This window comes from Nocardia camponoti, from assembly GCF_014646135.1.
Taxonomy (GTDB): domain Bacteria; phylum Actinomycetota; class Actinomycetes; order Mycobacteriales; family Mycobacteriaceae; genus Nocardia; species Nocardia camponoti.
Map to the genome: position 1 here is coordinate 398,368 of NZ_BMMW01000003.1, position 57,671 is coordinate 456,038.

49 protein-coding genes and 1 pseudogene (1 of these 50 running past the window's edge) are annotated in these 57,671 nt (G+C 65.3%); 24 read left to right on the top strand and 26 right to left on the bottom strand.

What is annotated here, in order from left to right; translation table 11 throughout:
- The first annotated feature begins 254 nt into the window (after nucleotides 1-254).
- The 3 genes from IEX78_RS16665 to IEX78_RS16675 all read left to right on the top strand — a co-directional run bounded on the left by IEX78_RS16665 (nucleotide 255) and on the right by IEX78_RS16675 (nucleotide 4,408).
- Nucleotides 255-2,309, top strand: coding sequence for an AMP-binding protein (locus IEX78_RS16665; protein ID WP_188829912.1), 2,055 nt, complete (start codon nucleotides 255-257; stop codon nucleotides 2,307-2,309).
- 27 nt (nucleotides 2,310-2,336) lie between these two features.
- Nucleotides 2,337-3,050: a response regulator transcription factor gene (locus tag IEX78_RS16670; protein WP_188829913.1), complete on the top strand. Its 714-nt coding sequence runs from the start codon at nucleotides 2,337-2,339 to the stop codon at nucleotides 3,048-3,050.
- Between the two features lie 83 nt (nucleotides 3,051-3,133).
- Complete coding sequence (locus IEX78_RS16675) at nucleotides 3,134-4,408, top strand: sensor histidine kinase (RefSeq protein WP_308426548.1); 1,275 nt, start codon at nucleotides 3,134-3,136, stop codon at nucleotides 4,406-4,408.
- A gap of 52 nt (nucleotides 4,409-4,460) precedes the next feature.
- Here IEX78_RS16675 and IEX78_RS16680 read toward each other — a convergent pair whose 3' ends face one another.
- Nucleotides 4,461-5,114 (bottom strand): DUF8020 domain-containing protein, encoded by a 654-nt coding sequence (locus IEX78_RS16680; RefSeq protein WP_188829915.1) that lies wholly within the window; start codon nucleotides 5,112-5,114, stop codon nucleotides 4,461-4,463.
- Between the two features lie 211 nt (nucleotides 5,115-5,325).
- Here IEX78_RS16680 and IEX78_RS16685 point away from each other — a divergent pair, with 211 nt between their 5' ends.
- Complete coding sequence (locus tag IEX78_RS16685; RefSeq protein ID WP_188829916.1) at nucleotides 5,326-6,498, top strand: YhgE/Pip domain-containing protein; 1,173 nt, start codon at nucleotides 5,326-5,328, stop codon at nucleotides 6,496-6,498.
- 150 nt (nucleotides 6,499-6,648) lie between these two features.
- Here IEX78_RS16685 and IEX78_RS16690 read toward each other — a convergent pair whose 3' ends face one another.
- The 5 genes from IEX78_RS16690 to pdxH all read right to left on the bottom strand — a co-directional run bounded on the left by IEX78_RS16690 (nucleotide 6,649) and on the right by pdxH (nucleotide 11,592).
- The gene (locus IEX78_RS16690) at nucleotides 6,649-7,257 is read right to left on the bottom strand and encodes a DUF8020 domain-containing protein (protein WP_188829917.1); all 609 of its coding nucleotides are present in this window, start codon (nucleotides 7,255-7,257) and stop codon (nucleotides 6,649-6,651) included.
- A 312-nt stretch (nucleotides 7,258-7,569) separates the two neighbouring features.
- Complete coding sequence (locus IEX78_RS16695; protein WP_188829918.1) at nucleotides 7,570-7,929, bottom strand: FKBP-type peptidyl-prolyl cis-trans isomerase; 360 nt, start codon at nucleotides 7,927-7,929, stop codon at nucleotides 7,570-7,572.
- Nucleotides 7,930-7,971: 42 nt separating this feature from the next.
- Complete coding sequence (locus tag IEX78_RS16700; RefSeq protein WP_188829919.1) at nucleotides 7,972-9,285, bottom strand: citrate synthase; 1,314 nt, start codon at nucleotides 9,283-9,285, stop codon at nucleotides 7,972-7,974.
- A 295-nt stretch (nucleotides 9,286-9,580) separates the two neighbouring features.
- Nucleotides 9,581-10,867 (bottom strand): MFS transporter, encoded by a 1,287-nt coding sequence (locus IEX78_RS16705; protein ID WP_188829920.1) that lies wholly within the window; start codon nucleotides 10,865-10,867, stop codon nucleotides 9,581-9,583.
- A 68-nt stretch (nucleotides 10,868-10,935) separates the two neighbouring features.
- Nucleotides 10,936-11,592, bottom strand: a complete 657-nt coding sequence (pdxH, locus tag IEX78_RS16710) for a pyridoxamine 5'-phosphate oxidase (RefSeq protein WP_229684087.1) — start codon at nucleotides 11,590-11,592, stop codon at nucleotides 10,936-10,938.
- A 122-nt stretch (nucleotides 11,593-11,714) separates the two neighbouring features.
- Between pdxH and IEX78_RS16715 the strand changes: the two genes are divergently transcribed.
- Together IEX78_RS16715 and IEX78_RS16720 are read left to right on the top strand one after the other, a co-directional pair.
- On the top strand, nucleotides 11,715-12,839 hold the full coding sequence (locus tag IEX78_RS16715) for a citrate synthase 2 (protein ID WP_188829921.1): 1,125 nt from the start codon (nucleotides 11,715-11,717) through the stop codon (nucleotides 12,837-12,839).
- Nucleotides 12,840-13,082: 243 nt separating this feature from the next.
- Nucleotides 13,083-13,946 carry a polysaccharide deacetylase family protein gene (locus IEX78_RS16720; protein WP_188829922.1) on the top strand — a complete coding sequence of 288 codons (864 nt, stop codon included), beginning with the start codon at nucleotides 13,083-13,085 and terminating at the stop codon, nucleotides 13,944-13,946.
- A gap of 60 nt (nucleotides 13,947-14,006) precedes the next feature.
- Here IEX78_RS16720 and IEX78_RS16725 read toward each other — a convergent pair whose 3' ends face one another.
- The gene (locus IEX78_RS16725) at nucleotides 14,007-14,642 is read right to left on the bottom strand and encodes a hypothetical protein (RefSeq protein ID WP_188829923.1); all 636 of its coding nucleotides are present in this window, start codon (nucleotides 14,640-14,642) and stop codon (nucleotides 14,007-14,009) included.
- 119 nt (nucleotides 14,643-14,761) lie between these two features.
- Between IEX78_RS16725 and serC the strand changes: the two genes are divergently transcribed.
- The 3 genes from serC (at nucleotide 14,762) to IEX78_RS16740 (ending at nucleotide 18,037) form a co-directional block, all read left to right on the top strand.
- A complete protein-coding gene (serC, locus tag IEX78_RS16730) occupies nucleotides 14,762-15,883 on the top strand; it encodes a phosphoserine transaminase (protein WP_188829924.1) in 1,122 nt (373 codons plus the stop codon).
- 384 nt (nucleotides 15,884-16,267) lie between these two features.
- On the top strand, nucleotides 16,268-17,275 hold the full coding sequence (gene sepH / locus IEX78_RS16735) for a septation protein SepH (protein ID WP_188829925.1): 1,008 nt from the start codon (nucleotides 16,268-16,270) through the stop codon (nucleotides 17,273-17,275).
- Nucleotides 17,276-17,332: 57 nt separating this feature from the next.
- Nucleotides 17,333-18,037, top strand: coding sequence for a DUF6928 family protein (locus tag IEX78_RS16740; protein ID WP_188829926.1), 705 nt, complete (start codon nucleotides 17,333-17,335; stop codon nucleotides 18,035-18,037).
- Here IEX78_RS16740 and IEX78_RS16745 read toward each other — a convergent pair.
- From IEX78_RS16745 to IEX78_RS16755, 3 genes are read right to left on the bottom strand one after another with little or no spacing between them, the layout of a single operon-like run.
- A complete protein-coding gene (locus tag IEX78_RS16745; RefSeq protein ID WP_188829927.1) occupies nucleotides 18,031-18,273 on the bottom strand; it encodes a DUF2537 domain-containing protein in 243 nt (80 codons plus the stop codon). The two genes, IEX78_RS16740 and IEX78_RS16745, sit on opposite strands and share 7 nt — an antisense overlap.
- Nucleotides 18,274-18,326: 53 nt before the next feature.
- Complete coding sequence (locus IEX78_RS16750; protein WP_188829928.1) at nucleotides 18,327-19,130, bottom strand: TrmH family RNA methyltransferase; 804 nt, start codon at nucleotides 19,128-19,130, stop codon at nucleotides 18,327-18,329.
- A 31-nt stretch (nucleotides 19,131-19,161) separates the two neighbouring features.
- Entirely contained in the window at nucleotides 19,162-19,599 is a 438-nt protein-coding gene (locus IEX78_RS16755) for a MarR family winged helix-turn-helix transcriptional regulator (RefSeq protein WP_188829929.1), read from the bottom strand.
- Between the two features lie 62 nt (nucleotides 19,600-19,661).
- Between IEX78_RS16755 and IEX78_RS16760 the strand changes: the two genes are divergently transcribed.
- Nucleotides 19,662-19,910 carry a DUF2530 domain-containing protein gene (locus IEX78_RS16760; protein WP_188829930.1) on the top strand — a complete coding sequence of 83 codons (249 nt, stop codon included), beginning with the start codon at nucleotides 19,662-19,664 and terminating at the stop codon, nucleotides 19,908-19,910.
- 69 nt (nucleotides 19,911-19,979) lie between these two features.
- Nucleotides 19,980-20,612: a TetR/AcrR family transcriptional regulator gene (locus IEX78_RS16765; RefSeq protein WP_188829931.1), complete on the top strand. Its 633-nt coding sequence runs from the start codon at nucleotides 19,980-19,982 to the stop codon at nucleotides 20,610-20,612.
- On the opposite strand, the gene IEX78_RS16770 is transcribed toward IEX78_RS16765, so the two are convergent.
- Nucleotides 20,609-23,761, bottom strand: a complete 3,153-nt coding sequence (locus tag IEX78_RS16770) for a sacsin N-terminal ATP-binding-like domain-containing protein (RefSeq protein ID WP_188829932.1) — start codon at nucleotides 23,759-23,761, stop codon at nucleotides 20,609-20,611. The genes IEX78_RS16765 and IEX78_RS16770 overlap by 4 nt on opposite strands.
- 704 nt (nucleotides 23,762-24,465) lie before the next feature.
- Nucleotides 24,466-25,212 (bottom strand): annotated as a pseudogene (locus IEX78_RS24320) (DUF3027 domain-containing protein); the annotation flags it as partial.
- Between the two features lie 8 nt (nucleotides 25,213-25,220).
- On the opposite strand from IEX78_RS24320, the gene IEX78_RS16780 reads away from it, so the two are divergent.
- The 3 genes from IEX78_RS16780 (at nucleotide 25,221) to IEX78_RS16790 (ending at nucleotide 28,510) form a co-directional block, all read left to right on the top strand.
- Complete coding sequence (locus IEX78_RS16780; RefSeq protein WP_188829934.1) at nucleotides 25,221-25,997, top strand: glutaminyl-peptide cyclotransferase; 777 nt, start codon at nucleotides 25,221-25,223, stop codon at nucleotides 25,995-25,997.
- Nucleotides 25,998-26,408: 411 nt separating this feature from the next.
- A complete protein-coding gene (locus IEX78_RS16785; protein WP_373291614.1) occupies nucleotides 26,409-27,980 on the top strand; it encodes an MFS transporter in 1,572 nt (523 codons plus the stop codon).
- A 20-nt stretch (nucleotides 27,981-28,000) separates the two neighbouring features.
- A complete protein-coding gene (locus IEX78_RS16790) occupies nucleotides 28,001-28,510 on the top strand; it encodes a DUF2771 domain-containing protein (RefSeq protein WP_229684050.1) in 510 nt (169 codons plus the stop codon).
- A gap of 29 nt (nucleotides 28,511-28,539) precedes the next feature.
- Here the strand turns inward: IEX78_RS16790 and IEX78_RS16795 are convergent, their stop codons facing one another.
- Nucleotides 28,540-28,962: a cold-shock protein gene (locus tag IEX78_RS16795; protein WP_188830251.1), complete on the bottom strand. Its 423-nt coding sequence runs from the start codon at nucleotides 28,960-28,962 to the stop codon at nucleotides 28,540-28,542.
- Between the two features lie 131 nt (nucleotides 28,963-29,093).
- Here IEX78_RS16795 and IEX78_RS16800 point away from each other — a divergent pair, with 131 nt between their 5' ends.
- The gene (locus IEX78_RS16800) at nucleotides 29,094-29,333 is read left to right on the top strand and encodes a hypothetical protein (RefSeq protein ID WP_229684051.1); all 240 of its coding nucleotides are present in this window, start codon (nucleotides 29,094-29,096) and stop codon (nucleotides 29,331-29,333) included.
- Between the two features lie 381 nt (nucleotides 29,334-29,714).
- Nucleotides 29,715-30,335: a transglycosylase family protein gene (locus IEX78_RS16805; protein ID WP_188829937.1), complete on the top strand. Its 621-nt coding sequence runs from the start codon at nucleotides 29,715-29,717 to the stop codon at nucleotides 30,333-30,335.
- A gap of 72 nt (nucleotides 30,336-30,407) precedes the next feature.
- On the opposite strand, the gene IEX78_RS16810 is transcribed toward IEX78_RS16805, so the two are convergent.
- Nucleotides 30,408-30,599 (bottom strand): hypothetical protein, encoded by a 192-nt coding sequence (locus IEX78_RS16810; RefSeq protein WP_188829938.1) that lies wholly within the window; start codon nucleotides 30,597-30,599, stop codon nucleotides 30,408-30,410.
- A 39-nt stretch (nucleotides 30,600-30,638) separates the two neighbouring features.
- Here IEX78_RS16810 and IEX78_RS16815 point away from each other — a divergent pair, with 39 nt between their 5' ends.
- The gene (locus IEX78_RS16815) at nucleotides 30,639-32,930 is read left to right on the top strand and encodes a helicase-associated domain-containing protein (RefSeq protein WP_188829939.1); all 2,292 of its coding nucleotides are present in this window, start codon (nucleotides 30,639-30,641) and stop codon (nucleotides 32,928-32,930) included.
- Nucleotides 32,931-33,012: 82 nt separating this feature from the next.
- On the opposite strand, the gene IEX78_RS16820 is transcribed toward IEX78_RS16815, so the two are convergent.
- Nucleotides 33,013-33,507, bottom strand: coding sequence for an LppU/SCO3897 family protein (locus tag IEX78_RS16820; RefSeq protein ID WP_188829940.1), 495 nt, complete (start codon nucleotides 33,505-33,507; stop codon nucleotides 33,013-33,015).
- Nucleotides 33,508-33,581: 74 nt separating this feature from the next.
- On the opposite strand from IEX78_RS16820, the gene IEX78_RS16825 reads away from it, so the two are divergent.
- Nucleotides 33,582-34,784 carry a hypothetical protein gene (locus IEX78_RS16825; protein WP_188829941.1) on the top strand — a complete coding sequence of 401 codons (1,203 nt, stop codon included), beginning with the start codon at nucleotides 33,582-33,584 and terminating at the stop codon, nucleotides 34,782-34,784.
- A 166-nt stretch (nucleotides 34,785-34,950) separates the two neighbouring features.
- On the opposite strand, the gene IEX78_RS16830 is transcribed toward IEX78_RS16825, so the two are convergent.
- Nucleotides 34,951-35,571 (bottom strand): DUF3239 domain-containing protein, encoded by a 621-nt coding sequence (locus IEX78_RS16830; protein ID WP_229684052.1) that lies wholly within the window; start codon nucleotides 35,569-35,571, stop codon nucleotides 34,951-34,953.
- 91 nt (nucleotides 35,572-35,662) lie between these two features.
- Nucleotides 35,663-37,339: a DNA repair helicase XPB gene (locus IEX78_RS16835; RefSeq protein ID WP_188829943.1), complete on the bottom strand. Its 1,677-nt coding sequence runs from the start codon at nucleotides 37,337-37,339 to the stop codon at nucleotides 35,663-35,665.
- Between the two features lie 113 nt (nucleotides 37,340-37,452).
- On the opposite strand from IEX78_RS16835, the gene IEX78_RS16840 reads away from it, so the two are divergent.
- The gene (locus IEX78_RS16840; RefSeq protein WP_188829944.1) at nucleotides 37,453-38,091 is read left to right on the top strand and encodes a LysE family translocator; all 639 of its coding nucleotides are present in this window, start codon (nucleotides 37,453-37,455) and stop codon (nucleotides 38,089-38,091) included.
- 127 nt (nucleotides 38,092-38,218) lie between these two features.
- A complete protein-coding gene (locus IEX78_RS16845; RefSeq protein WP_188830252.1) occupies nucleotides 38,219-38,818 on the top strand; it encodes a trimeric intracellular cation channel family protein in 600 nt (199 codons plus the stop codon).
- Here the strand turns inward: IEX78_RS16845 and IEX78_RS16850 are convergent.
- Nucleotides 38,815-39,981 carry a pyridoxal phosphate-dependent aminotransferase gene (locus tag IEX78_RS16850; protein ID WP_188829945.1) on the bottom strand — a complete coding sequence of 389 codons (1,167 nt, stop codon included), beginning with the start codon at nucleotides 39,979-39,981 and terminating at the stop codon, nucleotides 38,815-38,817. The two genes, IEX78_RS16845 and IEX78_RS16850, sit on opposite strands and share 4 nt — an antisense overlap.
- A 173-nt stretch (nucleotides 39,982-40,154) precedes the next feature.
- Between IEX78_RS16850 and IEX78_RS16855 the strand changes: the two genes are divergently transcribed.
- Nucleotides 40,155-40,391, top strand: coding sequence for a hypothetical protein (locus tag IEX78_RS16855; protein WP_188829946.1), 237 nt, complete (start codon nucleotides 40,155-40,157; stop codon nucleotides 40,389-40,391).
- A 66-nt stretch (nucleotides 40,392-40,457) separates the two neighbouring features.
- Here IEX78_RS16855 and IEX78_RS16860 read toward each other — a convergent pair whose 3' ends face one another.
- The 6 genes from IEX78_RS16860 to IEX78_RS24330 all read right to left on the bottom strand — a co-directional run bounded on the left by IEX78_RS16860 (nucleotide 40,458) and on the right by IEX78_RS24330 (nucleotide 50,490).
- Nucleotides 40,458-41,474, bottom strand: a complete 1,017-nt coding sequence (locus IEX78_RS16860; protein WP_188829947.1) for a zinc-dependent alcohol dehydrogenase family protein — start codon at nucleotides 41,472-41,474, stop codon at nucleotides 40,458-40,460.
- A gap of 78 nt (nucleotides 41,475-41,552) precedes the next feature.
- Nucleotides 41,553-42,083, bottom strand: a complete 531-nt coding sequence (locus IEX78_RS24325; RefSeq protein WP_308426562.1) for an ATP-dependent helicase C-terminal domain-containing protein — start codon at nucleotides 42,081-42,083, stop codon at nucleotides 41,553-41,555.
- Complete coding sequence (locus IEX78_RS16865) at nucleotides 41,987-44,113, bottom strand: DEAD/DEAH box helicase (RefSeq protein ID WP_229684054.1); 2,127 nt, start codon at nucleotides 44,111-44,113, stop codon at nucleotides 41,987-41,989. The genes IEX78_RS24325 and IEX78_RS16865 overlap by 97 nt, the downstream gene beginning before the upstream one ends.
- 12 nt (nucleotides 44,114-44,125) lie before the next feature.
- Nucleotides 44,126-45,211 carry a 3-deoxy-7-phosphoheptulonate synthase gene (locus IEX78_RS16870; protein WP_188829948.1) on the bottom strand — a complete coding sequence of 362 codons (1,086 nt, stop codon included), beginning with the start codon at nucleotides 45,209-45,211 and terminating at the stop codon, nucleotides 44,126-44,128.
- A gap of 237 nt (nucleotides 45,212-45,448) precedes the next feature.
- Nucleotides 45,449-46,339, bottom strand: coding sequence for an oxidoreductase (locus IEX78_RS16875; RefSeq protein ID WP_188829949.1), 891 nt, complete (start codon nucleotides 46,337-46,339; stop codon nucleotides 45,449-45,451).
- 86 nt (nucleotides 46,340-46,425) lie between these two features.
- On the bottom strand, nucleotides 46,426-50,490 hold the full coding sequence (locus IEX78_RS24330) for a non-ribosomal peptide synthetase (RefSeq protein ID WP_229684055.1): 4,065 nt from the start codon (nucleotides 50,488-50,490) through the stop codon (nucleotides 46,426-46,428).
- Between the two features lie 123 nt (nucleotides 50,491-50,613).
- Between IEX78_RS24330 and IEX78_RS16895 the strand changes: the two genes are divergently transcribed.
- The gene (locus IEX78_RS16895) at nucleotides 50,614-52,254 is read left to right on the top strand and encodes a (2,3-dihydroxybenzoyl)adenylate synthase (protein WP_308426549.1); all 1,641 of its coding nucleotides are present in this window, start codon (nucleotides 50,614-50,616) and stop codon (nucleotides 52,252-52,254) included.
- 60 nt (nucleotides 52,255-52,314) lie between these two features.
- Here the strand turns inward: IEX78_RS16895 and IEX78_RS16900 are convergent, their stop codons facing one another.
- Nucleotides 52,315-53,637 (bottom strand): salicylate synthase, encoded by a 1,323-nt coding sequence (locus IEX78_RS16900; protein ID WP_188829950.1) that lies wholly within the window; start codon nucleotides 53,635-53,637, stop codon nucleotides 52,315-52,317.
- A gap of 49 nt (nucleotides 53,638-53,686) precedes the next feature.
- Nucleotides 53,687-54,463, bottom strand: a complete 777-nt coding sequence (locus tag IEX78_RS16905) for a DUF2127 domain-containing protein (protein ID WP_188829951.1) — start codon at nucleotides 54,461-54,463, stop codon at nucleotides 53,687-53,689.
- Nucleotides 54,464-54,558: 95 nt separating this feature from the next.
- On the opposite strand from IEX78_RS16905, the gene IEX78_RS16910 reads away from it, so the two are divergent.
- On the top strand, nucleotides 54,559-56,985 hold the full coding sequence (locus IEX78_RS16910; protein WP_188829952.1) for a glycerol-3-phosphate 1-O-acyltransferase: 2,427 nt from the start codon (nucleotides 54,559-54,561) through the stop codon (nucleotides 56,983-56,985).
- Nucleotides 56,982-57,671 carry the beginning of a lysophospholipid acyltransferase family protein gene (locus IEX78_RS16915; RefSeq protein WP_188829953.1) on the top strand. The gene runs 750 nt beyond the window's last position, so only the first 690 of its 1,440 coding nucleotides appear in the window; its start codon is at nucleotides 56,982-56,984; its stop codon lies beyond the right edge, outside the window. Before IEX78_RS16910 ends, IEX78_RS16915 begins: the two co-directional genes overlap by 4 nt.

The following is a 57,671-nucleotide window of genomic DNA, read 5'->3' on the forward strand; positions in this document are numbered from 1 at the left end:
CGACTCGCTCGGCGGTACTTGGCCGAGACTTGCGGCTGGCCGAGAAATTGCGTCTACGACTGCCTTAATAAGTGACATCAGATTCTAACGGATCAATAACTTCTTGGCTGACTCCCGGTAGAGGTCCGCGCGATGACCAGCCTGTTGTGGGCAAAACCAAAGGTCGCGGCACCGCATCGGGTGACGCGTGAAGTCTGCCACAATCATCAGGATCTATCGAGCGGGCATCGAAGCGAGGCTAGGGAGTCACGGGCGTGGACCACGAACACGAGTACCGACCGGTCTATCAGACCAGTCTGGTTGACCCGGATGAGTTCTGGTCTACCGCAGCTCAGAGCATTGATTGGGACGTTGAACCAACCCAGATTGTCGATACAACAGACAAGCGTTCGGCCCGCTGGTTCCCGGACGGTCGACTGAATACGAGCGTTAATGTCCTTGACCGTCACGTCGCGGCGGGGACTGTCGCCGAGGGTGGACGCGCCGATCAAGCAGCCTTGATATCGATCTCGGCTATGACCGGTGAAACCACCGTTTACACGTACGAAGAATTGCTTGCCGAGGTCGCGCGTTTCGCGGGCGCTATGCGTGATTTGGGCGTGACCACCGGCGATCGCGTCGTGATCTATCTGCCGATGATCGCCGAAGCAGTGATCGCCATGCTCGCGTGTGCTCGGATCGGCGCTGTTCACTCGGTGGTTTTCGGCGGATTCGCCCCGCCAGAATTGGCCGCGCGCATCGACGACGCGGAACCGGTCCTGATTATTACCGCGTCTGGTGGGCTCGAACCGACGCGTCGGGTTGAGTACCCGCCGATCGTGATGGCCGCGCTCGACCTCGCGGCGACCAACTCGGTCCGCACGGTCATCGTGAAGCAGCGCCCACAATTTCCCACGATCGAATTCCCAGCGCCGCAGCCCGCGACCGACGTTTTGCCGTCGTCGGAGCAGACCATCGCCGCGCGGTGGGTCGATTTCGATGCCGCGATCGCCAACGCCGAGCCGGCCGAGCCGGTGTCGCTCGCGGCGACCGATCCGCTCTACATCCTCTACACATCGGGCACGACGGGGAAGCCAAAGGGCGTCGTCCGCGACAACGGTGGTCACGCGGTCGCGCTCGACTGGTCGATGCGCAATGTTTACGACGTTGGCCCAGGTCAGGTGATGTGGGCGGCGTCGGATGTTGGCTGGGTCGTCGGCCACTCCTACATCGTTTATGGGCCGCTGCTCGTTGGCGCGACAACAATCCTTTACGAGGGCAAACCCGTCGGCACCCCAGACGCTGGCGCGTTTTGGCGCATCGTCGAAGAGCACGGCGTGCGCGTGTTGTTCACCGCGCCGACCGCGCTGCGTGCGATTCGCCGCGCCGATCCCGAAGCCAGCTTCGCTAAGCGCGCCGACCTTTCGGGCATGCGCGCGCTGTTTTGCGCTGGCGAGCGCCTCGATCCCGCGACGTTCCAGTGGGCATCGGAAGTGCTGCTGGGCGACTACCCCGACATCCCCGTCATCGACCACTGGTGGCAGACCGAAACCGGTTGGCCGATCTGCGGTAATCCGCTTGGCCTGCAACAACTTCCGGTGAAATCGGGTTCGTCGTCGGTGCCGATTCCCGGTTATCGCCTGCGCGTGCTCGACGCGAACGGCAATCCGGTGCCCGCCGGTGTCGAGGGAAACATCGTCATCGGGCTGCCGCTCCCGCCCGGCGCGCTGACGGGCTTGTGGCGCGACCGCGACCGGTTCGTCGCGTCCTACCTTGCCGCGTTCCCCGGCCATTACCTCAGCGGCGACTCGGGCTATTTCGACGAGGACGGCTATCTTTTCGTGCTCGGTCGCAGCGATGACGTCATCAATATCGCAGGTCACCGCATTTCGACCGGCAGTATCGAAGCCGCGATCGCCGGGCACGACGCCATCGCCGAATGCGCTGTCGTTGGCGTCGCCGACGACATCAAGGGCACGTTGCCGCTTGCGTATGTGGTGCTCAAGCAGGGCGTCGAGGTCGAACCCGACCAACTGCGTGCTGAGCTCATCGAACGGGTGCGCGGCCAGATCGGCGCGATCGCGCCGCTGTCGGACGCGATCATCGTCACCGGACTGCCGAAAACCCGTTCCGGCAAGATTCTGCGCAAGACAATTCGGCAGCTCACCGCGGGTGAACACCCCGAAACGCCCGCGACAATCGAAGACCCATCGGTGCTCACCGCACTCGCCGACCGCATTCTCGCGCTCAGCAACCCGGGCCGTTTCGAAACGGAATCCGGCGCTGGTTCCGACGACGTCGCGACGACGCTTGGCACGCCGACGCCCTAGTCAGCGCGCGGCTCTAGGCTGGTCACCGTGAGCGAACGCACTGGTGACTCTCCCCTTGTCCTCGTTGTCGATGACGACGAGGACGTGCTGACCTCGGTTGAACGCGGACTTCGCCTATCGGGCTTCGATGTCGCTGTCGCGCGCGATGGTGGTGCCGCGCTGCGCAGCGTGGCATCAACGAGCCCGGACGCGGTTGTGCTCGACATGAACATGCCCGTGCTCGACGGTGCTGGCGTCGTGACGGCGTTGCGCGCGATGGGCAATGACGTGCCGATTTGCGTGCTCAGCGCCCGCGCTTCCGTCGACGACCGCATCGCGGGGCTGGAGTCTGGCGCCGACGACTACCTGGTTAAACCGTTTGAATTGGCCGAGCTGGTTGCCCGGATTCGGGCGCTGCTGCGCCGCCGAACCGACTCGGCCGACCCTGCCGCGTCCGGCGATTTGATCACCGTTGGACCACTGCGACTCGACGTCGCCGGGTATCGCGCACTGCTGCACGGCAACGAAATCGAACTAACCAAACGCGAATTCGAATTGCTCTCTACGTTGGCGCGCAATGCCGGGGTAGTGCTCACCCGCGAACGGCTGTTGGAATTGGTATGGGGTTACGATTTCATAGCTGATACGAATGTGGTTGATGTGTTTGTCGGTTATCTGCGACGCAAACTCGAAATTGACCAAACCCCACGCATTTTGCACACGATTCGCGGAGTGGGTTTCGTACTCCGGGAATCGAAATGATGTTTCGTCGCTCGAAAAGTGGTCCGCGCCAATCTTTTTCGCTACGCACTCGCGTCGCGGGCGCGGCGGCGGCGGGTGCGATTGTGATCGTTACCATCGCGGCGTTCGTGAGTTTCCAAGCGATTGAACGCAATAACGTCACTCAAACCGATCAGCAGTTGGAAATCGCTTCGCGCATCGTGCTGATCGAGCCGGTGTTGGCGACGGGGTTCGTGAATCTCACCGGCCTGCAAAATACGATGGCGCTCACCGTGCGCGACAAAGGCCAAGTCACGGCGTCGAGTTCAACACAGTTGCCTGATTTGTCGCCTGGGTCGCGCACGATCGAGGTGAATGACGTGCCCTATCGGGTGCTCACGACCACCGAGAATCAGCCCGACGGGCGAACGGTTTCGCTTGGCATTCCAGCCGCTCAGGCGGCGAAAGCTACTGCCGAGCAGCAACGTTGGGTGTTGCTGGGTGCCGCGATCGCCGTCGCTGCCGCTGCCGCGCTTGGCTGGCTGCTTGCCGGGCGCGCTGTCCGGCCGATCGTGCGGCTCACCAAGCAGGTTTCCGAGCGCAGTTTGGTGCCCGACCCGGACAACCCCGCGACGCCGGTCGACGGGTCGGGTGTCGACGAGGCCGTCAAGCTCGCTGACGCGGTGAACACGATGCTCGCGCGGGTCGACCAGGCGCAAGCCGAAACCGCTGCCGCGTTGGAAACCGCGCGCGACTTCGCCGCCGTCTCAGCACACGAACTGCGTACGCCCCTCACGGCTTTGCGCACCGACCTTGAGGTCCTGCGCACGCTGCACCTCACCGACGAGCAGCGCAGCGAAATCCTCGCCGACCTCGCGCGCAACGAAACCCGTGTCGAGACAACGCTTTACGCGTTGGAGCGCCTGGCGCGTGGCGACCTAACCGCCGAAACCGATTATGTGCCAACCGATGTGGCTGACCTGTGCGACCAGTCCGCCCACGATGCGATGCGCCACAACCCGAGCCTGTCGGTCTCTATCGACACCGATCCCGAGCTCGTCACACGGGGCCTGCCCGCCGGACTGCGCCTCGCTGTCGACAACGCGCTCACCAATTCGGTGCGACATGGTGGCGCGACGCAGGCGATTGTGTCCGCGCACCGAGTCGGCGACCGGTTCATCATCGCCATCGATGACAACGGACGCGGTCTCCCCGCCGACGAACGCGAGGCGGTGTTCCAGCGGTTCTTCCGGGGCAGTCGCGCGAGCAAGGGCGGTTCGGGCCTTGGCCTCGCGCTTGTTGCACAGCAGGCCCAATTACACGGCGGCACAGCATCTTTCGAAGACAGCACGTTGGGCGGTGCGCGGCTGGTGATCAACCTGCCGCTGCGGCCAGTGTGAACGCGAACGGCCCGCGGTCGTGCTGACCGCGGGCCCGTTCACAAGCAGTTCGTTACGGCAGCACCTGGGGCACCAGGTCCGGGCGAACCAGCCCGACGAACGCGCCGATCATCGCCCACCACAGGCCAGCCGAGAGGCCGAGCACCGGCAGGCAGGCGAGGTAGCCGACGATGAACGCCGCGAGCGACGGCAGGCAGATGATCGCGGCCAGGATGACGCCGAAGGTCGCCCCAGCGGCGGCGCCGTTGGGAACGGGGTCATGGTTGGCCGCGTCCGGGTTGGTCGCGATGTTCTTGAGCTCGGCCTCGGTGTCAGCGGAGAACACCGGGGCGAGCTGGATGCTCTTGGCGTCATCAGCAACGACAGCCGCGAACGAGATGGTGTTGCCGCCAACCGTCGGGACGGCGAGCGGAACCTCAGCGACAGTCGCGCCAGCGGCGGAGATGACGCGCGCCTTGGTCGCGTTCGGCTCGATGACGAAGGTGCCGTTGTCGACCGACGCGCTGATCAGGCGCAAATCGGGGGAGACCGAGGTCTTGAAGCCGACCCCGTTGTCGACCCCGGTCGACGAGAGTCCGGCGGCAATCTTCGACTGATCAACGACATCGGCGGCGGCGGTGCCCGTGGTGACGAGGCTCGTCGCGACGGCAAGCGGCAGTGCGGCGATAGCAATGCGACGGCTGGTCGCGATGGTGCGGTTAAACATGGTGATGACAAACCCCCAGATGGGAAACAAGATCAAGTACCGGGAATTTGTACCAAACAGGACAGAATACGTCAAAGCTACTGCGGCGCAACGAGATACCCCGTATTGTCAATAAATCGTCAACTATGCGTCACCACACGCAATACCCTTCCTCACTGAACTCTCAGACCTCTCCCAGTGCCCAGCCCATTTAGGGCGTTACGGTCGGGGCGTGATCGTTACTCGTGCCCGCGTGGCCATGCTTGTCGCCACGACGCTCGTTGTCGGTGCCGCTGGGTTCGGGCTTAGTGCTTGTTCTTCCTCCTCTGCTGATTCACCGACCGGGTTCGCGCTGGTCAACGCCGATTCCGGGCCAACCGGCGAACGGGTTGCCAAGGCCGTGCAGGACGCGGGCGGCTACGAGTGGACCGTCGCCAAGCCCGGCGAGGTCGACCCGGCGAACTTCGCCGCCGTGATCACGCTGCCCGCCGACCTCACCTCCTCGATGGCCACGCTGGCGACAGCCGACCCGAAACGCGCGAAGGTGACGGTCGCGTCGCACGCCGGTGCCGACGAGGCGGTCGTGAACGGTGCCGTCGACGTGGTGACGCACCGCATCGGCGCATCCGGTGTCGACGCCGCGCTAGCCGCCGTTTCCCAGGCACGCAACCAGATGACGTCGGTGCAGTTCACCGCCCAGTTGCTGAACGCGGGCGTGTCAGCGGCTGCCGACGGTGCCAACCAGTTCAGCGGAGGCGCGCAGCAGATGCTCGGCTTCCTGAATTACGCGAAGCAGGGCGCTGGCGAACTCACCTCGGCGATCGACCTGCTCAACCAGACGGTCGACGGTGCGACCAAGCAGGCAACCCAGCTCGCTGACGCGCTCAGTGCGACGGGCGTGACTGTCGCGGGTGTGCAGAAGAGCGCTGCCGCGCTCGGTACGGGTCTCGACCAGATCCTCCCCCTTCTTCGTGGACTCCCCTTCGCCAACGACCCGCAGCTCGCCGACATCATCACCAAACTTGACTCGCTCAAAACCGTCTCCGCGCAGGCTGGCACCCAGCTCGACGGCCTGAGCGAACTGACCGGTGCCGCGGTCGACCCCAACACCGACCTCGGCACGTTGCTGCGGACGGTGGTAACCCGCTTGACGAGCGCCCGCGCCCAGCTCGCACAGGGTGCGGAACTGGCCAAGGGGTTGCCTGCCCTCGCGGATCAGGGTGGGACGCAACTCCTTTCGGCCGTTGAGCAACTGACCGGCGGCGTTGGCGCACTGCAGAACATCGTTGGCAATCTGAGCAACCAGACGAACCAGGCCCTAGCCGCACTGCCCCAACGCGGCGCGGCTCAGCAATCGGCTCTAGCACTGGCTTTGACCGACCCGGTTGAGGTTGTGCGCGAATAAGTTTCACTGATTGGGCGGCATCCCAACGTGATGCGGCCACCAGCTCCCACCCTGGCTGAGTCGGTCGGCGAGTACTGCTCAATTCAGCGCCCCCGCAACCATTTTGGTCGGTACGCCCGCGCTACCAACAGCGCGGGCGAATCCCCTACCTCAGGGCAGCACCTGCGGAATCACATCCGGCGCAACCGCACCAACCACCGCGCCAATCAACGCACCGAACAGCGCGTTCGTGAGCACGCCAATCGCCGCGCACGGCAAGTACCCGATGATGAACGCCGCCAGCGCGGGCAAGCACAGCACCGCGCCGACGATCGCGCCAACGCCAGCGCCTGCCGCCGCGCCGTTATGGATCGGGTCGGAGTCCTGTGAGCCGGGAACCGTTGCGATAGTTCGCAATTCATCGGCTGCCGGCTTAGCGACCTGCGGCGTGATCGTGATGCCACGCCCGCCTTCGGCGATGGCCGTCGCGAAGGTGATCGTGTTGCCCCCCGCTGTCGCGAACGAGGCAGGGATCGTGGTGATCGCTGCCCCCGTTGGCGATTCGAGAACAATCCCGCCCTCGGGCGAAGCGACGAACCGGCCGCTGTCGACCGACGCCGACACCGTCTTCAGATCGGGTGCCACTTCGGTGCGGTACCCAACACCTTCGGCCGTCCCCGCGCTCCCCAACCCAGCCGCGTACCGCACCGCCTGGTCATCGTTAGCGCTCGCATTCCCCGCGCCAACGAGCCCAACCGCAACCACGATGGGCAATGCCACCGCGACCGAGCGCTCCCTCCCGAAACCCCCTGGGCAATGCGTCGACTCCCCCGGGTGAATCGAATCAAACTCACTGTCATGGACGAAGCATTCATATCCGATGACCGGCCCTTATAGCAAACAGATACAACCGGTTTGGTGAGGCGCGCCGAACGACACGAATAACTTCCCCACTTCGACTCACAAAAACCAAGTGACCGGATTGGTTTGCGCGAACGGAACGGGGCCGCAGCCACCCAGCTATCACCAGGCAGCCAAACGTCAACGGGCCCGCACTCTTCGAAGAGTGCGGGCCCGTTGAAAGAACCAAACTTACTTGGCGTCCAGCAGATCGATCACGAAGACCAGCGTCTTGCCCGAAAGCGGATGGCCGGCGCCAGCGGCGCCGTAAGCCAGCTCCGGCGGGATGGTGAGCTGACGGCGACCGCCAACCTTCATCCCCGGAATGCCTTCCTGCCAGCCCTGGATCAGGCCACGCAGCGGGAAGGTGATGGACTCGCCACGGTCCCACGACGCGTCGAACTGCTCGCCGCTGTCGAATTCAACGCCAACGTAATGCACCTCAACGGTGCCGCCGGGTACTGCTTCCTTGCCGTCGCCCTCAATGAGGTCGGTGATCACGAGCTCGGTGGGCGCGGGGCCCTCCTGGAATTCGATCTCCGGCTTGGTCATATGCACTATCCCCTTCGATAGGTCTTGGCAGTTAGCGAGCGATTAACGAGCGTCGATCTCACGGTAGTCGCGCTCACCGTAACCGGTGTAGATCTGGCGCGGGCGGCCGATCTTGAGCGGCTCGGAGTGCATCTCACGCCAGTGCGCGATCCAGCCCGGCAGACGGCCCATCGCGAACAGCACGGTGAACATGCGGGTCGGGAAGCCCATCGCGCGGTAGATGACGCCGGTGTAGAAGTCGACGTTCGGGTACAGGCGACGCGAGATGAAGTAGTCGTCCGACAGGGCGGCCTCTTCAAGCTGCTTGGCGATGTCGAGCAGCTGGTCGTCGCCACCGATCTTGGACAAGATCGTGTCGGCACACTTCTTGACCAGGGTCGCGCGCGGGTCAAAGTTGCGGTAGACGCGGTGCCCGAAGCCCATGAGCTTCACGCCGTCTTCCTTGTTCTTGACCTTGCGGATGAACTCCTTGACGTCGCCGCCGTTGGCCTTGATCTCGTCGAGCATCTCAAGCACGGCCTGGTTGGCGCCGCCGTGCAGCGGGCCCCACAGCGCGTTGATGCCACCGGACACCGAGGTGAACAGGTTGGCGTCGGAAGAACCGACGAGACGCACGGTCGAGGTTGAGCAGTTCTGCTCGTGGTCGGCGTGCAGGATCAGCAGCATGTCGAGCGCGGCGGCGACCTCAGGGTCGACCTCGTACGGCTCGGCGGGGAAACCGAAGGTCATGCGCAGGAAGTTCTCAACCAGCGACAGCGAGTTGTCGGGGTAGAGGAACGGCTGACCGACCGACTTCTTGTACGAGTACGCGGCGATGGTCGGCAGCTTCGCGAGCAGCCGGATCGTCGACAGTTCGACCTGCTCAGGGTCGCGCGGGTCGAGCGAGTCCTGGTAGTAGGCCGAAAGCGCGTTGACCGCCGACGAAAGCACCGGCATCGGGTGCGCGTTGCGCGGGAAGCCGTCGAAGAAGCGCTTGAGGTCTTCGTGCAGCAGCGTGTGACGGCGGATGCGATCGGTGAAGTCGTCGAGCTGGGCCTGGGTCGGCAGCTCACCGTAGATGAGCAGGTAGCTGACCTCGATGAAGGTGGACCGGCCAGCGAGCTGGTCGATCGGGTAACCGCGGTAGCGCAGGATGCCCGCGTCACCGTCGATGTAGGTGATGGCCGACTTCGTCGACGCCGTGTTCATGAAACCGGGGTCATAGGTGACGTGGCCGGTGCTGGCGAGCAGCTTGCCGAGGTCGAAACCGTCGTTGCCCTCGGCGGCCTTGGTGACCGTAATCGGGAACTCGCCGCCGGGGTACTGAAGTACCGCCTTGGCGTCTTCGGCGACGTTGTTGATGTTCTCAGCGGGCACGGAAGGATCCCTCTCAGGCTAGTTGAGATTCTCGCCGAGCCCTGAAACCCGGCGCGTAACCGTAGGCCCCGATGCGGTCGGCATACGGTGCGCTTGCGCTAACGCTAGCGCTAGTCGCGGCGATATGAGCAATCAGGGTTGCCCTCTGCCGTCCTCACACCCGCCGGTGGCCTCGGTGAGGTTGCGGTAACTGGTCGCGCCGCAGGTCACGCCATCGATCATCCCATCGCATCGCCCTCCTGCCACACTTTGTCGCCGAGCATTGGTTGATTCGCGTAATTCGGTGTCGCACAAGCTATTTCACTACCGGTTCCGACTGGGCACGCGTCGTCATGCGATACCGCACGAACGCTGGGAACGCGAGCGCCGCGATCACAACGCCGATGACAACGAGGACACCGCCACCTGCCGCCGCAACAGCGGTACCCAGGCTCGCGGCGGCAAAACCGTGGGCAACATCACCGACGCGCGGACCGCCAGCGACGACGACGATAAAGACCCCTTGCAAACGCCCTCGCATCTCGTCGGTGGACACCGTCAGCAGCATCGAGGTTCGGAACGCCGACGACACCATGTCGACCGCCCCGCCGAACGCGAGGAACCCGACCGCGATCCACAACCACACGCCAAGTCCGAACACGTGCCCGGCAAAGCCAACGGCCAAACCGAACCCGACCATCGCGAGCCCCCACAGCACGATGCACACGATCACCGCGAGGCCCTGGCGCCGGATGCGCGGCACCCAACCCGAGAAAACACCACCGAGCACCGCGCCCGCCGAGATCGCCGCGAAAAGCAGGCCAAGCGCGAAACCGCCGCCCGCGGGGTCACCGAAGGTGTCGTGGGCGATCTGCGGGAAAAGCGCGCGCGGCATGCCGAAGACCATCGCGATGATGTCGACGACGAACGACGCGAGCAGGACGCGTTGGCCGGTGAGGTAGCGGAAGCCGTCGATCACCGAGCGCAGGCCAGCGCCGCGTTTTTCGCCGGTCGGCGGGAGTGCCGGGAGTCGCCAGACGGCCCACAGCGTCGCGAGCAGGGCGATCGAATCGATGAGATAGAGCATCGGCAACCCGATGACCGGGATGAGCATGCCAGCGAGCACTGGTCCGGCGATCATGCCGACGTTCTGCACGGTCATCGCGAGCGAACTGGCCGCCGCGATCTGTTCGGGCGGAATGAGTCGGGCGATCGCGGCGCTGCGCGTTGGCTGATTGACGGCGAAAAATGCCTGTTGAACAGCGAAGAGTCCGAGCACGAGCCACACGTTGTTCACGCCGAGCGCGGCCTGAATCCAAAACGCGACGGCGGTGATGCCCGTGCCTGCGGTGGTGACGACGAGCAGCCAGCGTCGATCGAGCGCGTCGGCAAGCGCGCCGCCCCAGAGTCCGAAGATGACGAGCGGCACGAGCCCGAACACGCCAGCCAGCCCGACGTAAGCCGAACTTTGGGTGATTTCGTAAATCTGCTGCGGCACCGCGACGACCGAGAGCTGGGCACCAATAACGGTGACGATGTTGGTTATCCACAGCCTGCGATAGTCGGGATATCGCAGCGGGGTCGTGTCGGCGAGCAGTTTCACTTACCGGACGCTAGCCCGGCCATACCTTCGCGCGAAGGGTTGCGCTCGGTGAGAATCACCACGAGACATTAGGGCTGCAAACGGTCGATCGATGTCGTATCGCCATCGATGCGGACCACGATCCGATTGTGTAGCCGACCGCTGCGGCCCTGCCAGAACTCGACCTCGTCGGGACGAAGCAGGTAGCCGCCCCAAAACGGCGGGACCGGGATGTCTTCGGTGTCCGCGAACCGCCGCGTGACGTCGACGAGCGATTGGTCAAGGTCAGCGCGACTCGCGACCGTACGCGACTGCGCCGACGCCCAAGCGCCAAGGCGCGATCCGCGGGGGCGCGAGTCCCAGTACCGCTGCGTGACCTCGGGCGCGACACGTTCGGTTACCCCGCGCACGTGGACCTGTCGCCCAAGCGCGGGCCACACGAATGTCGCGGCCGCGTACGGGTCGGCGGCCAACTGCGTGCCCTTCGCCGAATCGAAATTCGTATAGAAGGTGACACCTTCCGGCGAGAGCCCTTTACACAGGACCGTCCGCGCGACGGGACGCGGAACGGGCCCGGTCAACGACACCGTCGCGAGCACCATCGCGTTCGGTTCGGCGACGCCAAGCGCGGTCGCCTGTTCGAGCCAGCGACGCAGCAGCGGTTCCCAGCCGTCATCGAGCCAGGTCTCGTCTAAATCGGTTTCCTCGACCGCGCCACGCGCGGCGATGCCGTAATCAACACGCATATCGGCCAGGTCGGGAGCGGTCGCCATGGTGGGTTCGGAGGCAGGCATGGGGCCGACGTTACTCCTGCGTATCGCGGGGTTATGGTGAGCGAGATCGGCATGCCCCCGCAAGGAGAGTCACTATGACTACCAGCTCGGTTCCTCAGGATTTCGTCAGCGGTTTGGAGGGTGTTGTCGCCTTCACGACCGACATCGCCGAGCCAGATAAAGACGGTGGCAGTCTGCGATATCGCGGCGTCGACATCGAGGATCTTGTCGCTAATCGCGTCACGTTCGGCGACGTGTGGGCGCTGCTCGTCGACGGCGAGTTCGGGCGCGGATTGCCGCCCGCCGAACCGTTCCCGCTGCCCGTCCACACCGGCGACGTGCGCGTCGACGTGCAGGCTGGCCTTGCGATGCTCGCCCCGATTTGGGGATACCAGCCGCTGCTCGACATCGACGACGAAACCGCGCGCGACAACCTGGCCCGCGCTTCGGTGATGGCACTTTCTTACGTCGCGCAGTCGGCGCGTGGCATTTACCAGCCGGCGGTTCCCCAGCAGCTCATCGATGAATGCTCCACTGTCACAGAGCGATTCATGACGCGGTGGAAGGGCGAACCGGACCCGCGCCACACCGCGGCGATCGACGCCTACTGGGTTTCGGCGGCCGAGCACGGCATGAACGCGTCGACGTTTACCGCGCGCGTGATCGCGTCGACCGGCGCCGACGTCGCCGCTTCGCTGTCGGGCGCGATTGGCGCGATGTCGGGCCCACTGCACGGTGGGGCGCCCGCGCGCGTATTGCCGATGATCGAGGAAGTCGAGCGAACCGACGACCCGCGTGGCCTGGTCAAGGGCATCCTTGACCGCAAAGAAAAGCTGATGGGCTTCGGCCATCGTGTATACCGAGCCGAAGATCCGCGCGCCCGCGTGCTTCGCGCGACGGCCAAGCGCCTAGACGCCCCGCGCTACGAGGTTGCCGCCGCACTGGAACAGGCCGCACTCGCTGAGCTGCGCGAACGTCGCCCCGACCGGGCGATCGAGACCAACGTCGAGTTCTGGGCGGCGGTGATTCTCGACTTCGCCGAGGTCCCCGCGCACATGATGCCCGCGATGTTCACCTGTGGCCGCACCGCAGGTTGGTGCGCGCACATCTTGGAGCAGAAGCAGCTCGGCAAGCTGGTGCGCCCAGCCGCGATTTACACGGGCCCGGGCCCGCGCACGCCGGAAGAAGTAGCGGGCTGGTCGACAATCGCGCCCGCATAGGGCTTCGCACCACCAAGATCATCAGGCTCTCAGGGAGAAATTTCGACCCCAATTTCGTACCTGAGAGCCTGGTGATCTTGAACCCTCCCTGGGCAATGTCGGTGAGCACGCTCTGGTGGCGAATGCCACTCGGCCGATGCCGCCACCAGAGCGTGCTCACCGATTAGCAAGCGTCGTAGCGCGAAGTCCACGGGTATAGCGGTAAAGTTTGCGTGTTTAATCCGGCCTCTTGGGGGTATAGGGATGCGCGCAACATGGGTGTCGCGACGTGGGTTCTTTGCGGTTGGGGCCGCTGTTGCCGTTGGGGCGTGTGGTGCGCCCGCCGAGAACGCCGAGCCACTTTCCAGCTCCGTCGCTCCCCCCGTAGGCGCACCGGTTTCCACCGTCGCAACGCCGAAGCTTGTTGCCACGCCGCAGCCCTCGCCCGCTGACATCGCCGCGCGCTACGCGGGACAAAAACCCCAAGTGTGGGGCACCGATTTACCTGGGATCACCAGCAGTTTCGCCGCCAACGGCAAACAGCTCGTGCTTACCCTCGACGCCTGCGGCGGTGTCGGAAACAACGACATCGACCTCACGCTGATCGACTTCCTCAACGACAACGGCATTCCCGCGGTCCTGTTTTTGAATAAGCGTTGGGTCGACGCAAACCCGGGCCGCGTGGTTCAACTCGCGAGCAATCCCCTGTTTGAACTGGCCAATCATGGTGTCGCGCACCGGCCGCTTTCGGTGAACGGCAAGGCCGCCTACGGGATCGCGGGGACAACGTCGGCGCAGGAAGCGGCTGACGAAGTGTGGGTCAACCACGAGCGCATCGCCGAACTCACCGGCCGCGCGCCGCGCTTTTTCCGTCCCGGGACCGCGCACTACGACGACGTCGCCGTTCGACTGTGCACCGAATTAGGGGAAACGCCACTGGGATTCACCGTGAACGCCGACTTCGGTGCGACCGCGTCGCCGGCGCAGGTGCAGCAGGCGATGAAATCCGCGGCTCCGGGTGGGGTGATCCTCGCCCACATGCACCGGCCCAAATCGGGGACGGCAGCGGGAATGAGCGTCGCGCTACCCGCACTACGCGCGGCTGGCTACACGTTCGTAAAGCCTTAATACAGGCAAAGCTCCGGGACGCACTGGTTCATGCGAGCCCGCTGAACCGCGCGATGCAGGTCAGATAGCCGCGAAGTCGATCGCGACCGACTCACCACGGTCAATCGCGAAAAAAGCCGCCGTCACCCGCGTTCCAAGCGCGATTCGGCCAACCGCCGCCAACGGCACCGGCTGGATCAACCGCACCCGCCATGACTTCGGCACATCAAAAGCGCGCATTTCCAAGTCCAGCCGCATTACCGGATCGCCGCGACCAGCGAAGTCGCATGCGGTTGGCGTGATCGCGAGCACCGTTGCCTCGGCCCGACGACCATCGCGCAAAATCTTGGCCGCCGCCCGACTCCCCGACCGCGCGACCGGCTCGGCGACAAACAGCGCGACGCGCTCCCGATGACCAGGGTCGACCCGACAATCCACTTCGTCGCCCGGCTGCATCCACGCCAGATCCTGGCTACGCATCCGCTGCCATACCCGGGTGTCGCATGACTGTCCATCGGGCAACCGCACCCGTACCGCGAATTGGTAGCCGCCCTTTCCTCGACGCGAGCTCGTCGCAAGCACGGTCGCGGTAGCGGGCAATCCCCTGATCAGCAGTTCTCGACGCGCGCTCTCCGTCAGCAACCTTGGCCTTTTCCCGAATGCCAAGGCGAGCCGGTCGAGCAGGGTGGGACGTGAGTCGACCACAGCGAGGCTCATAGCGAGAGAGTAATGCGAACACGGTCCGCTCATTGGCAAACTCTGGCAAATTCCACGCACTCACCCAGGCGCTCCACCCGACCCAAAGGGCCTCGATCGCCACTACTAAACTCGCCCCTATGACCAGTGCGTTCCCGACCATTCCCGCCGACCTCAAGCCCGCCGACGGACGGTTCGGCTGCGGCCCGTCCAAGGTCCGCCCGGAGCAGCTGCAGTCCCTGGTGACTGTTGGCGCTTCGGTGTTTGGCACCTCGCATCGCCAGAAGCCGGTCAAGGACGTCGTGGCGCGCGTGCGCAACGGCCTGCGCGAGCTGTTCTCGCTGCCCGAAGGCTACGAGGTTGTGCTCGGCAACGGTGGTACCACCGCGTTCTGGGACGCCGCCGCGTTCGGCCTGATCCGCGAGCGTTCGCTGCACCTCACCAACGGTGAGTTCTCGTCGAAGTTCGCCTCGGTCGCCAAGGGCAACCCGTTCATTGGCGATCCGATCGTCATCTCGTCGGAGCCGGGCAGCGCGCCGGTGCCGGTGTCGGACCCGTCGGCCGACCTCATCGGCTGGGCCCACAACGAAACCTCAACGGGCGTCTCGATTCCGGTGTCGCGCCCTGCCGGTTCGGAGAACGCGCTTATCGCCATCGACGCTACCTCGGGCGCGGGCGGTCTTCCGGTCAACATCGCCGACTCGGATGTCTACTACTTCGCGCCGCAGAAGTGCTTCGCCGCTGACGGTGGCCTGTGGATCGCGATCATGAGCCCGGCCGCGCTTGCTCGCGTTGAAGAGATCAAGGCATCGGGTCGCTGGACCCCCGAGTTCCTTTCGCTGCCGATCGCGATCGACAACTCGACCAAGGACCAGACCTACAACACCCCGGCGCTCGCCACGCTGCTGCTTTTCGCCGATCAGATCGAGTGGATGAACGCCAACGGCGGCCTCGACTGGACCGTGAAGCGCACGCTTGATTCGTCGTCGCGCCTGTACTCGTGGGCCGAGTCGAGCGACTTCGCCACCCCGTACGTCACCAACCCCGAACACCGTTCGCAGGTTGTCGGCACCATCGACTTCAATGATGACGTCGACGCCGCACAGGTCGCCAAGATCCTGCGCGCCAACGGGATCGTCGACACCGAGCCCTACCGCAAGCTCGGCCGCAACCAGCTTCGTGTTGGCATGTTCCCGGCGATCGACCCGGAAGACATTTCGCAGCTGACTCGTTCGATCGACTGGGTTGTCGGAAACCTCTGACGGTAGCCAGGGTGCGATTCCCGTTGTTTCGCTGCGGGAATCGCACCCTAGGTTTGAGACTTCTGTTTTGAAACCTTCTGCGTAGGGGCCTTACGCCACTAGCGACGGAATCGAGTTTCCCGGTGGGCACTTCGCCCGAATTGACGGGGCTCGTAATTCGCAACGTTTGCAGTTCGCCGCTCCACTTTGATGTTGATCTGTCACCAAAAGCCCTGGCCAGCAACATAATTCGCGCGCAAAGCCGCTAAGATTAGCCGCACAGACACCGCTCGTGCGCGATTTAAGCATGCGTGTCTGGCACCTTCACCAAGTACTGTGCACTACTGTCAAGGAAAGTGGGCAGTGTACGAACAGTGCCGGGGCCGACGCGATTGGGAGGTAATAGTGCGTGATCTTCGAGTGATCGGGGTGACGCCTGACTCCACGCATATCGTGTGCATCGACGCCGAGTCTGGTACCAAGTTCCGTCTGCCCGCCGACGACAAGTTGCGTGCCGCTGCCCGTGGCGATCTCGCGCGTTTCGGTCAGATTGAAATCGAGACGGAAGCCTCGATGCGGCCGCGCGATATTCAAGCGCGCATTCGCGCTGGCGCTTCGGTCGAGCAGGTCACGCGCGAGTCGGGAATGTCGGCAAGCAAGATCGAGCGCTTCGCCTACCCCGTTTTGCTTGAGCGCGCCCGTGCCGCTGAACTCGCGCAAAAAGCGCACCCGGTGCTGCCCGACGGCAAAGCACCCGAGACGCTGCATGAGGTGGTCACCGCCGCGTTCGCTGAGCGTGGGCACACCATCGAAATCGCCGAATGGGACGCCTGGAAAGACGAGAAGGGCTTCTGGGTCGCTCAATTGCAGTGGCGCAACGGCCATTCCGAGATCGCCGCGCATTGGCGCTACCAACCGGACGCGCACGGCGGTTCCGTTTCGCCGCTCGACGACCCCGCTGCCGACTTGATCGACCCCGACTTCGGTAGGGCGTTGCGTGGTCTCGCGACGATTCTGCCGACGCCCGCGTCAGCCGAGCCGCCGCCGGTCGCCGATGTTCGACGTGAACCCGTCGCGCCGGTTGCCGCACGTCAGCCGACGATCGAGGAGTACTACGAGCAGCGCCAGGTCGCCGCTGGTGGGGGCGCGGCACCGGTTCCGCCGGTCACGCATCCGCCGATCACGGCTACGCCGACGCCCGCGCCAGCGCCGATCGTCGCGACGCCCACGCCTGCCGTCCAGCCTGCCGCGCCCGCGATGCACTCGCCGCCCGCGGTGCCAGCCGAACCCCCGGTGAAAACGCCTGAGCCCCAAGCTGATTCGGACGTGAAAGCCAAGCGGCAGCGTCGGGGTAAAGCGCCGATGCCGTCGTGGGAAGACGTTCTGCTCGGCGTTCGCGGCTCCGGGCATTAAGGGCTCAGGGCACTAACCAACGCTAGTCCGACCACGAAAGCTCGGAGGTGCGGCAAAGTGCTCGGCAATGCGTCAACGCTGTGGTACGTCGACACCGACGACCCGGTCGAATTGCTGCGCGCCGCACCGGAATCCGACCCTATCGCCGCCGCTGCCCTCGCGACCCAGCTCTATCCCGAACATGACGTCCGACCGATCACCGTCGGCACGCTCGCCGGATGCGCTGGGCCCAACCGCGACGAGGTGTACATCGGGTCATATCCGGGCCTGACGGTGGTGTGCACGGCCGAGGCCGCACTCGTGCACCCAACCAAGCTGCCCGATCTGTTGGTTCGGCCGCTCGCTTCGGAACACACCTACCTCGTCTCGTTCGACACCGAGGTGCACTGGGGTGCGTTCGCGCATTGGGAGCGTGGGGAATTTCGGCGCTCGTTCAGTTCAACCAGGGTCGATATTTTGGAGAACGAGGGACTTCCACTCGTCTGGGAACGCCCGTTTTGGGCGGGCGAGCACGCGGTCGCGCAGCCGTCGGTTTCGCGGTCACTGCCGTTCGACGCGGCCGACTTCGCGGATGCGGCGAACGCGCAGTGGTTGGGATACCGGTATCTCGAAGCCACTGACGAAGAACGGATCGACCCACGCTCGCTGGCGGTCAGCGGGTTCACGTTGTATCCGAAAGGTGCTGCACCAGCGCCAGTTACACCGGCAAAGCGTGGTTGGTCTGGGCCGCGATGGCTCAGGCGTGGAACGGCGCGTCAGTAGATCGCGACGAAAAGCAGTGCCGCCCAACCTAATCCGACGCCGACTGCTCCCCCAGCAACCACCCATCGCACCGTCGGCGTGAATCGCCACGGCCACGCCGTGTACCCCGCCGCAGCGCCAGCGATCACGTTCACCCCGATCGCGAGCAGTGGGTGGACCTCGGCGAGCGCGACGCCAAACGCGAAAACCGCGACCGCGCCGAGTGCCGCGACAAGCACGGCAACCGTGATTCCCATTGCCCACGGCACCGCATCGGGTTGGGCCCGGTATGGCCCGCCCGGCGCGGGACTCACGACGTGCGCACCCGTTCATAGAACGCCATCGCCGCCGCCGTCGCGACGTTGAGCGAGTCGGTGCCGGGCGACATCGGAATGCGGGCGCGCACGTCGGTGGCGCGCATCGCTTCCTCGGTAAGACCGGGGCCTTCCGCGCCGAGCAGCAATGCGACCCGTTCGCCGGTCATCGCGGTCGCGAGATTCACTGCGTCTGAGTTCGGGGTGAGCGCGATGATTTGGAAGCCACGGTCACGCAAGAGGTCCAGGTCGGCGGGCCATTTCGACATTTGCGCGAACGGCACGCGCAGCACGTGGCCCATCGACACACGCACCGCGCGGCGGTACAGCGGGTCGGCGCAGCGGTCGCCGAAAAGGACGGCGTCGGCACCGAGACCAGCCGCGTTGCGGAACATCGACCCCAGGTTCTCGTGGTCGTTGACCCCTTCGAGCACCGCGACCGTGCGCGCGCCGTCGAGCACTTCGTCGACGGTCAACTCCGCAGGCCGTTGCGCGACAGCGAGCACGCCACGGTTGAGGTGAAACCCGACGATCTCGGCCATCACCTCGGCACTTGCCCGGTAGTAGGGCACGTCGAGGTCGGCGAGGTCGTCGGCGAGAGGTTCGAGACGCTTGTCCACCCCAAGCAGCGCGCTTGGGGTGAACCGCGACGACAGCATCCGTTGCACGACAACGACGCCCTCGGCGATCACCAATCCTTTGCGACCGGGCAGGTCAGGACGGCGATCCGCGGAGGACAGATCGCGGAAATCATCGACCCTAGGGTCGCCTGGGTCGTCGATGTCGATCACTTCGGCCACGCGCCCATCCTGGCACGCGACTTCGGCGCGACTACTCCGATTCGTTGACGATCTGGTTCATGATCGCGACGGCCTCGTCAAGGACAGCCAACTGCTGCGGCGATAGGCACGACAGCTGCTCGGTCATCCATGCTTCGCGCGCGGACGCTTCGTCTTCGATCAGTTCCCGACCCGACGGCGATAGCGAGACGATGATCTGTCTGCCATCGGTGGGGTGCGGCTTGCGCTGCACCAAATCGAGGTCGGTGAGGGAGGCGATCACGCGCGTCATCGACGGGGGTTGCACGCGCTCTTTGCCTGCGAGCGTTCCCGGCGTCATCGCGCCATCACGCGCCAGCGTCGCGAGAGCCGACAGCTGGGTGAGCGAAACCTTTGCGTCGGAACGGCGTCCGCGCAGGTGTCGCGTTAGCCGCACGACAGCCAGTGAGAGATCCCCGGCCAGGGTACGGACGTCTGATGGCGTTGTCACAGTGCAGAACTCTACGGTACGGAGGTTACCCCTGATGGGTTTCGGGTCGCTAGGCTTTGGGTATGGACCAGCCCCCAACCCCCGTACCACCGCGTTTGCCGCCCGGTTTGACCGATCCTTGGCCCGTTGTGTCAGTTGGGTTCGTCCTTTGGGCGGTCTCGGTTGCCACTGTTTGGCTCGTGCCCGCATGGGCTGATGCCCGACCGGTCTGTTTGATGGGGCTGTTTGTCGGTGCGCTCGGCGTTGGCATCTTCTCGCTGCAACGACGTTCGGCGCGAAGGGGCGATAAAGGCGCGCAAGTCGGTCTTTAATTCAGTTGCCGAGGTTATTGCCGGACAGGCGAATTGACCTTTCGCGTTGTGCGCGATTAACTCACTGAGGTGTCCACCCGACTGAGCGTCGAAGATCGGCGAACCCATCTGATCGAGGCCGCGATTGGCCTTGCCGAAAAAAAGGGTGTCGCGGGTGTGACCACGCGCGATGTCGCGCAAGCGGCCGGTGTCTCGCTTGGTGTGGTGCATTACTGTTTCGAAAACAAGGACGCGCTGATGACCGAGTTGGTCAAAGCGTTGTCGATGGAATTGCGCGATTCTGTTGATGCGGATGATTCGGTTTGGGCCGACGCCGGAACCGGAATAGAGGCGCTTCAGAAATTAGTTCGCAATGGTTTGGAGTTGATGTGGCGCAACATCGAAGCCACTCCCGAACGCCAGTTGCTCACCTACGAAACAACCACCTACGCCCTGCGTGAAGGTGAGGCGACGCCCGCGAAAATCGCGATCGCGCGCGAACAGTACGGGTTCAACGACGCGACCGTTGCCGACGTGATCAGTCACTGCACCGACGCCACGTCAACGCGATTCACCACGCCCGTCACGGTGTTGAGCCGGTTCATTCTGAACATGATCGACGGCATGGTGTTGCGGTGGCTTGTCGATGACGACAGCGAGGCGGTTGCCGCGCAGCTTGATCTGCTTGCGGAAATGGTTGCCGCGCACGCGGATTCGCTTTAAGCCTTTAGGTGCGTTGTTCCGTCGAGGTCGATCCAGTTTGTGACCGCGAAAGTGCCATCAACCGCGCCGGTCAGGCGAACTTCTAGCTTTTCGTCGTGGATGTACAGCGCCTGGTTGGTGTCGGTTGGGCTCCACAGTTGACGCCAGAGGATGCCCAAAGGTTCTTCGGCCCAGGTTGTTTCTCGACCCTGGGTGACCACTTCCGCGCGAACCTGGTGCGAGGCGAGCGGGAGGTCAAGTAGCTCGGCCAGTTCGGCCGGGTGACTGTCGGTGACGACAACGCGGTCGTGTGGGAGTACGAGGCCAAGGCTCGGGTTGTCAAGGACCATTGCCGATTCGTTGACCGCACCGTTGAGGGTGCGGACCTGGTGTGGCGGGTCGATGTCGGTTGGGTCGAGTTCGCCGGTTGCTACCGCTTTCGCGAGTCGGGCGTGCGTTTGCGCGACCACTTGGGGCGTCGGGGTGTTCGCTGGGTCGGCGAGCGCGTCGAGGAGTTCCTCGGCGAGCGCGGGGGTGATCTCGCTGCTGTCGACCAGGAGGTGTTTAAGCGCGTCGGCGTCGGCGCTGTCGAAAACTGGGAGAAGACCGGCGAATTCGGTGTCGGCGGGGTGGCGGTAGCGGCCGATGGGGAGGCCGTCGATCACAGCGTTGCGGCTGAGCCACCATGCGGTGTAACCGGTTGGGTCAGCAAGGAGTGGGCGCGTGCGTGGGTCATCGAGCAAGTGGCGCAACGCGATTGGCCAGTTGTCCTCGTCGACTAGGTCGAGGTCGCGGACCGCGTTGAGCTCGGCGGGCTCGGATTCGAGGGTCGCCCACCAGGATTGCTCGTCGTCGAGGTTGTGGTCGGGGCCAAGTGGGTCGGCTTCGGTGACGAGCTGGAAGCCCCAGCCAACACCGATCGCGCGCAGCGGCGCTTCGCCGTAGGCGTCAACGAAGGCTTGATCGACGGTGCCGAAGGGTGAGTCGGGCGTCAACACCTGTTTTAGGGGCGCGTTCGGCAGCAGGAGTTCGTCGATCGGACGGGATTCGCCTGTCTCATCGGGTAATTCGAGTTCCGACAGCCACGCCGGGATGTGGGTCGCGAACGGGGCGAGCTGGAGGACCGCGTCGATGGTGTCTTCATCGGCGGGGTCGTCTTCGATGAGGTCGCGCAGTGCCGGGTCGTTGAGCAGGTCATCGGCCGTCGCGCTGCGTGCGCCGAGTTGGGCGAGCAGGGGGTGGGCAGCGTCGGGATGGACTAGTCGCGCCCAGTGGACCGGGGCGGCGACGGTGAGCTGGTCATCGAGGACGACGGTGCGCGGGCCGGTGACGAGCCTGCCGTCAGCTAGCGGCACCGGGAGCGCGCCGAGTTCGTCGGCGGCGCGGGTATCGGTGGCGAAAGGGGCTAGGGCGCTGTAGAAGTCGCGCCACCAGGTTGGGTCGCGATCGAGGCCGGTCGCGTTGTCGACGAGCGTGGCTGGGGTGAGGTTGGCGACGCCGAGGGTGGTGAGCTTTTCGCGGGCGGCGCGGGTGGAGAGTTCGGGGATGACTAGGGCGTCGATGAAGTTGGCGACGCGGGCTAGGTCGGGGGTGAGGGCGGGGAAAAGGGTTGCGCGAGTGGGGATTGCTGTTGCTGTCCCCGCGCCCTTCGGCCCAAAAGGTGCGAGTGATTCTTCGCCGGGTTGGTCGGCCGTGGACGGGTGCGGCTCGGCGGAAGCGGGTTGCCCGGGCTGGTCGATCGTGGACGGGTGCGGCTCGGCGGCTGCGGGCTGGACTGGCAGCCAGTCTGAGGTGCGCAGTTCGGCGATGATGGCTTCACGGAGGGTCGCGTCGACCTCGCTGCGGGCGAAACCCGGTGTGGGGACGAGGGTTAGGCGGTCGCGCGGGGGTAGGGCGCGGGCGAAGTCGACGTATCCGTCAGCCAGTGCGGGCAGGTTCGCGCCGGGGAGGATGCGGCGGCGGTCGGGTTGCATGGGGATGCGATCGGCGATGAGAAGTGCTGGGAGAGAAAGCTCTTCGTCGGACCGGGTGGGCGCTCTAAGGACGTCGTGTGGGGCGGCGACGGGGCGACCGTTTTTCAGCGGGAGGAGCCAGCGGGCGTTGGGGGCTGAGTATTGCCACCAGCGCTTGGTTGACCCGTCTGGGTAGGTGATAGTGAATTCGCTTAGGGCCGAGTCGCTTTCGGTCGCGGACGTGGTGTTAGGCCGAGCATCGTCGTGCGGGTCCTGCGCTGCTTCTTTGGCCGTTTGGCCCGTCGATCCGCGTTCAGAGCCGACGTCAACGGGCTCTTGCTGTGCGCTGCTGGATGTCGCGACGGGGTCAAAGAGGTTCCCCTCGGACGGGACCGGCGTATGGAGCGCGACGGCCGATGGATCGAGCGGGGCGCTGGGATCGGGAGCCTGCTGGTCAGGCTCTGCTGAAGCAGCGACGACGGACGCAAGGGGCGCGGCGGGCTCCGGGGAAGCGCCTAGTGCGGCCGCCGCGCTTAGGTAAGCATCTTGTTCTGACGTGAACGGGTCTTTATCGGTCGCGCGCGAGAATGTGGGCGTTGTTGTTGCGCTGGTAAATTCAGCGCCGTCGATGCTGATGCGGCGCAGCGCCGGCAGTTCAAGGAGCAGGTCCGGGGCGTCCGATCGCATTGTCGTGAGCAGAGCCGCCTTGTCGACTCCTGGGCGCAGGTCGATGACTACCTCGGTCGCGGTGCCTTCGACCGGCGCGTTCTCGGTGGGCCAGACCAGGCGCAGCACTGGCGGCTGCTCGGTGGCATTAATTGCACTCTCGCTCAACGCTTTTCGCGTGCCCGAGTCCGAGAAGCGGATCGAGCCCGTTGTCGAGCGGACCTCAATCTCGTCGCCAACCGTGCGCACCGCGGTGAAGCCGACGCCGAACTCGCCAACCTGATCGGCACTTGTTTTCGCGGAAGCGCGCAGCGCGGCCAGGGCGTGCACGCCCGAAAGTTCAAGTGGCGCACCGGTATTCGCGACATGGAGCTGGTTACCGTCGAGCCACACCATGAGCTCGCCAGCCACTCCCGCTTTCGTCGCGGCGTCGGCCGCGTTTTGCGCTAGTTCGGTGAGCAGCCGGTCGCGGTAGCCAGCGGCGACCAGGTCGGCCTCGGTGGCGCTGTCCTCACGCAGTCGCGTTGGCGAATCCCGCCACGCCGCGAGCACCCCGGCCCGCAGCGCCGCGGTCCCGAAGGGATCCGCGCCCGCAGATGCGTTCAGGATGCCACCGGCGATCCGTGCTCAGTCGCGGAGTTGGACGCGTCCGCGTCGGCCTCGCTGGCCGTCGCCGTGGAGGCATCCGCGAGGTCCGCAACGCCAGCAGCAGGCTCAGTGTCGCCCGTCTCGGCTGCGCCGTTAGCTACGCGGTCGTCGGCAACCGCCGCGCTAGATCCGCGCGCGTCCTCGGCAGCCTCTGCTGTCTCTGCAGCGACGTCCACGTCGACAGCGCCACGCTGAGCGGCTTCCGCGTCCGCAGCGCTCGAAGTCGCGTCAGACGGGCCAGCCTCTGTCACCACGTCAGCCGGGCTCTCGATGGCCCCGTCGATGACCACGCTCGCGGCACCGTCCACGTCGACGGTCTCGTCAGCATCGCCCGTATCTGCGGCGCTGACCCCGCTTCTCGGAGCCTGCGCCGCGTCCACAGCAACGTTCGCATCGACAGCGGCAGCGGCAGCCGGGGCGGCTTCCGCGTCCGTAGCTGCGTCAGGCTGGCCAGCTTCTGGCACCACATCAGCCGGGGTCTCGGCAACCACGCTCGCGGCGCCGTCCGCATCGACGGTCGACGGCCCGTCAACGTCGCCCGACGCACCCTCCGGCGACAGCACTCCCGGCGACATCGCCGTGAAGTCGTCGCGTACCGGGTCGCGCAGCTCAACGATCTCAACCGCGTGGTCGTCGAATGCCTCGAAAAGTGGGGAACCGTTGCCGCTCGGCGCGACGACGTCCGAATGCGCGCCGCAGCCGTAGTTCACGTTCACTACCCGGCCGTCCGCGCCCATCGCGTTCGCGCACACGCCGAACGACTCGCGCAACGCGCCAGCCAGCGGCACGTAAAAACCGCACAGTCCGCAGGGGGCGGGCGCGGCCTTCGCCATTTCCGTGTCCGGACCGAACTCGGTGAACCAGCGTTCGGCAGCTTCGGCGCGACCTTCGCGGCTGAGCACCTGAACGCGGCCGAGGCCGACTTCGCGGGCGAGTTCGTCGATGACGGGGTCGCCGGTCGCGACGTACCCGGGCACAAGGCGCGGGTCGTTGGCGGGTGGGGCGAGGAGGTCGCCGGGACCGAGGTCGCCGGGACGAACCCGCTGCTCCCACGGGATGAATTCGGGGGTGGTCAGGGCGTCGGGACCGGGCAGCAGTGCCGACTCGCTGACCGTCGCGTGGGTCGCGCCAGGCGGGGCAGCGACAACGACAGCCCACTGCCAGCCTCGGTAGCCGGGAAGGGTGGCTTCGAAGCGGTGGGTGGCCGCGGTTTCATCTTCGGCATTCACGCCGAGATGCCCGCCAACCCCTTCTGGCTCCAGCTCGACGAGCGCACGAAACGCGACCTCAGCCGCGTCGAGGAGAACGGGTCGCACACCGGACTCTGAAACAGATACAGCGCTCACGGCATACATTTTGCCGTATGAAGCGCAATCAGAGTTCGTTGGCCGTCGCAGTGCTGGTCAGCATGGTCGGCGCGGGCGCGTGTCGGGCGGATGCGGGGCCGCAACCGGCGCGGCTTGGCGTCGAGGTGTTGGCGACAACGCCGCACGACACGCAAGCCTTCACGCAGGGGTTCGAGGTGGTCGACGGTGTTCGCTACGAGGGCACCGGGATGTGGGGTCGGTCGACGATCACCGCGACCGACAACGCCACCGGCGCCGAACTCGCGCGCGCCGACCTGCCTGCTCCACTGTTCGGCGAGGGCGTGACACGCGCGGGCGACATCGTCTGGCAACTCACCTGGCAAGACGGTCTCGCGATCGCCCGCGACCCCAACACCCTCGCCGAGCAACGCCGCGTGCCGTACCAGGGCGAAGGGTGGGGTCTGTGCGCGCAGCCGGACCGCCTCGTGATGAGCGACGGCACCGAAACCCTCACCTTTCGCGACCGAGTGACGTTCGAAAAAGTTGGTTCCGTCACGCTGACGAACTATCCGGGCGCGAAGCCGAACGAACTCGATTGCGCACCCGACGGCACGGTTTACGCCAACAATTATCAGACCGACGAGATTCTCCACATTGATCCACAGACCGGTCGCGTGCTTGCTGTTATTGATGCACATGGCCTGCTCAGCGACGCCGAACGCGCGAACGCCGACGTCCTCAACGGCATCGCGCACATCCCCGGCACCGATCGGTTCCTGCTTACCGGCAAATACTGGCCGCACGTTTTCGAAGTTCGCTTCGTCCCGCGGTAGCTGGCGAACAATAGTTATCGGGGGCTCGCCGAGCCGCATGCGACCGAACGGTAACCGGCGACGTGCGCCAGAATTGACACTGTGAGTCCACTGTCGTCGCGCGATCCCGCCGGTCCCGGCCGTGGCCGCCGCGACGGTGTCGGCGACCAGCCGGGACTGGCTCACCCTGGCTACGGGCATTACCCGCCGCGTGGCGATGCCCCGATCGACGAGCGCAACGGACAAGGGCGCAAGGTGTTTCCTCATCCAGACCAGGCTGTTCGCGTTTCGGTCACGCGGGCGCGCTGGGCGTTTTGGCGCGCGGAACCGACGGATGCGGCGGCGGCGCGCATCGCTGCCGACCAGGCCGGGCGCGCTCGTGACGCGGCGCAGCGTGGTCGCGCTGCTTCGCCCGAACCGCCGACGGCACGCATCGCCCAAGCCGGACAACCTCAGCGCGCCGATCCAGGGAAAGCCGACCCTGCGACGATCCCCGCAGACCAGCCAGGTCGCGCGCAACCAACCGGCACGCGCGAACTCCCCCAACAAGCCGGCGACCAACCTGCGAACTACCCGCGCAAACTCACCGTCACCCGCGTAGCCGCGATGCGTGGCCGCGAACTCACCGGGCGCGGCATCGCGACCTTCCAGCGCGCGGCTAAAGCGGACGGTGCCGACAAGTCCGGGCTGACCGCGCTCACCTACGCGACGATCGCGAACTTCGCCGTCGACGCCGCGATCGCCGTCGCGCTCGCCAACACCCTGTTTTTCGCAAGCGCGACAGCCGAGTCGAAAACTAAGGTCGCGCTGTATTTGATGATCACGATCGCGCCGTTCGCGGTGATCGCGCCGCTGATCGGTCCCCTGCTCGACCGACTGCAACGCGGTCGAAGACTCGCGCTCGCGACCACGTTCGGCCTGCGCGCGGTATGCGCGGTCCTACTGCTGCTGTTTTTCCACACGTGGGGTTTGTATCCGCTCGCGCTGTGCATGCTGATCGGGTCGAAATCGTTCGCGGTGCTCAAGAGCGCGGTCACGCCGCGTGTTCTGCCACCGGGCATCGACTTGGTTCGCACCAACTCGCGGCTCACCGTTTTCGGGCTGGTCGTCGGCACGATCGGCGCGGGCACGCTCGCCGGACTCACCGCGATTGTCAGCGATTCCACCGGCGTGTTGCTGCTCGCGACCGGTCTCGCGATCGCGGGCGCGGTGTTGAGTTTGCGCATTCCGTCGTGGGTTGAAGTGACCGAGGGCGAAGTCCCAGCGACGCTGAAATATCACGGTGCCGACGCCGACACCGAGGTGCTCGCGCCTGGCACTGAGTCGCTGGTTCCGGCGCGCAAACGTCGTCAGCCGCTCGGACGCGCGGTGGTCACCGGGTTGTGGGGCAACGGGTCGATTCGCGTCCTGACCGGCTTTTTGACCTTCTATATCCCGTTCGTCGCCAAGGGTTCAGGCGGCAGCCCAACCGAGCAGGCCCTCATGCTTGGCGCCGCGGGCGCGGCTGCTGGCCTTGGCAACTTCGCCGGCAACGCGACCGGCGCGCGCCTCCAACTCGGGCATCCGACCAGAATCATGCTCGGCTGTGTCGCCCTGTGCGTCGCCATCGCGATTTTCGCGGCGTTCACCGGCAACCTTTTTGGCGCGGTCTGCGCGGCGTTCATCGCGTCGGGGGCGAGCGCGCTGGCGAAGGTTTCGCTTGACGCGGCGATCCAAGACGACCTCCCACCGGAGTCGATCGCGTCCGGATTCGGCCGGTCAGAGACGGTTTTGCAGCTCAGTTGGGTAGTTGGCGGCGCGGCGGGCGTGCTGCTGCCCATCGAATTCTGGAAAGGTTTCGCGGTGATCAGCGTGGCGCTCGTCATCGGCGGAATCCAAACCTTCGTCACCTACACCGGGCATTCACTGCTGCCCGGTCTCGGCGGCAACCGACCACAACACGCGAAGCAAGAAGTGCCAGCGGCACATCACGGAAATCACGGAACAGGAGACCCCCAACGGTGAGCAACCTCAGCGTTCGTCAGGTGCTCGCGCTGGTCGCGGCGGGCCTAGCCGTCGTCGTCTTTGCGACGGCGGGAATCGTCGGTTACGCGGTGCACAAGGCGCCGAAGTCGGAGCCGGTGATTACCGCGTATGCGAACGGGAAGACGATCGAGGTCGCGCCTTACCTGTACTGCACGGTGCGGATGCTCGATTGCACCGAGGGCGATTCCGCCACATTGCCGGTAAGGAAGGGCTACCCGGTCCAGTTGTCGCTGCCCGACCAAATCGTCAAATCGCCCTGGCTGATCCAACTGATCTATTTGCGGCCCGACAACTCACGAGCCGACAAGATGATTCAGGTGGACCGCGTTCTCAGCTTCGTTGACTTCCCGGCGGGCGTGCATGCGCTGACGATCGATTCGCATCCCGAAGAGGACTTGCGCCTTGCCGGCATCGAAGTGGGCCTGCCGATCCTGATTCGTGACAGCGCGACGGGCCAGGAAAGTTATATGCCCCACGCGGCGTGGTCCATCGCGACGCCGGAGGCGTGATCACGATGCCCCACGCGCGGGGCCGCGGTCTAGTGATCAAGCTCCCGCGCGACCGCACGCACCACTTCGGAAATCCGCTGTGACATCTTGCGGTCCGGGTACTTGCCGCGACGCAAATCCGGCTGCACCTTCGTTTCGAGCAGCGTGATCATGTCTTCGACGAGCCCGTGCAACTCATCAGGCGACTTGCGCGGGCCAGCGTCTTTACGCGCGGTCGGCGACGCGCCGTTGCCGCCGCGCACGCTCGGCGGCGCTTCGACGAGTTTCACGCTGAGCGCCTGCGGTCCGCGGCGACCCGCTGCCATGCCAAATTCGACGCGCTGACCGGGCTTGAGGCCTTCAACACCTTCGGGTAGCGCCGATGCGCGGACATAGACGTCCTCGCCCTCGTCCTGGGAAAGGAAGCCGAAGCCCTTTTCGACGTCGTACCACTTCACCCTGCCGGTCGGCACTGCGCTCACCCGTCCATCGTTGCCAATTAAGCCCGAAAAGAACGCGCCCCCCAACCAGGCAGGACGCGCGATAGTTCGGAGAGTCTACCCCGGTAGCGATGTCGCGAGCACATCAGTTTTACGGTTGCGCTGTGCCAAATACTCCTCATCCCGGTTCGGGCGGTCAGCGACGGCGTAGCGACGTGTTATTGCGGATCGCGATGGGCCTGTTCGGGATCGGCATCATCTCGGTTATCGCGATTTTCGCGGTCACGCTTATTACGGGCAACGCGCCCGGCGTGTGGCTGTATCTCCTCGCGATGCTGACCCCGGTCGGGCTACTGCTCGGCATCTTCTTCGCGCTGTGGTCGGGTCGGCAGGCACGTAAGTAGCGACGCGCGCCCGGTTATGCCCCGGATGGCTTTACAAAACTGTGAGCTTGATCACATCACAGACTGGTTACGAAGTGTGCGCACGTCGGTCGCACCCCACCAGCACCGCGACTACCTGCGCGGACATGTCATGGATCACCCTGAGACCTCGCTGACACCCGTCAGGGCAATCCCGGACCCGCCGGTTACCAAATAGTGACATTCGCCCAAGACCGTCGTACCGTTCATCTCAGCCCGAGGGACACCTCGGAACCACCGGCCCGCCGCATCGAACCTCGCCCCGCGGGTACCGGACCCCGATTGAATCAAGGGGTGAGGGCGGACCGGGAGACCTCTCAGTCCGGACCACATGCAGATGCGTACGAGAGGAAGAAACCCGATATGAGTGGACGCCATCGCAAGCCGACCTCCACCGGGCGCACTGCTGCCAAGGTCGCCGTTACCGGCGCGATCTTCGGCACCGCAGCCGCTGCCCTTGCTGGAAACGCCAGCGCGGCCCCTGACTCCGACTGGGATCGTCTCGCACAGTGTGAAGCAGGCGGCAACTGGGGCATCAACACCGGCAACGGTTACCAGGGCGGTCTGCAGTTCTCGCCGTCTACCTGGAACGCCCACGGTGGTGGCCAGTACGCCGCGACGGCCAACCAGGCCTCCCGCGAAGAGCAGATCGCGGTTGCCGAGAAGGTGCTCGCATCGCAGGGTTGGGGCGCATGGCCGTCCTGCTCGTCGCGCCTTGGTTTGAGCAGCGGCCCCTCCGAGCGTGCCGTGCCCGGCAACTCGTGGACCCCGCAGATCTCTGTTCCCGAGGTCAACGTCCCGCAGGTGCAGGATCCGAGCGCGCAGGTGTTCACCGCCGTCGATCGGGCTCTCGAAGTTGTGCAGCAGCAGGGCATTTCGGTGCCGCAGCCCGCACGCGACTTCCTCAACGGCGCGAAGGGTTCGCAGCTCGACCCCGCCGTTATCAATTTCTTCCAGGCGAACAAGGGCCTCCTGCCCTCCTAATTCGCTCGCAGTACGAAAAAGCCCGCATCCGATATTCGGATGCGGGCTTTTTCGTGTTCTTTCCCGTCCTGATTACACCCGGTTGATCGTGGTCTGCGGGTGCACGTAGGGCAGCTTGGAAGCCGGGAGGGGAAACTCGGTTTCCTCACCGAAGGGCGAGAGATTACCGGCGCGGGTCGACGCGAGTTCGGTGACGGCATGTTCGCCATCGGGCAACTGAGGCCAGCCGTTGTCGACGTAAGAGTTCTTCGATTTGTTCACCACGGGCTCATTCTGGCATACGGGCCACGTAGGCTTGAGCTGATGATCGCGACGGACTCCCTCACCGATTGGCTCGGTGCGCGCACCGATGCGCAACTGGTGAAATTGCTGCAATTGCGGCCCGATCTAGCGGTGCCTTTGCCCGCGTCGATGTCGGTGCTTGCCGTGCGCGCCCAACAGCGGGCTTCGGTGCTGCGTGCCGCCGACGATCTTGACACCCTTGAATTCGCGATCATCGAAGCGCTAGCCGCCCGCGATGATGAACGCACGCTCGGCACAGGCAGCGAACCGCATACGAAAACCACGCTGCATGCCGCGCTTGCTGATCGAGTCACCAAGTCCGCGTTCAATACCGCGCTCACGCGGCTACTCGACCGCGCGCTTGTCTGGCAGGCGGGCGCTGCCGTGCATCTCACGCCGAGCGTCGCTGAGGCGCTGCCGTGGCCGGTAGGCGCGACGTCGACGTTGCCCGACGCGCTCACCGAACCCGAGGTCGAAGCCGCGCTCGCGACGGTTGGGCCGCCCGAACGCGCGCTGCTGGACAAACTCGCAACGACCGGCCCGCGCGGCCGCACCCGTGACGCCGCGCCCGACGCGCCCGCCGACCGTCCGGTTCAACGCCTGCTCGCCGCGCGGCTGTTGCACGTGATCGACGCCGAGACGGTCGAATTGCCGACCACGGTCGGGCAGGTGTTGCGTGGCGAGCCGGTCACCGATCCGCACGCGCTTTCCGCGCCGAAACCCGCGCTGACGAAACACGCGCCCGCTGATGTCAACGCCGTCGGCGCGGGCGAGGTCGGCGAATTGTTGCGCGACTGCACTGATCTGCTCGAGGCTCTTGGTGCGTTGCCCGCGCCGGCGTTGCGTGCAGGTGGGCTCGGGGTGCGCGAGTTGCGGCGGTTAGCCAAGCAGACCGGGGTCGAAGAAAGTCGCGCTGGGCTGTTGCTTGAATTGCTCGTCGCGGCGGGGTTGGTCGGGAAGGGCTTTCCCGACCCCGCACCCGAATTCGATTCGACCGACGATTTTTGGGCGCCAACGTCGATCGCCGACAGTTGGCTCGACGCTGAACCGGCCGCGCGTTGGTTGCTGCTGGCTGAAGCGTGGCTTGGGCTCGATCGACTGCCGTGGATGATCGGGTTGCGCGACGCGGGCGACAAGCCGATCGCGGCATTGTCGGCGGAGTTGCGGATCGCGCATGCGGTGCGTGACCGGCGTGCCGTGCTTGATGTGCTCGCCGAGTTTCCCAGCGGAACGGCGTTGTCGGCCGCCGATATCGGCAAGCTGCTTGCCTGGCGAATGCCGCGTCGCCGTCGGCATTTTCGACTCGACGTCGTGCGCGCGACCCTCGCCGAAGCCGCGGTCGTCGGGCTGGTTGGCCGTGGTGCGCTCGACTCGGCCGCCCGCGCTTTACTCCACGGCAGCCCTGCCGACGCGGAACGCGAAATGGCCGCCGCGCTGCCGGAACCCGTCGACCACGTGCTTGTCCAGGCCGACCTCACCGTGATCGCGCCGGGCCCGCTCGTTCCCGAATTACGCGCACGGATCGCCTTGGTCGCCGACGTTGAATCTGCCGGGGCGGCAACGGTTTACCGCGTCAGCGACGCGTCCGTGCGTCGAGCGCTCGACGCAGGCATGACCGCCGCCGAACTGCACGCGCTGTTCAGCGTGCATTCGCGGACGCCGGTGCCGCAGTCGCTCACCTATCTCATTGACGATGTCGCGCGGCGGCACGGTCAGCTGCGCGCGGGCATGGCTCAGTCGTTTTTACGCAGCGACGATCCTGCGTTGCTCGCCCAAGTGCTTGCCGCGCCCGTCGCCGAAACGCTGGCGTTGCGTGGCATCGCGCCGACCGTCGCGATCGCGCAAGCCCCGCTCAGCGAGCTGCTCGCGCAACTGCGCGCTGCCGGATTCGCCCCCGCGGGTGAGGATTCGGCGGGTGCGATCGTCGACTTGCGGGCGCGTGGGGCACGGATTCCTGCAGCGTCGAAAAATCGACCCGCGTACCGGCCGAAGCCGCCGAACGACGAACAGCTCGCTTCGCTCGTCACGGAACTGCGCGCGGGCGACCGCGCCGCCGGGGCGCGCACCGGCACGTCCGTACGCGCCGACGGCACCCGCAGCGGCACCCAGGCAACGTTGGCGTTGTTGCAGTTGGCCGCGCGGGTTGGTCGACCGGTGAATATCGGCTACGTCGACGCGCAGGGAATCGCGACGAAGCGGGTCGTCGAACCGATCCGGGTTGGCAACGGTCAGCTGGACGCGCGCGACCCGGTAACGGGCGCGACACGCCACTACACGCTGCACCGAATCGCGTCGGTCGCGCTGCTCGACTGAGCTACCAAGATCAACACGCTGTGGTGGCGAAAGCTACTCGGCCGTCGCCGCCACCAGAGCGTGCTCACCCTTTGGGATGTCGCTACGGCTTCGCCAGGCAGAAAGTCGTCTTCGGGTTCGCCACGGTCTTAAAGCTCGTTGCCGGGGCGTCGCAGAGCAGTTCGTCGGCCTGGCCGTCGATGCGCTTGATGACCTTGAACGTCGCTTCCTTTGTCGAGCAATCGACAGCCTTCGCTGGGCGCGTGCCAGCGTCGGCGAAGCAGGTGTCGGCGGCGAAGTTCGGGGTGAGGCAGAGACCGGTCGACTTGTCGGCGACCGTCCCGGTGAAGGCGGCGTCGCTAGGCGCGCATTCCTGCGCGGCCGCGACCTTGGCGATGCGGTAGGTGGCCTTGGCCGATGAGCAGTCGCCGGTGGTCGCCTTCATCGCGCCCGCCGCGTTGTCGGTGATCACCACGCATGAACCGGCCTGTACCGCGTCGCTGGACGTGGTTCCGCTAGCCGACGAACAGCTCACGAGCACGCCAACAAACGGGGCTGCTGCCAGCACCACAAGCGCTTTGGGGAGAAACAACTTCAAAACCTCACTCTGGGTACGGTTTGCCTCGGCTCACGCCGCCGCCGACGATACCCAACCGTCGCTAGAATCGGCAGATGCCCGATGACGGGATAGGCAAGGTCGCCCGCGATTTGTACGGGCTCGACCCGGCGGAATTCGTCGCCGCGCGTGCGCGTCATGCGGCGGCGGCCAAAGCGGCAGGCGATGCCGGTCTCGCGAAAGCCATCAACGCGTTGCGCAAACCTACGGTCGCGGCGTGGACGGTGAACCTGCTCGCCCGGTCGGCGTCGACCGAAATCGCCGCGCTTTTAGACCTCGGCGCGGCGTTGCGCACCGCACAGCAGCAGTTTTCCGGCGCGGAATTGCGGGCGCTGAGCAGTCAGCGGCAGCAGGTAATTAACGCGCTTACTAAACAGGCAGGATCGCTGGCCGCCGAGCATGGCAAGCCCGCGACCGAACAGACGTTGCGCGAAGTAGGCCAGACGTTGACGGCCGCTTTGGCGGACCCGGCGGTGGCGCGACTGGTCGAGTCGGGCACGTTGCCGACGACGGTAAGTTACGACGGTTTCGGCCCGGTCGGTTTGGTCGCGCTGGATGGTGGGTTGTCGGGGAAGACGGAGTCGACGCGAAGTAGGTCGCGTGGGGGTGGGTCTGACGGGAAGTCTCGACGCGACGCCGACCGGCCTGCGCGCGCACCTAAAGAGTCGCAACATGGCGTTGGCCAGGGCGAATCGTCAACTGAACCGGGCTCACCACGGGGGCTCGGTAGCGTGAGCGCGCAGGATCGGGCGACGCGTGGCGAAACAGCCGTGCAGGATCGGGCTGCGGAGGCGAAGCAAGCCGGGCGCGCGCGGGGCGAGGTTGCGGATGCGGATGCGGATGCGGATGAGCTCGCGCCGACCGAGGCACGCGCGGCGAAACCCGACGAACTCGCTCGGGGCGAAGTTGCTGCGGCCAAGCTTGCCCGGGCAGAAGCGGCGGCGGCGAAGCGGGACGAGCTCGCGCGGGCCGAAGCTCAGCAGGAACTTGATGACGCCGAAGACGCGCTCACGGCCGCGGCCACCGACCGCGACAATGCCGAAGCAGCCGCCGAACAGGCCCGTGCCGATCTCGACGCCGCCGACGCGCGCATCACCGAACTACGCGAGGAGCTCGCGAAAGCTGAACACGAACGTACTGCGGCTAATGCGGCCGATCACCGCGCTCGCAACGAATTATCTTCTGCCCGAAGCCAATTCGACCGAGTTCAGCGTTGGGTCGAGCGAGCGCGTGCGCGAGCTGGCAAACCCAGCGCGTGATCTGGCTTTACGTAGGCACAGCGCGCAACACGAGCGAGGTCGACAGCCCAATATCGCCACCGAGCACGCAGGTAGGCGCGAACTGGCCCCGGTGCCGAACTCAGCGCAACTCATGGCCTGGTGTGCGAAACATGGTTCGGCTCTTAGCGAGGCGCCGGGCAGCGCGTTAGTCCAATCCCGCGGGCAACTGATCCGGGTCCAGAAGTAACCGCTTTGTCGCCGTGCGGCGCACCCGTGATGCCAGTTCCAGGTTGTCGCTCAACAATCTCCACTCGATTTCGCTAATCGCGGCGGCGGCTCGGTCGATGACCGTTGTGTCGCGGGTGGCCCACGCGATCGGCATCGCGGTCACCAACTGCCAGCGCTCCCCCACCTGACGTGGCGCGCGGTCGGTGCGCACCGCGACCGACGGCACTCGCTCCCCCGGTTTCGGAGCGTGCGGACCGACCGCGCGCACCTTGCGAGTAACCAGCGCCCAGCGACGGGCGGGCGCGTCGGGCTCGGCGACGTCGACCAACGCGAGCAGCACCACCCCCGACGGCTCGGCTTCGCTCACCATCGCGGGCACAAGCGCGCCGTCGGCGTAAAGCCGCTCAATGCTCGACCGATGCGGCGTCCACAACGCGACCCACAACGCGATCGCCGCGACAAGCACGAAAACCACCGCGAGCAGGTACGCCCACGCTTCCCCCGACCACAACAGCGCCGCAACGACCGCGACCGCCAACCCGGCAACCACCATCGCGGCGAAACGCAGGCGTCGCAGCGCGACGAACGTCTCGTTCACGGCGTGAGCGTGCTCTCGGTCGACCATAAATTCGAAACGGCGCACGTCCCCCAAACTACCCGTCACGCGAGCATAACCCCCGGATGCGCGCCTACCCGGCGACGCCACCGTCGCCGATCACGGGCCCAAGAAGGTCGTCGGCGTCCACGATCCGGTACGCGTAACCCTGTTCGGCGAGGAAGCGCTGACGGTGTGCTGCGTATTCGGCGTCGAGGGTGTCGCGCGCGACGACGGAGTAGAAATGCGCCTGACCACCGTCTTTCTTAGGCCGCAACAATCGACCGAGCCGCTGCGCTTCTTCCTGCCGCGAGCCGAACGTGCCTGAAACCTGAACGGCCACAGATGCTTCCGGTAGGTCGATCGAGAAGTTAGCGACCTTGCTCACAACGAGCACCGGAATCTCGCCGCGACGGAACGCGTCGAAGAGTGCTTCGCGTTCCTTGTTGCGGGTTGCCCCGGTGATGACGGGCGCGTTGAGGTCGACGCCAAGTTCCTCAAGCTGGTCGAGGTAAGCGCCGATCACGAGCGTGGGCGCGCCCTTGTGCTTTTCCAAGATCGCTTCGACAACCGGGATTTTGGTGCGCGCGGTGGAGCAGAGTTTGTAGCGTTCCTCTGGCTCGGCGGTGGCATAGGCCATGCGCTCGGCGTCGGTGAGGGTGACCCGCACCTCGACACAGTCGGCGGGCGCGATCCAGCCCTGCGCCTCGATGTCTTTCCACGGTGCGTCGTAACGCTTTGGCCCGATCAGCGAGAACACGTCGCCTTCGCGGCCGTCTTCACGAACGAGCGTCGCGGTAAGCCCAAGACGACGGCGCGATTGCAGGTCGGCGGTCATCCGGAAAACGGGTGCGGGCAACAGATGCACCTCGTCGTAAATCACCAAACCCCAATCGCGACTGTCGAAGAGTTCGAGGTGTTTGTATTCGCCCTTCGATTTGCGCGTGATCACCTGATAGGTCGCGATGGTGACCGGCCGGATTTCCTTACGCTCACCGGAGTACTCGCCGATCTCGTCTTCGGTGAGCGTGGTGCGTTCCAGCAGCTCACGACGCCACTGCCGCCCGGCGACGGTGTTGGTGACCAAGATCAGCGTGGTTGCCTTTGCTTTGGCCATTGCCGCCGCGCCGACCATCGTTTTGCCCGCCCCACAAGGCAGCACGACAACGCCGGAACCGCCAGCCCAGAACGAGTCGGTCGCCAATTCCTGATAGTCGCGCAGATGCCATTTGCCCGCGGTGTAGTCGAGCCCGATGTCGTGCGCTTCGCCATCGACGTAACCGGCGAGATCTTCTGCGGGCCAACCGATTTTCAACAGCATTTGCTTGATGTGCCCGCGCTCAGACGGGTGGACGATCACCGTGTCCTCATCGATGCGCGCGCCGAGCATGGGGGCGATCTTCTTGTGGCGCAACACTTCTTCGAGGACAGCGCGGTCCAAACTCACCAGCGAAAGCCCGTGCGCAGGGTGCTTAACCAGTTGGAGGCGACCGTAGCGGCCCATTGTGTCGACAATGTCGACAAGCAACGGTTGCGGCACCGCGTAGCGGGAGAAGTTCACGAGCGCGTCGACAACCTGCTCGGCATCGTGACCCGCCGCGCGCGCGTTCCACAATGCAAGCGGGGTGATGCGGTAGGTGTGCACGTGCTCAGGCGCGCGTTCTAGCTCAGCGAAAGGCGCGATGGCTTGGCGCGCGTTGGCGGCAAGCTCGTGATCGACCTCAAGCAGCAGGGTCTTGTCGCTTTGCACGATCAGCGGGCCGTCTGTCATCTTGTCGATTCTACGGAGACCCACCGACAAGTTCCGCCGAGCGCGGTCCGCACGCGACCACTACCTGCGAACTGGACCGCGACAGACACCGTTCGCCCCGCGAAACTGTTCGCATGGTGACAGCGGTTCTTGGCGTCGCGGCGGCAGCGCTTGGCATGGTCCTTACGCCTGGGCCCAACATGATGTATCTCGTTTCGCGGACCGTCGCGCAAGGTCGTCGGGCTGGACTGTTGTCGCTTGCTGGCGTCGCTGCCGGTTTCGCGGTGTACCTCGCTGCCGCGACCGCGGGCATCGCCGCGGTGTTCGCGGTTGTTCCCGGGCTGTATTTCACGATTAAGCTGGCTGGCGCTGCCTACCTGTTGTATCTCGCTTGGCGCACCCTTCGCCCTGGCGGGCTCTCGCTGTTCACACCAACGGAGCTGCCCATCGACCGGCCAGCACGACTGTTCACGATGGGCATGGTCACCAATCTGCTCAACCCCAAAATCGCGATCATGTACATGGCGTTGATCCCGCAGTTCATCGACCCGGCGCGCGGTCGACTGTGGCTGCAAAGCTTGGGTTTGGGTGCGGTGCAGATCAGCGTCGCGCTCACGGTGAACGGACTGATCGTGCTCAGCGCCGCCGGCCTCGCACGGTTCTTCACCAGCCGCCCGACCTGGTTGCGGGCGCAACGATACGTCGTTGGCACCGCGCTGGGTTCGATCGCGGTGCTTGTCGCGACCGACCGCGCGCGTCCGATGCCCGCGTAGTCGCCCGACGCGCCAGCTGGCACTCCCGCGCGACTCATGCTCGCCCGCGTGTCACCCTGTACCGGTGAGCAGCATTCTCGCTACCGAATTGGAATCCGCAGTCTCGGCGGTGCACAGTTTGGGCGAAATGGCCGGGGTGATCTCCTTCGCCGCATCCGGCGCGTTGATGGCGGTCCGTAAGCGACTCGACCTATTCGGGATGGTCGTGCTCGCGTGCGCGACCGCGCTCGGCGGCGGCATCATCCGCGACCTACTTATCGGCCGCACACCCCCAGCCGCGTTCACCGACCTCACGTTCCTGATCGCGTCGATCATCACCGGCGGCGTACTTTTCGTGATCGCGCCGTCGCGGCAAACTACCCGCAAAGCACTGGAATATGCCGACGCGCTCGGTCTTGGCTTGTTCTGCGTGACCGGCACGGTAATCGCGTACTCGTCGGGCCTTGGCGCGCCAACGTCGGCGTTGCTCGGGATGACAACCGCGATCGGCGGCGGCGTGATCCGCGACGTGCTGTGCGGCGAGGTCCCCGAAGTGCTGCAACCCGACAGCGACCTCTACGCGATCCCGGCCCTGTTCGGTGCCGCGATCACCGCGACCCTGCTGCACTTCGACCTCTACCAGTCATGGACCGGACTGCTCGCCGCGGCCGGCGCGGTTGGATTCCGACTGTTGGCGCACCACTATCACTGGCACGCCCCGGTGGCCCGCCACATCACCAACTTCTAGCCGAGGCGCAGCCGTCGAACCCCTTCGTCGATCGTCTCGTCGCGCTTACTAAAGGTGAAGCGCACCAGGTGTTTCCACTCTTCGGGATGGTCGGTGAACACGCTGACCGGCACAGCCGCGACGCCAAGTCGCGCGGGGAGTTCGCGGCAGAAGGCGAGGGCGTCGTCGGCACCGAGCGGCCGAATGTCGGCACAGACGAAATAGCCACCGGCCGTTGATGACACCTTGAAACCCGTGTCGGTCAACGCATTTGCTAGCCGAATTCGCTTGTCGGCGAAGCTGTCTCGCAACGAGCGAACCCACTCCCCCTCATGTTCTAACGCGTGCGCGACCGCTGGCTGGAACGGACCGCCACCGACGAAAGTGAGGAACTGCTTAGCCGCGAGGACCCCGTTGAGCAGCGGTGCTGGCGCTAACACCCAGCCGACTTTCCAGCCCGTCACATTAAAGGTCTTCGCTGCCGACGAAACAACGACAGTGCGCTCACGCATTCCCGGCAACGTCGACAGACTCACGTGCGTATTTCCGTCGTAAACCAAATGCTCATATACCTCGTCAGCAAGCACGATGAGATCGTGTTCGATCGCCAATTCGGCGATGACCGCCAATTCCTCGCTACCAAGCACGGCACCGGTGGGATTATGCGGCGAATTGATGATGAGCATGCGAGTTTGAGGGGTGATCGCAGCCCGAAGGCTGTCAAGGTCGAGGGCGAAACCGTTGCCGTCGGGCACAATTCGCGCGGTGCGTCGAGTGGCGCCAGCGAGTGCGATCGCGGCCGGGTATGAGTCGTAATAGGGCTCGATGACAACCACTTCGTCGCCCGGTTCGACCAAACCGAGCACAGCGGCACTGATCGCCTCGGTAGCCCCAACTGTCACAAGCACTTCGGAATCTGGGTCGTATGCGGTGCCGTACCGACGCTGCCGGTCAGCGGCAACCGCCTGACGCAAACGCGGAATTCCGCGACCGGGCGGGTATTGGTTGAAGCCGTCGGCGATGGCTTCGCGCGCCACGTCGAGCATGCCGCGCGGTCCATCGAAATCAGGAAATCCCTGGCCAAGATTCACCGCGTCGTGCGCGACGGCGAGTTCGGTCATTTCCGCGAAAATTGTCGCGCCAAACGGCCTGAGCCGGGCGACGGTTTCGATTTGCGACGACATATTCGCAGCGTAGTCCACTCATCAGCGACGTTGCTATGCGATAGCGAACGCGCATGTTTCACAAACAATTTCGGGTATCTACCTGGGCTATTGTGTGGTTCCTCAGAGTCGGCTAGCCTCGCCGTGTTCTACCTCACACACGATTTGTTCGTGGTATATCGAAAGGGGCTCACATGGCCTCACCTTTGTTCGACTTCATTTCCCAGCCCGGCGCTGCCGAAGTTGCCGGTTCGGCACTGCGGCACGTGGCATCGACGCTGCACGCGACCCCGATTTACGAGTGGTTCAGCGGCTCGGCAACCCCCGATATGAACTGGGGTTCGTCGACTGGCAACAACAACTGGGGCTCGTCGACCGGCGACTTCAACCTCGGCTCCACTCAGACCGGTTCGTCGTCCGCGTCGTTCTGACCTGGTTCTCGCCAGTGCGGGCCGGTGCGCCAGACCGGTCCGCACTAACGAAGCTGTGCGTGAAAGCTAAGGCTGCAAAAGCACTTTGATCGCGCGCCGCTGATCCATCGCCGCGTACGCCTCGGCGACCTGATCGAGCGGCAGCGTCATGTCGAATACCTTGCCCGGATTAATGCGACCTTCCAGCACTCGCGTAATGAGGTCAGGGAGAAAGCGCCTAACCGGAGCTGGGCCGCCGCGCACGCCAATGAGCGCGCGGAACAGTTGCTCGCCATTGAGTTCAACACCATGTGGCACTCCGACATAACCAAGCGAACCGCCCGCGCGCGTGCAGCGCACCGCCTGTTTCATGGATTCAGCGGTGCCAACACATTCGAGCACCGAATCCGCGCCAATGCCCTTGGTGAGTTCGCGTACGGCCTCCACCCCATCATCGCCGCGTTCGCTGACAATGTCGGTCGCCCCGAATTCGAGTGCCAGTTTTTGCCGGGCCTCGTGCCTGCTCATCGCGATAATGCGGGACGCGCCCAATTCCCGTGCGGCGAGCACACCACAAAGCCCGACCGCACCGTCGCCAACAACAACGGCGGTCCCACCGCGCACCACCTGCGCTGCGACGGCCGCGTACCAGCCGGTGCCCATGACGTCGGAAAGCGTGAGCAGGCTGGGGATAAGTCCAGGACTTGGCTGATCGGGAGTGGGGACGAGCGTGCCGTCGGCAAGCGGAATACGAATCGACGTCGCCTGACAGGTGCTCATGAAATTGCCGTGAATACACCGCGATTGCGCACCATTGCGACAATTAGGGCAGGTGTTGTCGGAGGTGGCGAAGGACCCAATCACGAACTGCCCCGGTTGAATTCCGGTGACGTCGGCCCCGATTTCCTCAACGACGCCCACGTATTCATGGCCCATTGGATGCGGTTCGGTGAACGGGGTGATGCCCCGATAACTCCACAAATCCGAGCCACAGACGCAAGTTGCGACGGTGCGAATAATGGCGTCTGTCGGTTCGAGAATCACCGGGTCGGGCAATTCTTGGAACCGGATATCAAAGGGGGCATAGAGCATGGTGCCGCGCATGGATCCTCCTGAAGAAGGGTGGGGCGATGCTTGGTATCCATGTAACTCCGCGCCCGGACCGATCGCCAGCCCCCGCGCTTAGCGTTGCGCGTTGCGGTGGGTGCCGCGATGGGCGGCGACCGTTGTCGGATCTTCGGGCCACGCGTGTTTGGGGTAGCGTCCGCGCAGGTCAGCCCGCACTTGCGACCAACCGGTCTGCCAGAACGACGCCAAGTCGGCGGTTACCGCGACGGGCCGCTGCGCGGGTGAAAGCAGGTGCAGCAGGAGGCCAACGCCCGCGAGCGTAGGGGTTTGGTTCCAGCCGAAAATCTCTTGGACTTTCACCGCGAGAACGGGCTGGTCGGGGTTGGTGTAATCCACTTTGACGCGGCTTCCCGATGGGACTTCGACGCGCTCGGGAGCCAACTCGTCCATCCTGGCTGCTTCCGGCCAGGGCAGGAGTCGGCGGAGCGCGGTTTCGGTGTCGACGCGAGCGAGGTCAGCGCGACGGCGGGCTGTTGAGAGTTCCGGGCCTAGCCAGCGGTCCAGTTCTTCGATGACTGTCGCGTCGTCGACTGCGGGCCACGGCGCGCCGATGGCTTGGTTGAGGAAGGCGAGGCGTTGGCGCAGGTTGGTCGCCTCCGGTGACCAGGTGAGCAGACCGAGGCTGGTTTCGACGAGCCCGCGCCTGAGTGCGTTCGCGAGCTGCTGCGAATCCGGTTGGGCCAGTTTGTGTTCCGCCAGCGTGATCGCCCGACGCGTTCGACTCGACGTGCGACGACGTCGTTGTCGACCCAGTCAACCTGCTCTTCGACGGTGACGAGTTCAGCGGCAGCTTCGCGCGCGAGCTGTTCATCCGCGGTGGCGGCCAAGCGGATTCGCCCTTCGGCGCGGCCAGGTTCGCGGTCGGCGACGGCGACCGCAAGCCATTCGGAGTCGGTTAGCGAACCCGGCGGGAGGGTCACTGCGGTGCCGCCTGCCATCAGGTAGGAGTTTGAGCCGGGCGCGCGGCGGCGGGCGATGCGTTCGGGGTAGGCGAGGGCGACGATCATCGCGAGATCGGGTTGCGCTGGTGTTTCCGTGCGGTGCGCTGGCGACTTACGGTCGGCGTTGCCTACTAGTCGCGCTAGTCGGTCGACTTCCTTCGTCCAACGTGCTGGGCGTTGGGCGCGGAGAGTGCGCACCGCGTCAACTACATCGGTTGATTGCGTCACTGAGTCGTCGTCGAGAAGCGCGACCACCTCCGCCGTCGTTCGCGCGCCGAGCAGCGGGGTGCCGTCTAGGAGCGCGCGAGCTAGTCGCGGGTGCAAACCCAGGTCAGCCATGCGACGGCCACGCTCGCCGACATTGCCCGTGCGGTCGAGCGCACCCAATGCGCGCAACACTGAGCGCCCCGCTTCCATCGCGCCTTCCGGCGGCGCATCGAGCCAGGTCAGCGCGCTGCCGTCGGGAGTGCCCCAGCAGGCGAGTTCGAGCGCGAGACGGGTGAGGTCGGCCGCGCGGATCTCGGGCTCCGGGTACGCGGGCAGCGTTTGGTGCTCGTTTTCGGGCCAGCAGCGCCACGCTTTGCCCGGTGCTTCGCGACCCGCGCGGCCAGCGCGCTGATCGGCGACGGCCCGCGAAACCCGAACGGTCGCGAGGCCAGCGAGGCCGCGTCGGTGGTCGACGCGCGGAACGCGCGAGAGCCCCGCATCCACAACGGCCCGCACACCGGGCACCGTGAGACTTGATTCGGCGATGGAGGTCGCGAGGACGACACGCCGCTTTCGCTCGGTCCTATAGGCGAGTCGCTCACTTGAGCCATCAGCTGAATCATCCGCGCCGTCTTCGGCAGAACCTTGCTTGGACGATTCCGCAGCACCGCGACGCGGTCGCAGAACTCGGTCCTGTTCAGTGCTAGTCAATCTGCCGTGCAGCACAACCACCTCTACAGGAAGGTCGTCCAATAGTGCTGCGGTGCGGCGTATTTCAGCGACGCCGGGCAGGAAAACCAGCACGTCCCCGTCGGACTCGGCGAGCGCTGTCCCGATCGCCCGGGCGACGTGCTGTTCCGTTCGTTCCCGTTGTCGCGCAGGCACATACGCGAGGTCAACCGGAAAGCTCCGCTGATCCACTTCAATAATCGGCGCGGGGTCGCCAAGCACGCCCGCGACCCGATCGGCCGCAACCGTCGCCGATGTGGCGAGCAGGCGAAGGTCTGGACGCAACCCGTCGCGCGCGTCGAGCAGCAACGCGAAGAGCAGGTCGGCGTCGAGGTGTCGCTCGTGTATTTCGTCGAGTACAACCACATCAACCCCGGCCAACTCAGGATCGTTTTGCAGGCGGCGAACCAACAAACCCGAGGTCACCACCTCGATCCGCGTCCCCGCGCTGACCTTGCGTTCCCCACGAACCGAGTACCCAACGGTCTCGCCGACGCGCTCGCCGAGCAGCGCGGCCATCCGCGTCGCGGCAGCGCGGGCGGCGATTCGGCGCGGTTCGGCGACGATCACCCGCCCGCTAACGCGATCGGCTAGCGCGAGCGGGACCAGCGTCGTCTTGCCAGTCCCCGGCGGTGCGACGAGGACGGCCCCACCCTGCGCGGCAAGCTCGTCGCCGATCCGCGTGAGCGCGGACCGAACGGGCAGGTCAGGCAGGGCGGCGAGATCGAGCTGGGGCACCGGTTGAGTGTGTCAGCCCCGTGCCTCGACCGCCGCGGCCAGTCGGTCAAGCTGCGCGGCCGTGGTTGCCCAGTCGATGCACGCATCCGTAATCGACTGTCCGTAAACGAGATCCGCCGACTTGCCGAGCGTCAGATCCTGTCGACCAGCGACAAGGAACGACTCAAGCATCAGACCGACGACCCCACGGTCACCGGCGGCGATGCGGTCAGCGATGTCGTCGACAACATTGACCTGACGGTTGTGGTCTTTGTTGCTGTTGCCGTGACTCGCGTCGATCACGATGCGCTGCGCAAGCGACGACTTTTCCAACCGCAGCATCGCCTCGGCGACCGAAGCCGCGTCGTAGTTCGGGCCGTTGCTGCCGCCGCGCAAGATCACGTGGCAATCGGGGTTGCCCGCGGTGCGGATCAGTGCCGAACGCCCGTCAAGGTCTGTGCCGGGGAACACGTGGCTCGCTGCCGCCGCGCGCACACCGTCGACCGCGACCTGCACGTCACCGTCGGTACCGTTCTTAATACCGACCGGCATCGACAGCGCCGACGACAGCTGCCGGTGCACCTGACTGGCGGCGGTGCGGGCACCGATCGCGCCGTAGGAGACCAGGTCAGCGATGTATTGCGGGGTAATCGGGTCAAGGAATTCGCACGCGACGGGCAACCCGAGTTCGGTGATGTCGGCAAGTACCTTGCGACCAAGCACGAGACCGGTGTTGACGTCGAACGAACCGTCGAGGTGCGGATCGTTGATCAGACCCTTCCACCCCAGCGTGGTGCGCGGCTTTTCGAAGTAAACCCGCATCACGACGTGCAAACGGTCACTGAGTTCAGCAGCTTTGACAGCGAGACGCCGCGCGTAGTCGAGCGCGGCTTCGGGATCGTGCACCGAACACGGGCCGACGATCACCATGAGGCGGTTGTCGTCGCCGTTGAGCACATCGACAGTAGCCTTGCGACCTGCGCGAACAGTGTCGGCGAGCGCGTCGGTGATGGGGTGAACGCCACGAACTTCAGCGGGCGAAAGCAACGGGCTCACGCTTAGCGTGCGCTGGTCGTCGAGATCAGAATGCCGCGCATCAAGATCGGCTGCGGTGGTCATGTGGGGTCCTTTTCGTTTAAAGGCCGACCCACGGATTCGCTACCCGTCGAGCCGGTCAAGATCCGGCTCGGGGTGGAGGAAGTCAGCGCGCAGGGTCGCAGACCGGCCCACCCAGGGCCGGAAAGCTAAACCAAAAATATGCGCGCTGCATGCCAGCGACCCTATCACCCCCGCTGGCTGGGTATGTAGCCGCCAGCTGGGGTGTGAGCGATCGCATTGCCTTGGTTCGGTCTCCGATCAGGCGATGTGGTGGCTGTCGCTGAGCGCGTGGGCGCACAAGTCGTCGGAGAGTTGCCACAACGCGGCGGCCGCCTTGGTGTCGCGTGCGGCGGCGCTGCTTGAGCTCTTTCCCGGGTAGCCGGCGAGGCCGAGGAAGCCGTCGGGGCCGTAAAACGCGCCCGGCTCCACTTCGGCGGTGGCGGCGAAAAGCGTGGGCAACGCACCTTGAGCTGGGGTTTGCGCCGCGCCCATGCGATTACCGATCGACATCACCCAGTCCTGGAACGACTCGGTGTGCGACATCAGGTCCGTCGCCGCGTAGCCCGGGTGCGCGGCAACGGAAAGCACCGCCGACCCCTCGCCGATCAACCTGCGTTGCAACTCGTACGCGAACATCAAGTTCGCCAGCTTTGACTGGCCGTACGCGAGCCAGCGGTCATAACGCCGATTGGTGAAGTTGGGGTCGGCGAGGTTGAGCTGACCGATGCGGTGCGCGACGCTCGACACCGTGACAACGCGGCCACTGATGCGGTCAAGCAACAGCGCGGTGAGCGCGAAATGACCCAAATGGTTTGTGCCGAACTGCATTTCGAAACCGTCTGCGGTACGTCGCAACGGCAGCGCCATGACGCCCGCGTTGTTAATCAGCACATCGACATTGTCGACAGAGTCGGTGAACGCGCGCACCGATGCCAGACTCGCGAGGTCTAGTTCGCGCACCTCGGTATCACCGGACATCGTCGCAGCCGCTTGCTTGCCCTTTTCCACATCGCGACAGGCCAGAATCACCCGCGCTCCGGCTGCCGCGAGCGCACCCGCGGTGGCGGCACCGAGGCCGCTGTTGGCACCGGTCACGATGATCGTGCGACCGGTTTGGTTGGGTATGTCAGCGGTTGTCCACTTTGTCACTCGCGAAAGTCTAGTGACGCGGCCAACATTCGCGAATCCAACTTTCGTCTACTTCCGTCTACAACTTTTGATGGATAGCGCCGACGCTAGGACTCTGCGAGAATTTGCTCGTCGGTGAGCGCGGCAACTTCGAGGTAGTAGTTGGCAACCGCGTCGAGTCGGCCCGTCGCGCCTTGCTCGGTTTCTCGGTCGAGTAGCCGGGTGGCAAGTCCAGCGATGGTGCGGGTCATAAAGAGATCGGCGACCACGGTGTCGGGGGCGTCGAGCCACTCGCGGATACGCGCGATGGCTGTGGTCGCGAGCACTGAGTCGCCGCCAAGGGCGAAGAAATCAGCAGTCACGCTAATTCGTTCTGTCGCAAGCACTTCCGCGACGATGCTGGCCAGCGCATGTTCCAAGTCGGTGCGTGGGCCCACAAATTCTTCCGCGCTGTCGCTGGTGTCGAGCAGCGCGAGCACCGCTTTGCGATCAGGTTTTCCGTTCGAAGTCAGGGGAAGTTCGGCGAGGCATTCGATGCGCGTCGGAACCATGTAGGAGGGGACGAGATGGGCCATTTTCGTGAGAATCGCGTCAACATCTGGAAGCTGCTCACCCGCTTCCGGAACGACAGCGGCAACCAGTTTCGGAGCCGCGGTACCGACAAGCGCGGCAACCGCGTGGTGCACGCCATCCACCGAGCGCAGCGCGTTTTCCACCTCACCAAGTTCCACCCGGTAGCCCCGGATCTTCACTTGGTGGTCGGCTCTGCCGAGGAAGTCGATGGTGCCGTCGGGCAGGTAGCGGGCCAGGTCGCCGGTGCGGTACCAGCGCAAACCGTCGTGGGTCACGAAGCGGTCGGCGGTGCGTTCGGGGTCGCCGCGGTAGCCGTTGGCAACGCCATCCCCACCGATCCACAGCTCACCGGTCACCCAGTCCGGGCAGTCGGTGCCTGCGGGGCCAACCACGCGGCAGGCCACGTTGCGCAGCGGGGTGCCGTAGGGAACACAGGTCCAGTCGGGGTCAACCTGGGCGTCAACCACTTCGCAGATCGTAGAGTGGATCGCCGCTTCGGTCGCGCCGCCGAGCCCGGCGAACCGACTGTTGGGTGCGAGCGCTTTAAGTCGTGCGGGCAGTGCGGTGTCAACGCGGTCGCCGCCGAGGATCACGGTGCGCAGCGAGTCGAGCGGGGTGTCTGCTGCGGTGGTGAGCAGCATGTCGAGCAGGCTGGGGACGCAGTTCAGGAGCGAAACCTGTTCGCGGACAATAGTTTCTACCCATGTCGCGGGGTTGGCACGTTCGGTGTCGTCGACGGTCACCACGGTGCCGCCTGCGGAGAGCAGGCCGAAGATGTCGTAGACCGAAAGGTCGAACTCAAGTGCCGAGAGGGCCAGCGCGCGGTCATCCGCGCCGATGCCGAAGCGATCGTTGAGGTCGTCGATGGTGTTCATCGCGGCATGATGCGAAACCTCAACGCCCTTGGGCTTGCCCGTGGAACCGGACGTGAACAGGATGTAGGCCAGGTCGCGGGGGTTGCCGAAGATGGGGTTTTCGATGGGGTGCGCGCGGCGGGCGGTTGCGAGGTTGATGGTTGCGAGACCTCGGCCTCTTACGGCGGACTCCGTTGCCGCACTGTTTGTTCCGATGTTTGCGTCGCGCGAAGCTGCCGGTTGGTCGGCGGCGTTCGGGCCGGGGTTACGCACAGCGAGGAGCGTTGTTGCTTCGGGGCTTTCGGAAACTTCGTCGCCACAGGTCGCTGGTTGGTCGACAGCACCGCAGTTCAGCCCGCGGAGTCCGGTGGTGAGAAGTGCTCTCGCGCCGGCAATGTCGAGAATTTCGTTGCGGCGAATCTCTGGCTGGTTGAAGCCGATCGGGACGTAGGTCGCGCCAGCTGCGAGCACGCCAATAACCGCGACGATCTGGTCGGGGCCTTTGGGGAGTTGCACCGCGACGGTGTCGCCCGGGGTCACGCCTGCCGCTTGAAGCGCGCCCGCTACGGCGAGGGCGGCGGCGGCAAGCTCGCCATAGGTCAAGTGCCCGTTGGTGTTCGAGCGCACGGCTGGAGCGTTGGGCGTGGTTGCGGCATGTGCAGAGAAGCCAGTGTGCAACAGCGCGCCGCTGATTGGCCCCCCGGTGGCGTTCACCTGTGCACGAATCGCCGCTTGCGACACCGGGATTCGCACAGCCGCTTCGGCCTGCCACCCAGCATCGCCTACATGGTTCGCGCGCTGGCCCACCTTGGTCATGTCCGCGCGCGCGTCACCGGCCAACCGCTCGATCGCATCGACGTAGCGGGCGAACATCTCGTCGACCATGCCGGTGGGGAACGCGGATTCGCGGATGTCCCAGTTGAGCAGCAGCCCCCCGCGCACCTCGGTGATCTGCGCGTCGAGCAGCACCTGGGGGCCTTGCGAGATGATCCACACCGGCTCACCAAAGGTCGCCGCGACCTCGTCGGCGAAGAGTTCGCCGAGGTTCAGCGCGCTGGTGTAAACGATCGGGGCAAGCACCGGCTCGCCGCGATGGCGGCCAAGATCGCGCAGCACGTCAAGGCCGGAATAGGCCGAGTGTGCGCCCGCCTCGTGCAGCCGCTTTTGGAGCGCGCGGGCACGTTCTACAACCGTTTGCGTTTCGGTCACGTCGACTTCGAGCAGCACCGAGGAGGTGAAGTCGCCGACTACCCCGTCGACCTGGGGATGCACGGGCTGCCGATGGAACAGCGGGAGGTTCAGCAGGAACCGCCGCTGCGCCGACCATCCACCGATAGTTTCCGCGAACACCGAGGCAAGTGCCATCGCTGGCGTGATCCCGCGCGCATGGGCACCACTGAAGAGCCGAGCCTTGGCATCTGCGTCAAGCCAATGATGGAGTCGCACAGTGCGATTCGGCTCAGCAACCCGCTGTACCTGCGGGAGTTCGGGCGCGCCCGGAAGTTCTGTGAGGCGAGAGCGCCACCAGTCGCGATCCCGTGCCCGTTCGTCGACGAGCGCCGCCGCAGCGGTCACGCCGATCGCTGCGAGGGCGGGAGTCGACGGGTGTGCGGCAGTTGTGGGTGAGGGTGGAGCCGTCGCGGGTTCTATCGGCATCGCGGGTTTCGCCAACGCCGACGCGGACGCAGCAGTCGGGGACGCGGATGCAGCGGACGCTGTTGCCGATGCTGTGGGCGCAGTGGGCAACGCCGTGTCTGCCAAGTACTGGCGGAACGTGTAGTGCTGCGGCGGGAGGGTTTCGCCCTGGTACAGGCGAGCCAGGTCGCTTACCAGGATGCGGTAGCTCATCGCGTCGGCGGCCAGCATGTCGACGTCGAGGTGTACACGGCTGCGGCTGCCGGGGAGTTGGGTAAGAGCGATGTCGATCACCTGACCGTCCTCAACTGCGAGGCGCTGGTGCGTGCGGGCGTCGCGTAGCTCGGCGAGGCGGGCGTCTACCGCGTCACCGGACAGCGCACGTAAGTCGTTGACGGAGAACACCTCTCGGCCGGGTCGGGCGAGGGTCTGCTGCGTGCCGTCAGCGAGAAACCGGGTGCGCAGCATCGGATGGCGGGCAACGAGGTTATCCACAGCCTTCCCCAGGCGAACGGGATCAACCTCACCCCCATCGAACTCAACGTAGAGATGCGCGGCCACGCCCCCCAGTTCCTGCGCCTCCGACCGCCCAATCCAGTAGGCGTGCTGCATCGGCGCGAGCGCGAAGGGAGCCCCGTCATCGTCGACGGCACCTACGTTCGGCGCGCCACCGCCCGAGCCGCTGACAGAGGGGACAGCACCGCCAGCCAACGGAACGCGGCCCGACTCCCGGTCAGCAACGGGCGCCGCGACATGGTCGGTCAACCCGACGTCAGCGGCCAACGCGGCATCACCGCTCGCCGAAGACGAACCGTGGGGCGCAACGCCTGGAGTCGGTGCCGCAGTGCCCACCACATCGCTCGGTTCAACACCGTTCAGCAACGCGAACCAGGCGTCTACCGTCGGGTGGGCCGCCAGTAGGGCGAAGTTGGTTGCGATTCCTCGCTTTCGCCAACCTCCCGCCAGCTTCATTGTGCGGATGGAATCTAGGCCGAGTTCGATCAAGTCGGTGTCGTCGGCGATCGATTCCGGGGCGATGTCCAGGTGGCGGGCGATGGCGGTGCGGATTTCGACGCGGTCGATCGCAACGCCTGCGGGTGGGGTCTCCATCTGCGGTTTCGCTCCTTTGTCACCGCCCATTCCCCGGGCGCGTCCGGTACTGCTGGGCGGAACCATACCCCATTGAGATAGGGTTGCCTAACCTATGTAGCTGGCCTCGTATCGGAGATTGTCGTGACGTTGTCGACTAAGTTGTCGCCCGAGTTGTCCCCCACTGGCACGGACCACCGCGACGGTTACGTGCCCTTCCCGGCCGAGGCCGCGCGCGCCTATCGCGACGCCGGCTACTGGACCGGCCGCACCATCGGCCACCTATTGCGCGACACCGCAACCGCGACCCCCGACCGCCCAGCCGTCCTCAGCGAAACCGGCACCCAGACTTACGCCGAACTCGACGAGGCCGCCGACCGACTCGCACACGGGCTACTCGCACTAGGCCTAACCCCGGGCGATCGCGTTGTCATGCAACTGCCCAACGTCCCCGAATTCGCGACCGCCCTCTTCGGCGTACTGCGCGCGGGACTGATCCCGGTGCTCACGCTGCCCGCGCATCGCAGGGTCGAAATCGAGCATCTGGCAAGACTTTCCGACGCCGTTGCCTACCTGATCCCCGACAAACTAGGCGACTTCGACTACCGCACCCTTGCCGAAGAAGTTCAGTCAGCAGTGCCGACCCTCCGCCACGTGCTGGTCGTTGGCGACCCAGGCGACCACACCGCACTAGCAGACATCGCCAATCACGAAGCACACCAATCACTTCCAACCCCGGACCCCGGCGACATCGCCCTCATGCTCGTCTCCGGCGGCACGACCGGCCTCCCCAAACTCATCGCTCGCACCCACGACGACTACGTCTACAACGCCACCGCGAGCGCCGAGGTCTGTGCACTCACCGCCGACGACGTCTACCTCACGACTCTGCCCGCCGCCCACAACTTTCCACTCGCCTGCCCCGGCATCCTGGGCACCGTCGCGGTCGGTGGCGCGATCACCTTCACGCTCGACCCATCGCCGGAAGCCGCCTTCGCCGCGATCCAACGCCACGGCGTCACGGTCACCGGCGTTGTGCCGCCCCTGGCTCAATTGTGGAGTGCCGCAGTCGAATGGGAGGACGCCGACCTATCCAGCCTGCGACTCCTGCAAGTCGGTGGCGCGCGCCTCGCCGAAGCTAATGCCGTCGAGGTTGAGCCCGCGCTGAAGTGCCAGCTTCAGCAGGTGTTCGGCATGGCCGAAGGTCTGCTTAATTACACGCGCCTCGACGACCCCGCCGACCTCATCTGCACGACGCAGGGCCGACCACTTTCCCCCGCTGACGAAATCCGTGTCGTTGACGCCGACGGAAACGACGTTGCCCCCGGCGAAGGGGGTGAACTACTTACGCGTGGCCCCTACACACTTCGCGGCTATTACCGTGCGCCGGAACACAATTCGCGTGCCTTCACCCCGGACGGCTTCTACCGCAGCGGCGACCTGGTCCGCCAGCTCCCGTCCGGCCACCTGATTGTGAGCGGCCGCATCAAGGACGTCATCAATCGCGGCGGCGAGAACATTTCCTGCGATGAGCTGGAAGAACACCTGCTCGCGCACCCGGCGGTTCGTCACGCGGCAGCTGTCGGCCTTCCGGACACGGCACTCGGCGAGAAGGTTTGCGTCGTCCTAGTCGGCACCGATCTGCCGACGCTGCCCGAGGTCAAAGCCTTCCTCACCGCGCGCGGCCTCGCGACCTACAAACTCCCCGACACGCTCCGCTACGCCGATGCTCTCCCCCTCACCGCCGTCGGCAAGATCGACAAGAAGGCCCTACGCGCAAGCTAGCCAATACGCGACGTGCCGGTTATCGCCCAAGCGACAACCGGCACGTCAGATGGCGAAAACTCAGCCGCGAACCACGTACGGCGCGACGCTCCCCAACTTCTCGCACGTCTCCTCAAACTCGCGTTCGGGCTTCGACTGCGAAACGATCCCGGCCCCCGCACGCAACCACGCGCCCTCACCGGTTTGGTAGATGGCACGCAAAACTAGTGTCGCTTCAAGCGCGCCCGATGGCGAAACCCGCACCACCGCACCCGAATACAGCCCGCGCGGATCGTGGTCGTTACGGAAAACGGAGTCGACACCTTCACGCTTGGGGATGCCTGAGGCCGTCACCGACGGGAAAAGGACGTCGAGCGCGTCCCAACTGCTCCGACCAGCGGCCAGCGTGCCGCGCACGGTCGACGCGAGGTGCTGCACACTGCCCCGCTCCCGCACGGCCATGAAGTCCGACACCGACGGCGTCCCGATTTCGGCGACCGAAGCGATCTCGGCAAACGAGGTCTGCACCGAAATCGCGTGCTCGACAATCTCTTTCGGGTCGGAAAGTAGATCGGCACGCGCGGCGTCGTCAGCCTGCGTACCAAGGCCAAATGCGCGCGTTCCGGCGAGCGGCTCGGTCGTCACGACCCGCGCATCATCGACCGAAGCAACCAATTCGGGGCTAAATCCTGCCGCTTCCAACCCGCCAAGGCGCAGCAGGAACGAACGGGCGGGCGTGTTGTTCGCGCGACCAAGTCGGTAGGTGGCGGGCACGTCGACCGGGAACGGCAGCGCGACCTTCCGCGACAGAATCACCTTCTGATACTCGCCAGCCTGAATTTCGGCGACAGCGGCGGCAACGCGACCCTGGTAGTCGGTCACGTCGGGCCGCACGTCAACGGGGTGCGCGGTCGGCAGCACCGCCCCCTGCGACGCGGCGATCAGATCGTGGATGTCACAGGTTTCGGCGGGGGTTGCGCCACTGACCCGCACACCGCCCCCGTCAATGCGCACCTCTATGCGCGGGATCATCAACTGCGCCAACGGCGTTCGCTGATTGAGGTAGCTGGTTACGTCAAGCGAGTACGCGCAGAATTCGAAGGCGATCCACCCGTACGCGCCACGCTCTTCGCCGGACAAATCCGCAAGCGAAGCGAGCGCCGCGTCGAGCGTGTCGGCCGGACTGCCACTCCACGCACGCGCGGTGGTCTCCCCCGCCCAGGTCGTGCGCAGTTCGCCAGCGTCGAGTTCGATGCCGCCGAGCGGGTCGGCCGCGAAAACCCAGCCGTCGGGCTGCTCGTACATCACGTACTCGCCAAAACGGTCGGCCGCCGCCAACGACGACATCGCCGCCGCAGGATCGGTCACATACTCCACCCGCACGGGCTGCTCGGTCGACGACAACGATCCTCCAAGGTAATGCTGACCTAACTTGATGCGAGTTAGGTTAGCATTACCTGGCCCGCTTCGGTTGATCGTCTTCCACCGCCGCCCGCTCCACACTCAACAGGCTCGCCTGACTGTGCTCAGCCTGGTAAGCCGCCCAACCGCCGTTCGCCCCGAACAGGCGCTTGCGCCACACCAGCCACCACACCGCGAGCAAGTTCACCACCAGCGCGACCACCTTGAAAACGGTCACGCGCTCAATCAGTTCGTAAATCTCCAGCGGTAGAAAAACGCTGGTAGCGATCACCGACAGGTACTCACCCCACCGTTTCGCGAGCCACAGCCCAATCGCCTCAATGAAGTGCAGCGCCGCGTATGCGTAGAGGAAAACCGCGATCCACAGCAGCGAGGTGTTCGACAGCTTGAACAGATCGTCAGCCCAACGGACAACGTGCGAATGGTCGACGTTCCAGCCGATCTGGTTCGCGAACGGTTGCAGCAGCGGCAAATCGGTATCGAAACTGTTCGCGTAGCGGCCCTTATGCGACCGGAAGCGCTGCGCCAACATCGCCGCGATAAGCATCAACACCCCATGAAACGCCCGGTCAACGGCGAGCAGTTTCAGAATCCATCGGTCGCGTAGCAGCCGACCGCGCGGGACGAACGGTGCCTCATCAGCGGGCCCCGTTCCGACGGGCTTTCCTGGTACGAACGTCCCACATCGCAAACACCGCCACGCTGTTCCCGCGACCGTCGACACCTCAAGTCGCGCGCGCAACTCCGGCTCGGTCGGGGCGTAGGTGTAGTGCCCATGAATCGCGCACGTGCGCAGCGCCCAGTCCATTCGCCGAGCGTAAAGCCGCTGGGATGCGATACCGATGTTCGACGCGGTAGGGGAAGTTCAGTGCGCCAACGCCAAACTCGGGCTTGAATGGGGAGATGATCGACGACGGTGGGCGGCGCGGCCCGCGAAATGGACCGGCAACCGAATCAGTGGTCGCGCTGGTCGAGGCGGCCTCGGGAGTCGAGCGCAAGCTCATTGGGGATTGGATCGCCGAAGGCGGGCTGAGCGCGGAGGTGGGCAGCGACGCGCCAGTCACCCAGCTCGACCTAGACGCGCGCGCGTTGTCAACGCGGCTCGTGAAGCGCGGCGACGACCCGCTCGTCGTGCCCATTCGCGTGCTGTGGCTGCCACCCGAACGCGACGGCGTGCGGCGCGTAACCTTCGCTGACCTGGCATTACTCACCAATCCGCGCAAACCGAACCGGCTGGTCCAACGTCGACTCGTGCGCAAGGAACCCGACCGGCACCGCATCCTGGTCGGCGCGCCCGCCCGGCTGAGCGAGTTGCGCGCCAACAATCCGGAAGCTGCCGCGCTGCTGCGCGCGGGGTCGGGTGACGCGTTCGCCCGCGCGGTGGTGCGCGCGGCGGTAGTCGCGCTGGAACGCGCCGAACGCACCGTGATCGGCGACCGATACAAGGTGCCGCAGCTCGTCGCCGAGGAAATACTCGACTCGCCGGAGTTCCAACGCAAACTCGACTACATCGCCGAGGAAATCGGCGCGAACCCCGACCAGGTGTATCGCAATGCGGAAAAAGCGTTGCGCGAGTTGGTCGCCGCGCAATCGCGCCTCGTCTCGGACCTGTTTACGCAGGCGATGCGGCCGATTCACGCGTCGGCGTGGAAGGTCGACGCCGACCTCCACGGGCTCGACGCCTTGCGCAAACTCAATCGACGCTATCCGCTCGTCTTCCTGCCGTCGCACCGCTCGTATGCGGACGCGCTAGTGCTCGGAGACGTGTTGGCGCGCAACGATTTCCCGCCGAACCACGTGATCGGCGGCGCGAACCTGAACTTCTGGCCGATGGGCCCCATCGCGCGCCGCACCGGCACGGTGTTCATTCGCCGCAGCTTCGGTGACGATGAGATTTACAAGGCGGTCGTCGAGGAATACTTCGCGTATCTGCTCGCGAAACGCTTCAACATGGAGTGGTACTTCGAAGGTGGTCGCACGCGCACGGGCAAGCTGCGTCCGCCGCGCTACGGATTGCTGAATTACCTTGCGGCAGCGGTGCGGTCGCGTCGGATTGAAGACGTGATGCTGGTGCCGGTGTCGATCACCTACGAGCGGCTCAACGAGCTTGGCGCGATGGCAAGCGAACAAGCTGGCGGGACCAAAAAGCCCGAGGGACTCGCGTGGTTGGCACGGTATGTGCGCAGTCAGCAGCACTCGGCGGGGCGCGTGTATGTGCGCTTCGGCGAAGCGATTTCGGCGCGGGAAAGCCTGGTGAGCCACGGCGATCCGCTCGCCGAGCGCCCGCTGACGATTCCCCTGCACGATCCAGCGGGGCAGTCGTCGAAGCCGGACGACAGCGCGACGGAAGAGGTCGAGCGAAAGGCGGTGCAGCGGTTGGCATTTGATGTCGCCGTTGGCATCAACGCGGTCACGCCGATCACGGTGAACTCGCTCGTGACGCTCGCGCTGCTCGGCGTGCACGAGCGCGCGCTCACCATCGGCGAAGTGCGCACCGTCCTCGACCCCGTCATCGCCTACATCGCCGCCCGCGGACTGCCCGCTGGCGAACTCACCAAATTGCGTGATGAGCAGGGTCTTCGTGTTGTTTTGGAACAGCTCGAACTCGCCAACGTGGTCACCGTTTATCGCGGCGGGCTCGAACCGGTTTACGCCATCGAACCAGGCGCGCACCTGGAAGCCGCGTTTTACCGCAACAGTGGCGTGCACTGGTTCGTCAACCGCGCGATCCTCGAACTCGCCGCGCTCACCGCGGTCGAACAGCCCGGCGACGACCCGCTTCGCTCGGCGTGGAAAGCCGCGTTTGCCCTGCGTGACCTGCTGAAATTCGAATTCTTCTTCCCTGAACGCGCCGAGTTCGCCGATCAGATCATCGAAGAAATCCGGTTGATCGTGCCGGAGTGGGATTCCAACACCCCAGACGATCGACTCGACCGTCAATTCCTCAGCGCCCTAACGAGTTCGGGCTTCGTGATGGCGCACCGCGTGTTGCGTTCGTTCTTCGACGCACAGCTGGTTGTCGCCGAACGCCTCGCCGCACACGCTCCCGACGAGGTGATCGACCGCAAACAATTCATCGACGAATGCGTTGCGGTCGGCAAGCAGATGTTGCTGCAACAGCGGCTACACAGCCCGGAATCGGTGTCGACCGAATTGTTCACCAGCGCATGGAAACTCGCGGACAATCACCACCTAATTGAGCCTGCGGAACCGGGTAAGGAGCAGGAATTGGCTGAGCGACGAATTGAGCTGGCGGAGCGATTGCGGGCGCTTGGGGAACGCGTTGGGCGGGCGGCGGCACTCGACCCGTCGAACCAGGTTGCGCGATGAGCGAGGCTGGGAAGTTGAGCGACGGCACCGGCCCCGAGCGGCGCGGCGCGGGCGATGCGAATGCCCGGGCGGGCGACGCGAACACACAGGCGAGCGACGCGAACGCACAGGCGGAGGACGCGAACGCGCAAGTAGGCGACGTGAGCGCGCGGGCGGGCGAGGTGAACGCGCGAGCGGCCAGGGCGGTAGCACCCAGCGCTGAGCTGGGCTCGGCGGCCAGCACCCCGCTCGATGATGCGGTCAAGCTGATCCGAGCGACACCAGCTGAGGCGGTTGCGGCATTCGACCTCAGCGCCGTGATTGCACGAATTCCTAAGCCTGGCAAGCGAACTGATCCTGACTCACGCGCGTTACTGAACGGGTTCGTCAATCCCGAGACCCTCGATGCCGCAGCGTTCGACGATGCCGCCGACCTCGGCGAGCGCGTCTTCCGCAAGCACCTCTACGGCTACCTCTACCCGGAAGCGTGGCGGCTCATTCGCGAGCACCAGCGGGCCGGGCACCGGGTGCGGTTGGTGTCGGCGTTGCCGGAGTTCGCGGTCGCGCCGGTCGCCCGCACGCTGGGGATCGAGGAAATCGTCGCGGAACCGGGCGCGGTCGACTTCGCGTACGCACAGGGCGGGTCGAACCCCCTGCTCACCAACGCTCGCTTCGCGACAGCGATCAATGCCAAGGGTTCGCGCGGA

Excerpts from the sequence above, each read along its gene's own strand:
- IEX78_RS16680 (WP_188829915.1), bottom strand. The coding sequence starts at position 5,114 with ATGTTTAACCGCACCATCGCGACCAGCCGTCGCATTGCTATCGCCGCA.
- IEX78_RS16695 (WP_188829918.1), bottom strand. The coding sequence starts at position 7,929 with ATGACCAAGCCGGAGATCGAATTCCAGGAGGGCCCCGCGCCCACCGAG.
- pdxH (WP_229684087.1), bottom strand. The coding sequence starts at position 11,592 with ATGCGTGTTGATTACGGCATCGCCGCGCGTGGCGCGGTCGAGGAAACC.
- IEX78_RS16715 (WP_188829921.1), top strand. The coding sequence starts at position 11,715 with ATGACTACCAGCTCGGTTCCTCAGGATTTCGTCAGCGGTTTGGAGGGT.
- IEX78_RS16720 (WP_188829922.1), top strand. The coding sequence starts at position 13,083 with ATGCGCGCAACATGGGTGTCGCGACGTGGGTTCTTTGCGGTTGGGGCC.
- IEX78_RS16725 (WP_188829923.1), bottom strand. The coding sequence starts at position 14,642 with ATGAGCCTCGCTGTGGTCGACTCACGTCCCACCCTGCTCGACCGGCTC.
- serC (WP_188829924.1), top strand. The coding sequence starts at position 14,762 with ATGACCAGTGCGTTCCCGACCATTCCCGCCGACCTCAAGCCCGCCGAC.
- IEX78_RS16745 (WP_188829927.1), bottom strand. The coding sequence starts at position 18,273 with ATGGGAATCACGGTTGCCGTGCTTGTCGCGGCACTCGGCGCGGTCGCG.
- IEX78_RS16760 (WP_188829930.1), top strand. The coding sequence starts at position 19,662 with ATGGACCAGCCCCCAACCCCCGTACCACCGCGTTTGCCGCCCGGTTTG.
- IEX78_RS16780 (WP_188829934.1), top strand. The coding sequence starts at position 25,221 with ATGAAGCGCAATCAGAGTTCGTTGGCCGTCGCAGTGCTGGTCAGCATG.
- IEX78_RS16805 (WP_188829937.1), top strand. The coding sequence starts at position 29,715 with ATGAGTGGACGCCATCGCAAGCCGACCTCCACCGGGCGCACTGCTGCC.
- IEX78_RS16815 (WP_188829939.1), top strand. The coding sequence starts at position 30,639 with ATGATCGCGACGGACTCCCTCACCGATTGGCTCGGTGCGCGCACCGAT.
- IEX78_RS16825 (WP_188829941.1), top strand. The coding sequence starts at position 33,582 with ATGCCCGATGACGGGATAGGCAAGGTCGCCCGCGATTTGTACGGGCTC.
- IEX78_RS16835 (WP_188829943.1), bottom strand. The coding sequence starts at position 37,339 with ATGACAGACGGCCCGCTGATCGTGCAAAGCGACAAGACCCTGCTGCTT.
- IEX78_RS16840 (WP_188829944.1), top strand. The coding sequence starts at position 37,453 with ATGGTGACAGCGGTTCTTGGCGTCGCGGCGGCAGCGCTTGGCATGGTC.
- IEX78_RS16845 (WP_188830252.1), top strand. The coding sequence starts at position 38,219 with ATGGCCGGGGTGATCTCCTTCGCCGCATCCGGCGCGTTGATGGCGGTC.
- IEX78_RS16850 (WP_188829945.1), bottom strand. The coding sequence starts at position 39,981 with ATGTCGTCGCAAATCGAAACCGTCGCCCGGCTCAGGCCGTTTGGCGCG.
- IEX78_RS16855 (WP_188829946.1), top strand. The coding sequence starts at position 40,155 with ATGGCCTCACCTTTGTTCGACTTCATTTCCCAGCCCGGCGCTGCCGAA.
- IEX78_RS16860 (WP_188829947.1), bottom strand. The coding sequence starts at position 41,474 with ATGCGCGGCACCATGCTCTATGCCCCCTTTGATATCCGGTTCCAAGAA.
- IEX78_RS16870 (WP_188829948.1), bottom strand. The coding sequence starts at position 45,211 with ATGACCACCGCAGCCGATCTTGATGCGCGGCATTCTGATCTCGACGAC.
- IEX78_RS24330 (WP_229684055.1), bottom strand. The coding sequence starts at position 50,490 with ATGGAGACCCCACCCGCAGGCGTTGCGATCGACCGCGTCGAAATCCGC.
- IEX78_RS16905 (WP_188829951.1), bottom strand. The coding sequence starts at position 54,463 with ATGGACTGGGCGCTGCGCACGTGCGCGATTCATGGGCACTACACCTAC.
- IEX78_RS16910 (WP_188829952.1), top strand. The coding sequence starts at position 54,559 with ATGATCGACGACGGTGGGCGGCGCGGCCCGCGAAATGGACCGGCAACC.